Source organism: Nostoc sp. LPT (assembly GCF_017115165.1).
Lineage (GTDB): Bacteria > Cyanobacteriota > Cyanobacteriia > Cyanobacteriales > Nostocaceae > Nostoc.
In genome coordinates, this window is record NZ_JABXKF010000178.1 from 1 (window position 1) to 57252 (window position 57252).

Annotated in this window: 53 protein-coding genes, 1 tRNA gene and 6 pseudogenes (1 of these 60 only partly in view); 29 read left to right on the top strand and 31 right to left on the bottom strand. The window is 42.4% G+C overall.

Features of this window, described 5'->3' with window-relative positions; genetic code table 11:
• Window positions 1-79 precede the first annotated feature (79 nt).
• Window positions 80-985, bottom strand: a complete 906-nt coding sequence (locus HWQ58_RS34985; protein ID WP_292872963.1) for a CoB--CoM heterodisulfide reductase iron-sulfur subunit B family protein — start codon at window positions 983-985, stop codon at window positions 80-82.
• Window positions 986-1405: 420 nt separating this feature from the next.
• Here HWQ58_RS34985 and HWQ58_RS34990 point away from each other — a divergent pair, with 420 nt between their 5' ends.
• The 3 genes from HWQ58_RS34990 (at window position 1406) to tkt (ending at window position 5533) form a co-directional block, all read left to right on the top strand.
• Window positions 1406-1660: an acyl carrier protein gene (locus tag HWQ58_RS34990; protein ID WP_292872965.1), complete on the top strand. Its 255-nt coding sequence runs from the start codon at window positions 1406-1408 to the stop codon at window positions 1658-1660.
• Window positions 1661-1896: 236 nt separating this feature from the next.
• Window positions 1897-3147 (top strand): beta-ketoacyl-ACP synthase II, encoded by a 1251-nt coding sequence (gene fabF / locus HWQ58_RS34995; protein WP_292872967.1) that lies wholly within the window; start codon window positions 1897-1899, stop codon window positions 3145-3147.
• 358 nt (window positions 3148-3505) lie between these two features.
• Entirely contained in the window at window positions 3506-5533 is a 2028-nt protein-coding gene (tkt, locus tag HWQ58_RS35000; RefSeq protein WP_292872969.1) for a transketolase, read from the top strand.
• A 562-nt stretch (window positions 5534-6095) separates the two neighbouring features.
• Here the strand turns inward: tkt and HWQ58_RS35005 are convergent.
• Window positions 6096-7175 carry a hypothetical protein gene (locus HWQ58_RS35005; protein WP_292872971.1) on the bottom strand — a complete coding sequence of 360 codons (1080 nt, stop codon included), beginning with the start codon at window positions 7173-7175 and terminating at the stop codon, window positions 6096-6098.
• A 53-nt stretch (window positions 7176-7228) separates the two neighbouring features.
• Window positions 7229-8212 carry a hypothetical protein gene (locus HWQ58_RS35010; RefSeq protein ID WP_292872973.1) on the bottom strand — a complete coding sequence of 328 codons (984 nt, stop codon included), beginning with the start codon at window positions 8210-8212 and terminating at the stop codon, window positions 7229-7231.
• A gap of 513 nt (window positions 8213-8725) precedes the next feature.
• Between HWQ58_RS35010 and HWQ58_RS35015 the strand changes: the two genes are divergently transcribed.
• The 5 genes from HWQ58_RS35015 (at window position 8726) to HWQ58_RS35035 (ending at window position 14418) form a co-directional block, all read left to right on the top strand.
• Window positions 8726-9478 carry a response regulator transcription factor gene (locus HWQ58_RS35015; RefSeq protein WP_292872975.1) on the top strand — a complete coding sequence of 251 codons (753 nt, stop codon included), beginning with the start codon at window positions 8726-8728 and terminating at the stop codon, window positions 9476-9478.
• A 53-nt stretch (window positions 9479-9531) separates the two neighbouring features.
• Entirely contained in the window at window positions 9532-10851 is a 1320-nt protein-coding gene (locus HWQ58_RS35020) for an ATP-binding protein (protein ID WP_292872977.1), read from the top strand.
• Between the two features lie 29 nt (window positions 10852-10880).
• Window positions 10881-11549, top strand: a complete 669-nt coding sequence (gene phoU / locus HWQ58_RS35025; protein WP_292774849.1) for a phosphate signaling complex protein PhoU — start codon at window positions 10881-10883, stop codon at window positions 11547-11549.
• A 431-nt stretch (window positions 11550-11980) separates the two neighbouring features.
• Window positions 11981-12607, top strand: coding sequence for a Crp/Fnr family transcriptional regulator (locus HWQ58_RS35030; protein ID WP_292872979.1), 627 nt, complete (start codon window positions 11981-11983; stop codon window positions 12605-12607).
• Window positions 12608-12738: 131 nt separating this feature from the next.
• On the top strand, window positions 12739-14418 hold the full coding sequence (locus HWQ58_RS35035; protein ID WP_292873054.1) for an iron uptake porin: 1680 nt from the start codon (window positions 12739-12741) through the stop codon (window positions 14416-14418).
• Window positions 14419-14500: 82 nt separating this feature from the next.
• On the opposite strand, the gene HWQ58_RS35040 is transcribed toward HWQ58_RS35035, so the two are convergent.
• The gene (locus HWQ58_RS35040; RefSeq protein WP_104906465.1) at window positions 14501-14761 is read right to left on the bottom strand and encodes a hypothetical protein; all 261 of its coding nucleotides are present in this window, start codon (window positions 14759-14761) and stop codon (window positions 14501-14503) included.
• 338 nt (window positions 14762-15099) lie between these two features.
• Here HWQ58_RS35040 and HWQ58_RS35045 point away from each other — a divergent pair, with 338 nt between their 5' ends.
• Window positions 15100-15705, top strand: coding sequence for a DUF3318 domain-containing protein (locus tag HWQ58_RS35045; RefSeq protein WP_292872981.1), 606 nt, complete (start codon window positions 15100-15102; stop codon window positions 15703-15705).
• Window positions 15706-16118: 413 nt separating this feature from the next.
• Window positions 16119-16310 (top strand): hypothetical protein, encoded by a 192-nt coding sequence (locus HWQ58_RS35050; RefSeq protein ID WP_292872983.1) that lies wholly within the window; start codon window positions 16119-16121, stop codon window positions 16308-16310.
• A gap of 181 nt (window positions 16311-16491) precedes the next feature.
• On the opposite strand, the gene HWQ58_RS35055 is transcribed toward HWQ58_RS35050, so the two are convergent.
• From HWQ58_RS35055 to HWQ58_RS35075, 5 genes are all read right to left on the bottom strand, one after another.
• A complete protein-coding gene (locus HWQ58_RS35055; protein ID WP_292872985.1) occupies window positions 16492-16896 on the bottom strand; it encodes a hypothetical protein in 405 nt (134 codons plus the stop codon).
• Between the two features lie 334 nt (window positions 16897-17230).
• Window positions 17231-17959 carry a Uma2 family endonuclease gene (locus HWQ58_RS35060; protein ID WP_292872987.1) on the bottom strand — a complete coding sequence of 243 codons (729 nt, stop codon included), beginning with the start codon at window positions 17957-17959 and terminating at the stop codon, window positions 17231-17233.
• 210 nt (window positions 17960-18169) lie between these two features.
• Complete coding sequence (hisA, locus tag HWQ58_RS35065) at window positions 18170-18943, bottom strand: 1-(5-phosphoribosyl)-5-[(5-phosphoribosylamino)methylideneamino]imidazole-4-carboxamide isomerase (RefSeq protein WP_292872989.1); 774 nt, start codon at window positions 18941-18943, stop codon at window positions 18170-18172.
• A 197-nt stretch (window positions 18944-19140) separates the two neighbouring features.
• The gene (locus HWQ58_RS35070; protein ID WP_292872991.1) at window positions 19141-19440 is read right to left on the bottom strand and encodes a DUF3593 domain-containing protein; all 300 of its coding nucleotides are present in this window, start codon (window positions 19438-19440) and stop codon (window positions 19141-19143) included.
• Window positions 19437-19772, bottom strand: a complete 336-nt coding sequence (locus HWQ58_RS35075; RefSeq protein WP_292872993.1) for a DUF2499 domain-containing protein — start codon at window positions 19770-19772, stop codon at window positions 19437-19439. The genes HWQ58_RS35070 and HWQ58_RS35075 overlap by 4 nt, the downstream gene beginning before the upstream one ends.
• A 499-nt stretch (window positions 19773-20271) precedes the next feature.
• Here HWQ58_RS35075 and csaB point away from each other — a divergent pair, with 499 nt between their 5' ends.
• Window positions 20272-21309 (top strand): polysaccharide pyruvyl transferase CsaB, encoded by a 1038-nt coding sequence (gene csaB / locus HWQ58_RS35080; protein WP_292873056.1) that lies wholly within the window; start codon window positions 20272-20274, stop codon window positions 21307-21309.
• 25 nt (window positions 21310-21334) lie between these two features.
• Window positions 21335-21787: a retroviral-like aspartic protease family protein gene (locus HWQ58_RS35085; protein WP_292872995.1), complete on the top strand. Its 453-nt coding sequence runs from the start codon at window positions 21335-21337 to the stop codon at window positions 21785-21787.
• Between the two features lies 1 nt (window position 21788).
• Here HWQ58_RS35085 and pgeF read toward each other — a convergent pair whose 3' ends face one another.
• On the bottom strand, window positions 21789-22574 hold the full coding sequence (gene pgeF / locus HWQ58_RS35090; RefSeq protein ID WP_292872997.1) for a peptidoglycan editing factor PgeF: 786 nt from the start codon (window positions 22572-22574) through the stop codon (window positions 21789-21791).
• Window positions 22575-22651: 77 nt separating this feature from the next.
• Between pgeF and HWQ58_RS35095 the strand changes: the two genes are divergently transcribed.
• A complete protein-coding gene (locus HWQ58_RS35095) occupies window positions 22652-23470 on the top strand; it encodes a biotin--[acetyl-CoA-carboxylase] ligase (protein ID WP_292872999.1) in 819 nt (272 codons plus the stop codon).
• A 90-nt stretch (window positions 23471-23560) separates the two neighbouring features.
• Window positions 23561-25132 (top strand): M23 family metallopeptidase, encoded by a 1572-nt coding sequence (locus HWQ58_RS35100; RefSeq protein ID WP_292873001.1) that lies wholly within the window; start codon window positions 23561-23563, stop codon window positions 25130-25132.
• Between the two features lie 98 nt (window positions 25133-25230).
• Here the strand turns inward: HWQ58_RS35100 and HWQ58_RS35105 are convergent, their stop codons facing one another.
• A complete protein-coding gene (locus HWQ58_RS35105) occupies window positions 25231-25911 on the bottom strand; it encodes a riboflavin synthase (protein ID WP_292873003.1) in 681 nt (226 codons plus the stop codon).
• 340 nt (window positions 25912-26251) lie between these two features.
• On the opposite strand from HWQ58_RS35105, the gene HWQ58_RS35110 reads away from it, so the two are divergent.
• From HWQ58_RS35110 to HWQ58_RS35125, 4 genes are all read left to right on the top strand, one after another.
• Complete coding sequence (locus tag HWQ58_RS35110) at window positions 26252-26749, top strand: bifunctional nuclease family protein (RefSeq protein WP_292873005.1); 498 nt, start codon at window positions 26252-26254, stop codon at window positions 26747-26749.
• A 165-nt stretch (window positions 26750-26914) separates the two neighbouring features.
• Window positions 26915-28045, top strand: a complete 1131-nt coding sequence (locus tag HWQ58_RS35115) for an aldo/keto reductase (protein WP_292873007.1) — start codon at window positions 26915-26917, stop codon at window positions 28043-28045.
• A 208-nt stretch (window positions 28046-28253) separates the two neighbouring features.
• Window positions 28254-30062 carry an ABC transporter ATP-binding protein gene (locus HWQ58_RS35120; RefSeq protein ID WP_292873058.1) on the top strand — a complete coding sequence of 603 codons (1809 nt, stop codon included), beginning with the start codon at window positions 28254-28256 and terminating at the stop codon, window positions 30060-30062.
• A 149-nt stretch (window positions 30063-30211) separates the two neighbouring features.
• On the top strand, window positions 30212-30829 hold the full coding sequence (locus HWQ58_RS35125) for a Uma2 family endonuclease (protein WP_292873009.1): 618 nt from the start codon (window positions 30212-30214) through the stop codon (window positions 30827-30829).
• Between the two features lie 27 nt (window positions 30830-30856).
• Here the strand turns inward: HWQ58_RS35125 and HWQ58_RS35130 are convergent, their stop codons facing one another.
• Both HWQ58_RS35130 and HWQ58_RS35135 read right to left on the bottom strand, forming a co-directional pair.
• Window positions 30857-31087, bottom strand: a complete 231-nt coding sequence (locus tag HWQ58_RS35130) for a type II toxin-antitoxin system HicB family antitoxin (protein ID WP_109012102.1) — start codon at window positions 31085-31087, stop codon at window positions 30857-30859.
• Window positions 31087-31299, bottom strand: coding sequence for a type II toxin-antitoxin system HicA family toxin (locus HWQ58_RS35135; protein ID WP_292873012.1), 213 nt, complete (start codon window positions 31297-31299; stop codon window positions 31087-31089). The genes HWQ58_RS35130 and HWQ58_RS35135 overlap by 1 nt, the downstream gene beginning before the upstream one ends.
• Window positions 31300-31611: 312 nt before the next feature.
• Here HWQ58_RS35135 and HWQ58_RS35140 point away from each other — a divergent pair, with 312 nt between their 5' ends.
• The gene (locus HWQ58_RS35140; protein WP_292873014.1) at window positions 31612-32973 is read left to right on the top strand and encodes a deoxyguanosinetriphosphate triphosphohydrolase; all 1362 of its coding nucleotides are present in this window, start codon (window positions 31612-31614) and stop codon (window positions 32971-32973) included.
• 52 nt (window positions 32974-33025) lie between these two features.
• Here the strand turns inward: HWQ58_RS35140 and HWQ58_RS35145 are convergent, their stop codons facing one another.
• Window positions 33026-33952: a LysR family transcriptional regulator gene (locus HWQ58_RS35145; protein WP_292873016.1), complete on the bottom strand. Its 927-nt coding sequence runs from the start codon at window positions 33950-33952 to the stop codon at window positions 33026-33028.
• A 103-nt stretch (window positions 33953-34055) separates the two neighbouring features.
• Between HWQ58_RS35145 and HWQ58_RS35150 the strand changes: the two genes are divergently transcribed.
• Complete coding sequence (locus HWQ58_RS35150) at window positions 34056-34850, top strand: methyltransferase domain-containing protein (protein WP_292873018.1); 795 nt, start codon at window positions 34056-34058, stop codon at window positions 34848-34850.
• A gap of 16 nt (window positions 34851-34866) precedes the next feature.
• Here HWQ58_RS35150 and HWQ58_RS35155 read toward each other — a convergent pair.
• A pseudogene (locus HWQ58_RS35155) lies at window positions 34867-35037 on the bottom strand (amino acid ABC transporter ATP-binding protein); the annotation flags it as partial.
• On the opposite strand from HWQ58_RS35155, the gene HWQ58_RS35160 reads away from it, so the two are divergent.
• Window positions 34964-35206 (top strand): DUF4351 domain-containing protein, encoded by a 243-nt coding sequence (locus HWQ58_RS35160; protein ID WP_292873020.1) that lies wholly within the window; start codon window positions 34964-34966, stop codon window positions 35204-35206. The pseudogene HWQ58_RS35155 and the gene HWQ58_RS35160 sit on opposite strands and share 74 nt — an antisense overlap.
• Before the next feature lie 51 nt (window positions 35207-35257).
• Here HWQ58_RS35160 and HWQ58_RS35165 read toward each other — a convergent pair whose 3' ends face one another.
• The 8 genes and pseudogenes from HWQ58_RS35165 to HWQ58_RS35200 all read right to left on the bottom strand — a co-directional run.
• Window positions 35258-37780 carry a TonB-dependent siderophore receptor gene (locus HWQ58_RS35165; RefSeq protein ID WP_292873060.1) on the bottom strand — a complete coding sequence of 841 codons (2523 nt, stop codon included), beginning with the start codon at window positions 37778-37780 and terminating at the stop codon, window positions 35258-35260.
• Window positions 37757-38026: pseudogene (locus HWQ58_RS35170) on the bottom strand (TonB-dependent receptor); the annotation flags it as partial. The gene HWQ58_RS35165 and the pseudogene HWQ58_RS35170, both read right to left, overlap by 24 nt.
• Window positions 38027-38032: 6 nt before the next feature.
• Window positions 38033-38230: pseudogene (locus HWQ58_RS35175) on the bottom strand (helix-turn-helix transcriptional regulator); the annotation flags it as partial.
• A 120-nt stretch (window positions 38231-38350) separates the two neighbouring features.
• On the bottom strand, window positions 38351-38950 hold the full coding sequence (locus HWQ58_RS35180; RefSeq protein WP_292873022.1) for a hypothetical protein: 600 nt from the start codon (window positions 38948-38950) through the stop codon (window positions 38351-38353).
• A gap of 146 nt (window positions 38951-39096) precedes the next feature.
• Window positions 39097-39535 (bottom strand): annotated as a pseudogene (locus HWQ58_RS35185) (hypothetical protein).
• A 62-nt stretch (window positions 39536-39597) separates the two neighbouring features.
• Entirely contained in the window at window positions 39598-39873 is a 276-nt protein-coding gene (locus tag HWQ58_RS35190) for a hypothetical protein (protein ID WP_292873024.1), read from the bottom strand.
• A gap of 35 nt (window positions 39874-39908) precedes the next feature.
• Window positions 39909-40205 (bottom strand): annotated as a pseudogene (locus HWQ58_RS35195) (ABC transporter permease subunit); the annotation flags it as partial.
• Window positions 40195-40446 (bottom strand): annotated as a pseudogene (locus HWQ58_RS35200) (amino acid ABC transporter substrate-binding protein); the annotation flags it as partial. The pseudogenes HWQ58_RS35200 and HWQ58_RS35195, both read right to left, overlap by 11 nt.
• Before the next feature lie 661 nt (window positions 40447-41107).
• Between HWQ58_RS35200 and HWQ58_RS35205 the strand changes: the two are divergent.
• Window positions 41108-41665, top strand: coding sequence for a hypothetical protein (locus HWQ58_RS35205; protein WP_292873026.1), 558 nt, complete (start codon window positions 41108-41110; stop codon window positions 41663-41665).
• A 78-nt stretch (window positions 41666-41743) separates the two neighbouring features.
• The gene (locus HWQ58_RS35210; protein WP_292873028.1) at window positions 41744-42388 is read left to right on the top strand and encodes a DUF3318 domain-containing protein; all 645 of its coding nucleotides are present in this window, start codon (window positions 41744-41746) and stop codon (window positions 42386-42388) included.
• Window positions 42389-42665: 277 nt separating this feature from the next.
• On the opposite strand, the gene HWQ58_RS35215 is transcribed toward HWQ58_RS35210, so the two are convergent.
• Window positions 42666-43463: a 7-carboxy-7-deazaguanine synthase QueE gene (locus HWQ58_RS35215; protein WP_292873030.1), complete on the bottom strand. Its 798-nt coding sequence runs from the start codon at window positions 43461-43463 to the stop codon at window positions 42666-42668.
• 198 nt (window positions 43464-43661) lie between these two features.
• Here HWQ58_RS35215 and HWQ58_RS35220 point away from each other — a divergent pair, with 198 nt between their 5' ends.
• Window positions 43662-44711, top strand: a complete 1050-nt coding sequence (locus HWQ58_RS35220; protein WP_292873032.1) for a sugar transferase — start codon at window positions 43662-43664, stop codon at window positions 44709-44711.
• 399 nt (window positions 44712-45110) lie between these two features.
• Here HWQ58_RS35220 and HWQ58_RS35225 read toward each other — a convergent pair whose 3' ends face one another.
• The 7 genes from HWQ58_RS35225 to HWQ58_RS35255 form a co-directional block, all read right to left on the bottom strand.
• A complete protein-coding gene (locus HWQ58_RS35225) occupies window positions 45111-45242 on the bottom strand; it encodes a hypothetical protein (RefSeq protein WP_292873034.1) in 132 nt (43 codons plus the stop codon).
• A 95-nt stretch (window positions 45243-45337) separates the two neighbouring features.
• Window positions 45338-46792, bottom strand: a complete 1455-nt coding sequence (locus HWQ58_RS35230; protein ID WP_292873036.1) for a DUF697 domain-containing protein — start codon at window positions 46790-46792, stop codon at window positions 45338-45340.
• Window positions 46793-46895: 103 nt separating this feature from the next.
• A tRNA-Met gene (locus HWQ58_RS35235) sits at window positions 46896-46972 on the bottom strand.
• A gap of 46 nt (window positions 46973-47018) precedes the next feature.
• A complete protein-coding gene (locus HWQ58_RS35240; RefSeq protein WP_292873038.1) occupies window positions 47019-47972 on the bottom strand; it encodes an asparaginase in 954 nt (317 codons plus the stop codon).
• Between the two features lie 184 nt (window positions 47973-48156).
• Window positions 48157-48657, bottom strand: coding sequence for a CGLD27 family protein (locus HWQ58_RS35245; protein ID WP_292873040.1), 501 nt, complete (start codon window positions 48655-48657; stop codon window positions 48157-48159).
• Window positions 48654-49112, bottom strand: a complete 459-nt coding sequence (gene rsfS, locus HWQ58_RS35250) for a ribosome silencing factor (RefSeq protein ID WP_292873042.1) — start codon at window positions 49110-49112, stop codon at window positions 48654-48656. Before rsfS ends, HWQ58_RS35245 begins: the two co-directional genes overlap by 4 nt.
• An 817-nt stretch (window positions 49113-49929) precedes the next feature.
• Entirely contained in the window at window positions 49930-51204 is a 1275-nt protein-coding gene (locus HWQ58_RS35255) for a WcaI family glycosyltransferase (protein WP_292873044.1), read from the bottom strand.
• A 373-nt stretch (window positions 51205-51577) separates the two neighbouring features.
• On the opposite strand from HWQ58_RS35255, the gene HWQ58_RS35260 reads away from it, so the two are divergent.
• The 5 genes from HWQ58_RS35260 to HWQ58_RS35280 form a co-directional block, all read left to right on the top strand.
• Window positions 51578-52762 (top strand): DNA cytosine methyltransferase, encoded by a 1185-nt coding sequence (locus tag HWQ58_RS35260; protein WP_292873046.1) that lies wholly within the window; start codon window positions 51578-51580, stop codon window positions 52760-52762.
• Window positions 52763-52926: 164 nt separating this feature from the next.
• Complete coding sequence (gene deoC / locus HWQ58_RS35265; RefSeq protein WP_292873048.1) at window positions 52927-53607, top strand: deoxyribose-phosphate aldolase; 681 nt, start codon at window positions 52927-52929, stop codon at window positions 53605-53607.
• 112 nt (window positions 53608-53719) lie between these two features.
• Entirely contained in the window at window positions 53720-54670 is a 951-nt protein-coding gene (gene recO / locus HWQ58_RS35270; protein ID WP_292873050.1) for a DNA repair protein RecO, read from the top strand.
• Window positions 54657-56309, top strand: a complete 1653-nt coding sequence (locus tag HWQ58_RS35275) for an MFS transporter (RefSeq protein ID WP_292873062.1) — start codon at window positions 54657-54659, stop codon at window positions 56307-56309. The genes recO and HWQ58_RS35275 overlap by 14 nt, the downstream gene beginning before the upstream one ends.
• A gap of 358 nt (window positions 56310-56667) precedes the next feature.
• Window positions 56668-57252, top strand: the 5' portion of a protein-coding gene (locus HWQ58_RS35280) for a glycosyltransferase family 4 protein (RefSeq protein ID WP_292873052.1). Its footprint extends 564 nt past the window's final position; 585 of the gene's 1149 nt are visible here — the first part of the coding sequence; its start codon is at window positions 56668-56670; the stop codon falls past the right edge of the window.

A 57252-nucleotide genomic window follows, 5' to 3' on the forward strand; every position in this document is an offset into this window, starting at 1 on the left:
CCTACCTTAATGGATTATTGTCGGTTTGAGGCACTTCAAAAACTGAGATGCTCCCCTTAAGCCCCTTGTAATCCATAAACTAAAATCCTAATTTGTCTAACACTGGCTTTGTAGAAACAATGTGACGGTCTAAACCCAGTTCTTTTGGACTAACCCCAAGTGCCAAAGCAATCAACTGGGGTAAATGCAACACTGGTAAACCTAGCTTTTGTTCAATCACCTTTTCTACCTCTGGCTGACGCGAATCTAAATTTAAGTGGCAAAGAGGACAAGGCGTAACTATACAGTCAGCACCAGATGTCAAAGCGTCCTGAATATGCATCCCCGCCATCTTGAAAGATTGGGTAGTGGCATAACTAGCAAGGGGCCAACCACAACATTGTGTCCGCCCTCGATAATAAATTGGTGTTGCACCCACTGCCCGAAACATATTTTCCATCGCTTCCGGTTGGAAGGGGTCGTCATCAGGCATAGATTTTTGGGCGCGGAGGAGATAACAGCCATAAAAAGCCGCACATTTTAATCCAGTTAACTTTCGGGTGACACGTTTGGTAATTTCCTCTAAACCGTAATCTGTTACTAAGGCGTAAAGAAGATGTTTAACGTCAGTACTGCCGCGATAAGGCGAACAGCCTTCTTTATTTAGCAAACCATTAACCTGTTCAATGTAAACAGGGTTAGAAGTCTTGCACTCTTTCAAGTGTTCATTCACATGACCGATAACACCTTGACAAGTACTGCAATGGGTAAGTAAGGGCAGATTTAATTCTTCTGCTAGGGCAATATTTCTGGCGTTAACTGTATCTTCTAGCAGTTGCGAATCTTCTTTAAATGTGCCTGAGCCACAGCAAGCAGCTTTTTTAAGTTCAACTAGTTCAATGCCCAGTGCTTGGGTAAGCGCTTGAGTTGACTGGTAAAGTTCCCGACAGGCCCCTTGAGCAACACAACCGGGGAAGTAAGCGTATTTGAGTGTCTGAGGTAGCATAGAAGTATGTTTGGGTTAGAGCGATCGCTCTAAACAATAACTGTTTTATCATTCCCTTGTTAGCACCATTCTGATGTTTGACGTTTAGCTACCCATTGAGCCTCTAGGTTAAAAGGTCGCAGCATCGACATATTCTTAATTGCTAGCAAGGCTGTAAATACCGATCGAGACATTGTAAAAAGTTTTAGCAATAATTGGAAAACCAAAGCATATATATGGGATCGGCGATGGCGTAGTACGCTCCACTGCTCAAGTGTTCCGAGAAAACTTACCCGATTTATTTTAGGAATGGGAGAGGTTTTCTAACAGAAAAACCCTTGGAAGTATGCGGGCGATCGCGCTTGACGATAAGATGTATATGCTCAAAACAATGTCTCCTCTAAAGAGCAGATCGTAGCAAGTGGTTAAGGACTTTTATTTATGAGCCAAGCGGAACTTTTTGAAAAGGTCAAGAAAATCGTCATCGAACAACTGAGTGTTGATCCCCCAGATAAAGTCACACCACAAGCCAAGTTTATGGAAGACCTGGGAGCAGATTCCCTCGATACCGTTGAGTTGGTGATGGCCTTGGAAGAAGAATTTGATATCGAAATTCCCGACGAAGCTGCCGAGCAGATTACATCGGTTCAAGACGCAGTAGATTACATCGATAACAAAGTTACCGCCTCAGCTTAACTGAGGATTAAAATTGGGGATTGGGATTGGGGAGATTTTTCTCTAATATCTAGCTACTCTTCGCCTGACGCTGCTAATGTCACTAATGCTGACGTTAACGACAGTCACTTGAAGTCAGCAAATCCGATGCCAGTCGCTCGTAAAGGAAACCTTTAAGATCGCGCTGGCTCACTAGTACCTAGTCGCTAACCTCAAATTTTTTGCCTGCTAGCTTTTTCGCCATTTTTAACTGAATCATGACAGATCATACACGTAAACGCGTTGTTGTAACTGGTGTTGGCGCGATTACACCTATAGGTAACACAGCAACAGAATATTGGAATGGATTATTGAGTGGACGCAATGGCATTGACTACATCACATTATTTGATCCGTCTCGCCATGATTGCCGGATTGCTGGTGAGGTGAAAAACTTCGATCCGCATGATTACTTGGAGCGTAAAGAGGCCAAGCGCATGGATCGATTTTCCCAATTTGGGGTTGCGGCAGCAAAACAGGCTCTAGCTAACGCGGAGTTAGCGATCAATGACCTGAATGCAGAACAGGTAGGTGTGATGATCGGTTCTGGCGTTGGTGGGATTAAGGTATTAGAAGACCAGCAAACTATCTACCTCAACCGTGGCCCCGATCGCTGTAGTCCATTCATGATTCCGATGATGATCGCCAATATGGCCGCAGGATTAACGGCAATTCACACGGGTGCTAAAGGGCCAAACTCCTGTCCTGTAACTGCCTGTGCGGCTGGCTCTAACGCCATTGGAGATGCTTTTCGCTTAATTCAAGGGGGATATGCCCAGGCGATGATTTGCGGGGGAACGGAGTCAGCTGTCACACCATTGTCGATAGCTGGGTTCGCCGCCTGCAAGGCACTCTCTTTTAGCAATGATGACCCGGCTCATGCTTGCCGTCCTTTTGACCGTGATCGCAACGGATTTGTTTTGGGTGAAGGTTCAGGAATTTTAATTCTAGAAGAACTGCAACACGCCATCAGTCGCGGCGCTCACATTTATGCCGAAATGATCGGTTATGGCATGACCTGTGATGCTTACCATATCACCTCCCCCGTACCTGGTGGACTCGGAGCCGCTAGAGCAATCGAACTGGCTCTTAAAGATGCTGGCATAACTCCTGAACAAATTAGCTATATTAACGCCCACGGCACTAGCACCCCAGCTAATGATTCAACTGAAACCTCAGCAATCAAAAAAGCCTTGGGAGAACACGCCTATAAGGTGGCAATTAGCTCCACCAAATCGATGACAGGTCATTTATTGGGCGGTTCTGGAGGTATTGAAGCAGTCGCAACAGTACTAGCGATCGCTAATGACCAAATTCCACCGACAATTAATCTGGAAAATCCCGATCCTGAGTGTGACTTAGATTACGTGCCTAACTCTAGCCGCGCTCAAAAAGTCGAGGTGGCAATATCCAATTCCTTTGGGTTTGGCGGTCATAATGTCACACTGGCCTTTAAGAAATACGTTTAAAAGAAGTTAGGAGGCAGAAGGCAGGAGTTAGAATTCAGAATTCAGTAGTTTGATCCGACTCTGCTCGTTTGCCCAATGCCCCATGACGCCACTTGCTTCAAGTCGGGAAACCCGCCCAACGCAGTGGCTCCCCAATGCCCCATGTCCCATACCCAAAGTATCAGAAATATCATTCCGATATAAAGTAAGCGTTCAGCATGACCCAATTATCAGCTTGATTTATCACCAGAAACTCAGGAGATCCCGCTTGTCCATCGACAAGCGGGAGTGGGATGATAAGGATACTGTGGGGAATCTAAAATAACCCCAGCAAGAGAAGCTACGAAGAGTGCTAACCCGTCGTTAAAAACAAGAGATTATGACTGTTGCAACCCAATTTGCCAAAGAATTGTCCGTCGAAGAACTGGCTATTAACTCGATCCGCTTCTTGGCTGTTGATGCCGTAGAAAAGGCAAAATCGGGACACCCAGGACTACCAATGGGTGCGGCTCCGATGGCTTTTGTACTCTGGGATCGCTTTTTAAAGTTTAATCCCAAGAATCCCAAATGGTTTAACCGCGATCGCTTTGTCTTATCTGCCGGTCATGGCTCGATGTTGCAGTACGCCCTGCTTTACTTGACAGGCTACGACAGTGTAAGCATTGAAGATATCAAGCAATTCCGCCAATGGGAATCCAAAACCCCTGGACACCCCGAAAACTTCATGACCCCAGGTGTGGAAGTCACCACTGGCCCCTTGGGTCAAGGAATTGCCAATGGAGTCGGTTTAGCGATCGCCGAAGCGCACCTTGCCGCTAAATTTAACAAACCCGATACCAAGATTGTTGACCATTACACCTACGTAATTGTGGGTGACGGTTGCAACATGGAAGGAATTTCTGGTGAAGCTTGTTCTTTCGCAGGACACTTGGGATTAGGCAAACTCATCGCTCTGTACGACGACAACCACATTTCCATCGACGGTTCCACCGATGTGGCATTCACCGAAGATGTTTCTAAGCGCTTTGAAGCTTACGGCTGGCACGTCCAACACGTCGAGGACGGCAATACCGATTTAGAAGCGATCGCCAAAGCAATTGAAGCAGCCAAAGCTGTTACCGATAAGCCTTCTTTCATCAAGGTAACAACCATTATTGGTTACGGTTCCCCCAATAAAGCAAACACCGCTGGTGTTCATGGTGCTGCCCTTGGTGGAGACGAAATAGCATTGACTCGGAAAAATTTGGGTTGGGAATATGAGCCTTTCGTAGTCCCAGAAGAGGCCCTCAACCATACCCGCAAAGCAGTGGAACGTGGCGCAGGTTACGAAGACGAATGGAACAAGACTTTTGCAGATTACAAAGCTAAGTATGCCCAAGAAGCGGCTGACTTTGAACGCTACATAAGCAGCAAACTACCTGACGGTTGGGATAAGGTACTACCTACCTACACTCCAGAAGACAAAGGACAACCCACCCGCAAACACTCAGAAATCTCCCTCAACAAATTAGCGGCAGTTTTACCTGAATTGATTGGTGGTTCGGCTGACTTAACCCACTCCAACCTTACCGAAGTCAAGGGCAAAGGCGACTTTCAAAAAGGGCACTACGAAAACCCCAACATCCACTTTGGTGTACGGGAACATGCTATGGGCGCAATCTGTAATGGGATAGCGCTGCACGCTTCGGGATTAATTCCCTACGGTGCTACCTTCTTGATCTTCACAGATTATATGCGTGCTGCCATCCGCTTATCCGCCCTTTCCCAAGCTGGCGCGATTTGGGTGATGACTCACGATTCCATTGGACAAGGTGAAGATGGCCCCACGCACCAACCCATTGAAACTCTGGCTTCCTTGCGAGCTATTCCTAATTTAACCGTGTTTCGTCCCGCAGACGGTAACGAAACCTCTGGTGCTTATAAAATAGCGATCGAAAAGGCGAAGCAAAATGCTCCATCTCTGTTGGCGTTCACTCGTCAAAACGTCCCCAACTTGGCAGGTACATCAATTGAGGGCGTAGCCAAGGGTGGATACACCGTGGTTGATAGCGAAGGTACACCTGAGATCATTTTGATTGGAACTGGTTCAGAACTGAGCCTCGCAGTCGGTGCAGCCGAAAAACTCACGGCTGAAGGCAAGAAAGCCCGTGTTGTCTCGCTACCCTCATGGGAACTGTTTGAAGCACAGGATGCGGCTTATAAAGAGTCCGTTCTGCCGAAAGCTGTCACCAAGCGTTTGTCTGTAGAAGCTGGTAGCAGTTTCGGTTGGCACAAGTACATAGGTACTGAAGGCGATACTGTTAGTATTGATCGCTTTGGTGCTTCGGCTCCAGGCAATGTTTGTCTAGAGAAGTTTGGCTTTAGCGTTGATAATGTGTTAGCTAAGGCTAAACAATTGTTGGGTTAATAGCAACAGAATATTCTCAAAATAGTTTGGGGTGGGCTGAAAGGCCCGCCTTTTTTTATGCAAAGAAGCGCTGAGTACAGATTGTTTATAATTCATAGCTTATTTAATTTTTTGATGAAATGCTACTCAAGAAATACCTAATTAAAATAAAGATTCATTAAAGTATGGTTTGAGGTAAACTTGAGCCTTTAGACTCAACTCAAGCATAATTTTTTCAGCAGATGCCTATTAAGATTTGTATTTATCCCGTTAAAAGTGAATGTTTTTACAGATGTAACATTATTTACTAACTTTTTTCAGTTAAACTTAAATTCTCTGTGATATATTGATGTAATCAAGAATACCCGTAAGATAAATATTAAAACTTAGCATTATGTCTAGTCAAGAACAAAATTCTAACAAACCATTGAAGCAAACGCAGGCTAGCCTAACAAAGAAAAAGAAAATACAACCTCCCCCAGACCTCAAAAAACCAAATAAAACCGAATAAAAAGTATTAGAGTTACTTGTAGAGACTTAAATTAAATTAAGTCTCTGCAATTTTTATCAAAAATAAATTAGCTTATTTATTTTTTGCTTGAGTCTTTGCCTGTTCTAAAGCTATTTCTTTGATTGCCTGATATGAATTAACATTTGAGCTACCTTCAATAGCTTTAACTGCCAAATCCTGAACTTGTTTGAGAGCGGATTCGAGTTGTTTAGAAAGATTTTGAATTCGTGTCTCTTGGTTAGTAATAGTTTGTTCTAAAGATTGTAATCTTTGTTCATAGAAACGCTTTTGCCCTTCCACTTCCTTAGAATATAAATCTGATTTTACTTTAGCTTGGTAGTGGGCGATGCCTTTGCCTTCTTCTGTAGCTTTTTTGATGGCTGCTTCTTTATCTTTTGGAAAAGCTTCTACCTTAGCTTTTAACTCTTCAAATTGTTTCTCTCTCTCAGAAATTGCTTTCTCCCGTTCAGCCCACTGCTTTTCTGTTTCTTGTAGTGATTCTTCCAGTTGCTTATATAGCGCTTTCTGCTCTTGTTCGTATTCGTCATTTTGCAGTTGTCGCTGGAGTTCTAAATTATACTTATACTCTGTTGCATCGCGTTGCCGAGTTTTATTCAAGTTTTCATTCCGTTCTTTTATCGCCCGTTGCTGTTCCTCCTGTTCTTTTCCCCAAGTATTTCTTTGCTCTAGTATTTCTTGGAATAACACTTCAGAACGTCGGCTATATTCTTCCTGATAAGCTTTAGTATTATCTTCATAGGCTTGGATAAGAGTATCCAAGATATCATCAGAAATTTCTAAATTATGCAACTGTGTTAATTGTTGGATTTCTTTTTCTAAAATTCGCCTGATTTCTTCCAACTTAGAGGCTTTTGTGGTTAGCTGTTCCGATAATTCATTAGCAGCACTGCCAAAACCTAATTGAACCTTCGCCAAGCTTTCAATTGTATTGTTCATTTTTTGTTGGATACTAGAAAGCTGATTCATAGCTATTTTTTGTTCTAATTTAGGCTGTTCTTTAGTTCCAGACTGGTTTTCTTTGGCAACTTTATCGAGTTCTGATTTCAGTGCTGCTTTTTCTTTTGCTAACTCTTCATACGCCTGAAGAATTTCTACTTTAGTATTCTTATCAGTCGGTTTTTTCCCCACCACAACAAACCTCCTCTTCAGGAATTCAAGATGATTAAGATGCTACAGACTCACAACTATTTAGGATTAGAACTACCAAAAGCCCTCATAGCTAAGTCTTGTGCTTGTTTTAATGCAGTTTGCAATTGAGCAGAAATGCCTTCTATTTGCTCAGACTGTTTCTTAATTGTTTCTTCCAGAGATTGAATTTTTTGTTCATAGCTCTGTTTGTTAGATTCCCATTCTCTTTCAAATAAATCAGCCTCGATTTTAGCTTTTTGGCTTGTTTCTTTAATTGCTTCTTCTCTAGCCTTCTTAACGGCTTCTTCCAGTTCGCTAGGAAATGTAGTTACTTTTTGTTCATAATCTGCAAAGAGTGGTTGGCGTTCAGCGAAGATTTTTTCTCGTTCTGCCCAATCTTTCTCTTTCTTTTGAGAATTTTCTTGTATTTCCCTTTGTTGTTGGCGCTTTATCCCTTCGTAGCTGTCTGTACTGAATTTTCGAGTAGTTTCTAACTTATACTGAAATTCTTCTTGTTCTTGCTGGCGATCTTTGGCTAATAAATCGTTATATGCTTGGAGTTTTTCTTCATACTCTGCTTGCTCTTTCTGCCATTCTTTCCGCCTAATTATAATTTCTTTCTCTAGTGCTTCCTTTTTGCTAATAGTATCTTGTTCAAGAATTTTTAATTTTTCTTGGTGTTCTTGACTTAAAATGTCTAGAGTATCTGCTACAACTCTAATTTGTTCCAGTTCTTGTAGGCGTTGAGTTTCAATTTCTATAGCTCGGTTCAATTCATCTAACTTGGAATTTTCCTGAGCTAGTTTTTCAGATAATCCGTTGAGAATACTGCCAAACTCTAATTGTAAATCAGCTAAACCTTTGACAATACTATCAACTGTATATGCAGAAGCTGCTTGCAGAATTCCTTGACTTTTTGCTTTTTCTGCTTCCTCTTGTTTGGTTGCTATTTTAGATTCAAGTTTTTTTCTTTGGATAATAATTTGTTGAAATGCTTGCATTAGTTGTTGTTTGCTGTCCTTGACTCCAACTGTAGTCATCTTCCAACTCCCTTCAATAGGCAAATTATTTATTGGGTAGCAAGCCATACCAATGACTACCCTATGCAGACATCAGAGTAGCCTTTAAATCAACATTTTTAACGCGGTGGAAATACTGAAATGATCCACATCTAAGACTTAATGGGTAAGAATTTTCCACATATATGTCTTTCTGTTTTTCAGGTATAGTTTTCCCTTTAAGGTTTAGTAGTATTTTTGTACTAAGATAAATATACCTAAACTAATCTCCTCTGTCAAGATAATCCTTCATGCAATAATGTCTTTGGATCTTGTAGAGACAGAATCGGAAATTCAAAGTCTTTAATTAAAAAACTATTAGAAGCTTGCAGCCACAGTGATTTATTATTTAGGAGACTGCTGTGGTATATGTTACTTTTTGTAAAGAAAATCTAAAAGAATTAACCCTAGTAGAAGTGTGGTTGCAGTAAGGCGAGATAATAGACTTAATCATCCTAATTGATACAAGCACAGTCCTAGACTTTTGTGATATCAATGTATACCAGTGAATCGACCAAATATTCTGCCAGAACGGACATTGGACAAACCAGCCGTATTCTAGTAGTAGAAGATGAAGAATTAATCCAGGAAATGCTAGCTGTAGCTCTGGAAGAAGAAGGTTACGGGGTGATAACTGCCCCCGATGGGCGGTCTGCTATAGAGTATCTCAAAAGTTTTGAAACCAATTCAGGGGAACTTCCCTTTGATCTGGTCATTCTTGATTTAATGCTGCCGCAAATTAATGGGCTAGATATTTGCCGTTTGCTACGTCATCAAGGCAACCCAGTACCGATTTTAATGCTCAGTGCTAAGGGTAGTGAAACTGACCGTGTTTTGGGGTTAGAGGTGGGTGCAGATGACTACCTGACCAAACCCTTTAGTATGCGCGAGTTAGTTGCTCGTTGTCGCGCTTTACTCCGCCGCCAACGCCTAAGTAATTTGCCACAAATACCTGTATTAAAATTTAAGGATGTCTCCTTGAATCCCCAAGAATGTCGCGTGCTGGTTCGTGGTCAAGAAGTGAGTCTTTCTCCCAAAGAGTTCCGCTTGCTGGAACTGTTTATGAGTTACGCTCGCCGGGTATGGTCACGGGAACAATTGCTCGATCAGGTTTGGGGGCCGGATTTTGTCGGCGATAGTAAAACTGTAGACGTTCACATTCGGTGGTTGCGCGAAAAATTGGAGCAAGACCCCAGTCATCCCGAATATATTGTGACTGTAAGAGGTTTTGGCTATAGGTTTGGATAATTAGTTGGGATAGTTGTTAGTTTTTAGTAGTCACCAAAAAACTAACAACTCAAATGCTTTTATTGGGATTTTTTCTGGGTTTAACGGTAGGCATTGGGTTTTGGGTTTGGCAACAGGTTCAACTTAACCACTACCTGGGGCGTTTACTCCGACCGTTAACCTCGCATTCTTACAAGATGGGACTGCTGCTGATTCCTGGGTTGCGGCAGGAAATAGCGATGGTGAAACAGCAGCGGCAAGATTTGCAGCAGTCGTTGCAAACTTACCAAGACCTGCTAGATTTTGCACCTGTGGGATATTTGCAGGTGGATGAGGAAAATCAACTGCTGTGGTGTAATCGACAGGCGCAGGAAATTTTGTATCTGCAAAGGTGGCAACCAGAACAAGTACGCTTGTTATTGGAGTTGGTAAGGTCTTATGAACTCGACCATTTAATTGAGCAAACTCGTGATTTGCAAAAACCACAAACGGGAGAATGGATATTTCATCCATCTTGTGATGATGCAGCAGAGATGGCAACAATCAAATCTCTAGCTTTGCGTGCTTCTAGCTTGCCTTTACCCAATGGACAAGTGGGAGTCTTTTTAGAAAATCGTCAACCCCTATTAGATATAAATCAAGCACGCGATCGCTCTTTTTCTGATCTAGCACACGAACTCAGAACGCCGCTAACTTCGATTCGCTTAGTTGTAGAAACTTTACAAATCCGCTTGGAACCACCTTTAAATCGTTGGGTTAACCGCCTCATGCAAGAAGTTGACCGGCTGATTAACTTGGTGCAAAGCTGGTTAGACCTCACCCAAATGGAAGCAAACCCAAATATGCAATTGCAAGCCAAAGCTGTAGAATTGCGATCGCTCATTACATCTGTTTGGGAAACACTAGAACCCTTAGCACAGCGTCAACATCTGTCTTTTTCTTATTCTGGCCCAGAAAATCTTTGGATTAAAGCAGATAAAGCCCGGATTTACCAGGTTTTTCTCAACTTGCTAGACAATAGCATTAAGTACAGTCCTCCTGGTACAAGCATTTACGTTGAAGCGAAAATCTTATCAACAAAGGATAATGATCCTGCTTCCCCAATTTTGGAAATAAGTCTTATTGATTCTGGAGTTGGCTTTTCGGAGGCAGATTTACCCCACGTTTTTGAGCGATTTTATCGAGGAGATAAAGCGCGAACTCATTCTCCCCAAGATAGTAACTCCATAGGAGCGATCGTTGGTAATGGATTAGGATTAGCGATCATTGAGCAAATTCTAATTGCCCACGGTGGTTCAATCAAAGCGATGAACCATCCAGAAACTGGTGGTGCGTGGATGCAACTCCAATTTCCGGAAGTTATGGCGAACTCCTTAAGCCAAGACTATAGTTAGTAATATTCTTCACCTTTAAGACAACAAGTGTGAAAGCCATCGATTATACTCCCAATCCTCAAAGACCACAACTCGCACGCGCCATTAGGCGCTTAGAACGGGATGTATTACGCATGGGTGCCTTGGTAGAACAATCATTTCGCCTCAGCCACCAAGCGTTATTTGCTCGTAACTTAACAGCAGCTGAGGAACTCCCCCGATTAGATAAAAAGATCGATCGCTTTTATAGACAAATCGAATCAGACTGTACGGCGATTATGACGCTACAAGCGCCTACAGCCCCCGATTTGCGCTGCTTGAGTGCCTTTATGCAGCTGGTGCGAGACTTAGAGCGCATTGGCGATTATGCTGAGGATTTAGCTGAGATTGCGATTAAAATTTTTCCTTACGCGCCTCATACGTCAATGCCCGACATTGAAGCTATGTCCCTTCACGCGCAGGCGATGCTAGCAACTAGCTTAAAGGCTTTGGGGGATTTTGATGAAGCTGGTGGACGCCGTTTAAAGCATCTGGATGATACTGTAGACGATGCCTATGATCGCGTTTATCAGACTTTAGCCCAACAACGGGATGTGCCTGGTGTAGTCGAGCCAATTATACTGCTGGCGCTGGCAATTCGTTGTCTGGAACGCATGGCAGATCACGCTACGAATATCGGTCAAAGGGTAGCATATATTGTCACTGGTCAACGTTCCTAATTGATATGCCGCCCAAATCCCTGACTTCTACCCTCCGGGTATCTGCAAGAAGTCGGGGATCTAAATCCAGCGATTTAGTAAGCGCCATTCCACCCTACTATCTTCATAGATTATTTGCGCCTCCATACTTACTTAGGCTTCAGAAAATACCAAATAATTAAAAATAAGTTAATTCAATATTTTACTAAAAGCTTACCTATTCTTAAACTTACACAATTAAAGTAACAAATAAATAAATAAAAATTTTGGTTATATCTCACTGATAGATACCATAAGCAAAAGTTATTGTTATCAGAATATTTTAAATTAGTCCCTAGCTCTGATTGAAAAGAATAGACTTTCAGATATATAGGTGATTGTTAATACAAATTATTAGAGTTTCTTAATCATTTAAATAGCAAGATTCCCTGATAATTATGTAGTTACGATTAATGATGTGTTTCCCAAGTTCTACTTCAAATTCTGCTGTGTCAAATAGCTCTGCCTTGGGCAGACAATTACCTCAGCAGATATTTAACCGTCGGGAGGTAATTCCACCTCACAATGATGTACTTTGGCGGATTGAATACGGTGCAGTTCGTACCTTAACGTGGAGTGAAGATGGAACATTCATCACTCTCGGTTATTGGGGATTAGGAGATCTGATTGGCTATCCTTTGTCTAGAGTCAAGCCCTACCAAATTGAATGTCTCACGGGTGTGGAAGTAAGCATTGTGCCACCTCATTTGTGGCATCAGGATATTAATGCTTTGTTATCTCATATTCAACAAGTAGAGGATCTACTAAGCATTGTGCATCGAAAACCAATTTCGCTACGCTTATGGCAGTTTTTAGTCTGGTTAAGTGAAAAATTTGGCCGTGACGTAGATAAGGGCAAGCTAATTGATTTAAATGTTACCCATCAAGATATTGCTGAAGTCTTAAATACTACGCGAGTAACAGTTACCCGACTCCTACAGCAGTTAGAGGAAGAAGGAACAGTTTTACGTCACAAACGCCGCATTATTTTGCGCTTACCAAAGAAATTAATTAAAAATTATAGTTCAGCAGTATGCTAACTAATTGCTTGTAATAATCACAGGATAAAGGTATAATCGTTGCTGTGATTGTGTGTGAAATCCACAAAACAGAAGTGCTTAAAGCATTTTCTCATGACTGGATTATTGTAGGTGTGAGTGAAATTAAAAACATGACAAAACGATTCTGGAATCTTTTTAAGGTTAGTCCGATTGTATTAGCTGCTACATTTTTCCTTGCTAATAGTGCCTTAGCTGCTGAAGTCAATGAACAGATAACAAATGTTGAGCAGTTATCTGAAACTCAAGAGTCTAACGACATGAGTCAGGTGACATCAGTTTCTCAGTTTTCGGATGTGCAGCCTACAGATTGGGCATTCCAAGCTTTACAATCTCTAGTTGAGCGCTACGGCTGTATTGCAGGTTATCCTAACAGTACCTATCGTGGGAACCGTGCTTTAACCCGTTATGAATTTGCCGCAGGTTTGAATGCCTGTTTAGACCGGGTTAACGAACTGATTGCTACAGCTACTGCCGATTTGGTCAGTAAACAAGATTTAGCTACTTTACAGCGTTTACAAGAAGAATATTCTGCTGAACTAGCAACTCTGCGCGGTCGTGTTGATGGACTAGAAGCCCGCACTGCTGAGTTGGAAGCTAATCAGTTCTCCACTACCACCAAGTTGGTTGGAGAAGCAATTTTCGCCGTATCTGATGTTTTTGGCGACACTAGAGCAGTTCCTGGTGGTGCTCCTACTCAAGACTTGAATTATAACACCACTTTTAGCGATCGCGTTCGTTTGAACTTGTTGAGCAATTTCACTGGTACAGACCAGTTGCAAGTCCGCTTGACTGCTAACAATACCATTTCTAATGTTGGTAGCGTTGTTGGTGGTGTTGCAACCGGTACTGGTACTAACATGAGCCGCTTGTCTTTTGATGGAGATAACGGCAACGCTGTTTTTATTGATAAAATCAACTACGCTTTCAACTTTTCTGACGCGGTGCGTGTCAAAGTTGACGCTACTGGTGGTGAATTATGGGAAAACGTAAACGCCTTCAACCCTGACTTTGCAAGCTCTGCTAGAGGTGCGCTCTCTCGCTATGGACGTTTTAGCCCGATTTACCGTCAAGGTCAAAATTCTGCGGCTTTGACTGTTACTTTAAATCCTAACAAAGCTATCAGTTTGACTGGTGCTTATTTAGCACCTTCAAGTGGAGCTGGTAATATCTTTGGTGCTAATAATCCCGGTCTTAATAATGGGCTGTTGAATGGTGATAGCACCATCTTCGGTCAATTAACTTTCAAACCCAGCAAAGCCTTCAATATTGGTCTAACCTATGCCCATAGTTACTTCGCTGGCAATGCAGCTAACAGTCTCTTCCAAGGAACAGGTAGCGCTTTTGCCAATAATCCCTTTGGGGGTGGTACTCGCACTGAATCCAATAACTACGGTGTAGAAGCTACCTTTCAACTTGGCTCTACCTTGGCTATTAGTGGTTGGGGGGGTTATACAACTGCTGATGCTCTTACTGGTGCTAATGCGGGTGCAGATGCAGATGTTTGGTACTGGGCTGGATCGCTTGCTTTAAAAGACTTTGGTGGAGAAGGCAACGTTTTAGGTGTGATCTTTGGTCAACCACCCAGAGTTACTGGTGGTAGTATCAAAAATGTCGCCGGCAATACTACCTTCGACGACAGTACTTCTTATCACTTAGAGGGTCTTTACAAATACAATATTTCCGATAATATTCAGGTAACACCTGGCTTGTTGGTAATCTTCAATCCAGAGCACAACGAGGCTAACGACACTGAATATGTAGGTACTCTACGTACTACCTTCACCTTCTAAAATTGGTGATGAAATATAAGGCTCAGAATTAGATAAACAAAACCCCACCTAAAAGTGGGGTTTTATTTAGGAAGAAAATGAGCTATGTAGGATTATAATCTGGCTGATTGGATATATCTTTTGGGGGGCGATCGCTACTCCAAGCCCACCACACAGAACCACAGTGACAGTAGTAGAACTCTTGCCATTTGCGACGACGGTCTTCTGTAAGTACAGGCGATCGCCGATTTAGCCAAACTTTTTCAGCTTCTAGGCTACTTGAGTGGCAGTTAGGACAGCAAAAATTGTATGCATGTATTGCCTTATTTGTCCATTCAGGTGGGAGGGTAGCAAAAGCGTCCATGTAGTTACAAATATAGTCTTAATGGCAAGCCAAAACTTTGAGGTTTTGAATTTAGCGGCAAACGAATACTATAAAATACCGCTACACTATCAAACTGCTTCATCAATATTTTTATGGCTCGATCTGAATTTATTCAAGACTGCCAAAGCATCCATAAATCAAAGGTTAACATGAAAACTTTATTTTTTACACACCTAGTACGCTACGGCGTAAATAGAGCAACCATTTAAAATCCTTAAAAAGCCCATTCCATAATACTTTTGACTTTTGACTTTTAACTTTTGACTTCCGCCTTGCGGTACTAGTTACTATGCACATTATGGCTAATAATTAAATTTATGGAGCCAAATGTTGAAATTCGCCGTTTGTTAGATGTAATGCCAGCTTCTGGTCGGATGACGACAAAAATCGTTAGTAAGCCAGAGCAAGCAAAAGTGATTGATGCTTCCTTTCCCCAACCCTGGAACCAAGCGCGACCGATATATATTAATTTTGATTTGTGGCGTCGCTTGCCAAAGCCGCAACGAGACTTGCTGCTGTTGCAAATGGTTAGCTGGTTGACGGGGGTGAAGTGGTTTAAACCCGACATTTATCAAGGCGTGGTGTTAGCTGGGCTGTTAGGCGGATTCTTGGAAGCAGCACAGTCAGATGTAGTAGGCGTTGCTGTCGCTGGGGGATTAAGTGCGATCGCTGCTTGGAGGATCTGGCGCACTAATAAATCTCAAGAGTCAGAGTTAAATGCCGATGCCGCCGCAATTAAGATAGCACAACGGCGCGGTTATTCAGAAGCTGAAGCAGCACAGCATCTGTTATCTGCAATTGAAGCAGTAGCCAAAATTGAAGGGCGTTCCAGTTTCAATTTTACTGAGTTGATTCGTTGCCAAAACTTACGAGCGATCGCAGGTTTATCACCAGTAGGTATACCAGAAAGTTATGATAAGTAGAATAAATGTCTTTGCTATCCATTTGTAGCAACATTTAAAGTCAAAGGTGTTTATATGGAGTTTTTGAGAGCGTTCAATCAAAAACCTCTAAATTTTCAGATGAGGTTTTGGTCTTGTCTAAGCTTAATTTCTCGCTTTTTATAACTCCAGCAAGCTTTCAGTAACAACTGTAGCTTTGTGCATTTAGACCAAGACTTCTAGTGTTTAGGCAAGAAAATGCAATCCATGAGGCTCAAACTGGCTGCAATCCATGAGGCTATTCTACACTGGAATAAGAGATGTGTGTTTAACTTACTTAGATATCAAAAACTGGGGAGTTTTGTCATACCTTCTCGGTGTCGCTTATGAGGTTGATTACCTCGTATGGTAAAACTTAACTTAAATTCTGTCAGTTACGAACGGAGTTGATAGGAATGGGTACTTTAATTTTTATTGGCTTGATAGTGGTTTACGGAGGCGGGGCTTGGAAATTTTGGAATGGGTTTGGACGGACTAATTTTAATCCAACTTTCACCAATCGGATTGGTTTATCTTTGCTATGGCCAGCTTTGTTTATTACAAATCAATCTTATCGTCGAAACTTTAGAAAGGCGTTGAAGGGCTAGGGATTACTATTAAACCTAACGTCATCCGATCTGACGGTGGCATATATCTCAAATAAATATAAGCCAACAACCTCCCTTCCCTGATCGGGAAAGGAGGTTGCTGCTTTTAGGAAGGAGAGGAATTAGGGAGGGATAAATGCGTTAACTGTTGGTAAAGTATTTCAGTTGATGAATTTACTAATTATTTATGATTGGTTAATAGATGGATTGCTGCACCTACAGCTGCACCATCAACAGCATTGCCAAGGGTATCTCTCTTATCACCAGTAATTACACCAGTCAATGCACTAGCCCCAGCACCGACTCCGACATCTTGAGCAGCGTTCCGGTGACTACGATTACGAGTGTTTCTCAGACCATTTGCACCATTAACGGCTGCGCCAGTCGCACCACCCTTAACAGCATTGCCTAATACACTACCATTTCCCCTAACAGCTCCTGTTACCACATTGGTAACAGCCCCAATACCTACATCTCTTAGTACTTGGTCATCAGCAGCAGCAGGTTTTGCCGGAACTAAGGTGACACCAGCTAAACTGGCAGCCATCAGGCTGGGTAGAAGTGTGCGCTTTAGGATATTATTCATTATCTTACCTTCTCAAAACATCAAACAATTAGCTAAAAACCAAAGTTACTGGAGTCGCATAAAATCTGATTTTTTTATCTGAACAACAGCAACTATATATTGTTTGAGAACATATATATAATCGCATTTGTAAAGTCATAACTGCATCTACTGAAAGCATGAATATAGATTCAGTCCATAGAGGGCCTTGCTGATTTATTAAACTATACAAGTAATTACACCTTGACAAAAGTAACTCAATATGAGATAAAGATTTTTCCCTACTAGCAAGGGATTTCTAATGAGAAATCACGTAGTGTTTCCCCTATCTATCTAAAGATAGTTGCTAAAATAATTAAACTAACTCATCGGGGTTAATATTTAATTCTCTCAGTTTAGTAGCCAAGCGTTGCGTAGGCGTAGCCCGTCGTAGACATCGCTCCCATCCTGTTTGTAGCAAATTACCCTGATTATCCCACCAGCGCAACCAGGGTAATTCTAAATTTTGATAGCGGCCTTGCCAAATCCCCAACTCTACACCCATCGGTTCAATCGGATAATGTCCGCGTTCATTAGCAGGTATTAGCTGATATTCACCTCTAAGCAATTGATACGCCTGGACACTGGCTTTTTTCACTTCATAAAAGCCATAGAAGGGAACTCTAATTGCTTGCTCATAAACCCAAAATTTTCCTGTAATGGGTGTTTTGTCCCGTTCTTCTGAACCATCCCCTGAGACAAATTCCAACACAATCAGAGGTGCAACATATTCTTGCCATAGCACATAAGAACGGCGGACTTGACCATTTAAAGTTGGTGGTACATTTGGCACATAAAACCAATCTGGGGCTTGTGCTCCTCTTTCTGGTGGTTCAGTCATGCGCCAATAAATACCGCTATCTTGACCAATGCAATATTGTCCATTGGGATGCAGCTTCTGCAAGATTGGCTCAATAGAATCTGTCAGTAATAAACTTTCAGGATGTTCTTGCAAGTTTTTCCCAAAAGTCCCGTCAGATTCTGGTAGCTGCCTATGGTCTGGTAGGGTTGATTCAATGCCTAATGGTGTCTGTGCTGAGGTCATGGGAACCTCCTAAATATGGGGGGATAAAAAGTAATATGACATTTTTTATAGTTGGTTGCGGGCATGGGAACACAAGGCTTGCTGAATGCAGGAATGAAAATGATTTTGTAGAGCTAGCAATTCCAAGATTCATACATTTAATCAGCAACGCCGAACAAAACTCCTGTCTACAAATAGACTGCATTTGGGAACTTAGAAAGACAGAAAATGTCAAGCAAAGCTAGAAAAACCGAGATTCGGTGGAATATCTTGAATACGCCCAGGGCCAATCCCTCGGAATGCTTCTTTAAGTAAAATATCCCCAGTATACAAAGCACGTCCGACAATCACACCAGTCACGCCTTGAGGTTCTAACGCCAACAAACTCAACAAGTCGGTGATAGAACTTACCCCACCAGAAGCAATTATCGGAATAGAAATTGCTGCTGCAAGTTCTCGTAAAGCTTCTAAATTTGGACCTGTAAGTGTCCCATCCCGGTGGATATCTGTGTAAATTATGGCGGCTGCGCCCAATTCTTGCATTTGTACAGCCAGTTGAGTTGCTAAAACTTCCGAGGTTTCTAACCAGCCGCGAGTTGCTACTTTGCCATTACGGGCATCAATACCGATAATAATCTGTTCGGGAAATTCTTGGCAGAGTTGTTGCACTAACTGGGGTTGTTCTACAGCGATGGTTCCGAGAATCGCCCACTGTATGCCTAGATTAAATACTTGTTGTACGCTGGTGCGATCGCGCAATCCTCCACCAATTTCAATGGGTACTGACACTGCTTGAGCGATCGCTTCAATTGCCTCTAGGTTTACTACTTTACCTGCTTTGGCACCATCTAAATCAACTATATGCAATTTAGTAGCACCTTCATCTACCCACTGTTTGGCAACATCAGCGGGATTTTCGCTAAAAACTTGCGAGCGATCGTAGTCTCCCTGATACAGTCGCACACAGTGACCTTCTAGTAAATCAATCGCTGGAATTACGTCCATTTAACTCTTCCTCATTGCAATCCAAACACTATCTATATAGCAATCCTAAATGAGATTGTGAAAATTTTTGTTATGGTTGTCCTTGGTCATTAGTCAATAGTCATTTGCAATTTATTTAGGACAAATGACTATTGACTAATGACAGCCAACTCCAAAAATATTTCACAAATGATTTAGGACTGCTATAGCTGAATTTACTATTTTTCATTTTTCATTTTTAATTGCCTTACAGCTTGCCCAAAACCCAGCACAAGCAAGATGTTAGAAAGCGTCAAAAATAGTTCTGCACCACCGTGTAACCAATCTACATTGGCTAAAGACTTACCATAATGCAGTACAGCATAAATTCCCGCCGGGATGGTAATGGCAACAAAAACGAGAGTGCCGTAAAATCCATACAGCGCCAAACGCGGCATTTGCGGACTGCGGCTGATAAACCACAAGAAACCCAAATAGGGAAACAGTGAAAGTGCAAACAGGGTTTCTTTAGAAATCATTGCTCTGATTTAATAGGTTTTGGTTCAACAGTGTTAACAGATTTGGTAGAACGCCAAATCAAATACGCGGCTGCCCAAAGTGTAAAATTACCAACTAAAGTCATGGTAGCTTGAAGCGTTACCAGCCATTCCAGAGATTCGGCGTTGTCGAAATAATGCCAGGTACAGGCACACATCGCGCTGACTAAAGCTGGTAACATGGCAAGGGATAATCCCCACCAGCTGCGGTTATTAGTGAGTTCGCCGTAAGTCCAGATTAACCAAATGGCGACAATCCACTCAATAACGCTAGAAACATGAATAATCCAGGTGGGAATCGATAGGGCGTTCATACAGTTAGGAGTGGGGAGTAGCACTGTCAAGGTGATATGTAGCTTGAATTTTATATTTGTTTAAACAAAATCTTTACTTGTTCTTTTAGAATTTTAAAAATTCCGAGTTCAAAGGTTCAACATTCGAGTTCAAAGGCTCAAAGTTCGAGTTCAAAGGTTCAACGTCCGAGTTCAAAGGCTCAACGTTCGAGTTCAAAGGCTCAACGTTCGAGTTCAAAGGCTCAACGTCCGAGTTCAGAAGCTCAAAGTCCGAGTTCAAAGGCTCAAAGTTCGAGTTCTGAAGCTCAACGTCCGAGTTCAAAGGCTCAACGTCCGAGTTCAAAGGCTCAACGTCCGAGTTCAGAAGCTCAACGTCCAAGTTCAGAGGGAGTTCTAACTATCTTCTGCACTATTCAAAATAGAACTTAGGAATGAGTTTACCATCTGTATCGGGGACAGAGATTCATTTAACAATAGCTATTAATCCAAAATCCAAAATCCAAAATCCAAAATGGTCAAAATGCGGGCATTATTGTCTGGGTATTACGGTAAAGGTAATGGTGGTGACGAAGCTTTGTTAGCAACGCTTTTGCAAATGTTACCATCTCACGTAACGCCTGTGGTGCTTTCTGGTAATCCAAAGGAAACGCGCGATCGCTACAATGTAGAAACCTACGATCGCATGGCTCCCTTAGCTGTACTACAAGCTTTACGCTCTTGTGATGCCTTGATTTGGGGCGGCGGGAGTCTCATTCAGGATGTTACCAGTACTATTAGCCCATTTTATTATGGGGGGCTGATGGCATTAGCGCAGAAAATGGGTTTGAAAACTGTTGCTTGGGCACAAGGTATTGGCCCGTTAGTGCGCCCGCAAACTCGTTGGTTGGCAAAGCAAACCTTTAGTAATTGTACCAAAATTAGTGTCCGCGATCGCGCCAGTGCCGCTTTATTATCCGATTGGCAAATTCCTTGTATTATAGCTCCTGACCCGGTTTGGGCGTTGGAATCTAAACCAGTACCAGGACTTTGGGATTTACCTGCGCCGAGAGTTGCGGTAACGTTGCGATCGCATCCCCAACTTACAGAAATACGTCTGGCAAATTTAACCCGTGCTTTGGTTGACTTTCAAAAAGCGACACAGGCTTTTATTTTATTACTACCGTTTCAAAAAAGTGAAGATTTAAGTATTGCCGAAGCTATTCAACCACATCTTAAAGATGTTAGCAAAATTTTGTGTCTAGAAGATCCGCAACTTTTAAAAGGTGTGTTTCGCGGCGTGGAGATGGCAATTGGGATGCGCCTACACAGTTTAATTATGGCTGCGGCTGTTGGTTGTCGCTGTTTTGCTCTCAGTTATGACCCCAAAGTAAATCGTCTCATGGAAGACTTGGAAATGCCTGGGTGGGATTTAGCGAGTTTACCCGATGACCCCAATTTAATTGGTTTAACTTGGATGGAGCATTACGCCAATGGCGAGGCTTTATCATCAGAGAAAATCCAATCTTTGGTGGATGGTGCTTTACTGCACTGCGAGTTATTGAGTGAAGCTTTAAGTTAAAGAATTTCCCAAAATTACACAGATTATGGTAAATCTCAATCGTGCCAATTCTGCCAGCAATCAACCTATGGGTGCAGTTCGAGTCAAAGTCAAGCTCACGAATGCCATTGATGAAGCGCTTGTCAGTCGAGGAATGCTCAATCCAAATATGCTGCGGGTGTATGAAACAGAAGCATTAGTGGACACAGGGGCAGTACGTACTGTACTACCCATGTCTATTGTCCAGCAACTTGGTTTGAGAATTCGAGGACAGCAGATTGCTCAATACGCCAATGGTAGTGAAGAATCTATAGGAGTAACTGAACCCGTAATTATTGAATTGGCAGGACGGGAAACTACGGAAGCCACATTAGTTACAGGTAATATAGTCCTGATTGGACAGACGGTTTTAGAAACGCTGGATTTACTGGTGGACTGTAGAAATCAACAACTTATCCCAAATCCTGAACATCCTAACTATCCCGTGATGAGAATATAGACTAGTGAGTCGTTTTGCCGCTAACAATCCCTGACCACTGTACTTTTTTCTCTTTCTCCCGACGATAAGAAAAGAAATGCTCTGGAGTTTGGAAAGTACAATAAGGTGCGATCGCAATTTGTTCTGCACTAATTCCCATATTTTCCAGTTGTAAGGTATTCACTCGCCGCACATCCAACCTTACCTTTGTGGGATTTGGATCTTCTAACAAAGGTGAATTTGGTAGTTCATGCAATGCCGTTACAATTTTTTCTTCGTCATTATGTGATATGATACTAGCCCCAATTTCGGCAGCCACTTCGATAGAGACTTGGTAAACCTCACCAGCGATCGCTGGGCCCATCGCAATCCTCAAATCATCGAGTTTACTGCCTTGAGATTGTAATCGAGCGATCGCCAAGGGCACAATCTTTTTAGCAGTCCCCCGCCAGCCTGCGTGTAATGCTGCCACCCGTCCAGTTTGCACATCCCCAATTAGCACGGGTGTACAATCTGCGCTAGCGACCCAAACCGCTTGTAGAGGCTGTTCGCTCATTAAACCATCTGCCGATGCGAAATCCTCCTCAGCAGAGCTTAAGAAGCTTTCAACTTCTTGGGGGGTGAGAACAGTATTGCCATGAACCTGCTTTAAGCGATAGACTGATGCTTCTGGTTGCAATACTTCTGTGATAACTTGTGGCGATCGCGGCCAAAACTGCTGGGTAAAGAAGCCGTGATGCCAACGTTCCAGAATACTACAAGTTAGATAGGGCAGTCCTTCCCAATTGTGCCAGTGCCAAGTGTGCATCTTCAACCAAACCTAAACAGAAATCACTCATCAGCCAATCAATGCTAACTTGAACAACGGAATTTGGGTTAACTGCTGTGGGATTTAATCTGCAAAATTTGGAAGCAGCCTTGCAAGCAGGGCGTAAACATACATATTTACCATTTTCTCTTCACTTTTTTGAAAGCGTCTCCTCAACCAACCAAACTCTCTGGAACTTACTCAACCAAGGGGCTATTTCAGGAACAGTAGTAATTGCAACTCAACAATCTGCTGGGCGGGGACAATGGGGTCGCCAGTGGATTTCTCCGGTTGGGGGATTATATGTTTCCGTGGCGATTTCTTTCGACCATAAAATAGAGGCTAATGACAGCTACCAACTAACTTTTGCCACTGCTTGGGGAATTGCGTCGCAATTGCGCCAATGCGGTATAGATGTTGGGATAAAATGGCCTAACGATTTAGTTTTAAATGACCGCAAACTAGGCGGCATTTTGACAGAAACCAAAGTAAACAAAGGACAAATCACCCAAGCAGTAATTGGTGTTGGTATTAACTGGATAAATCCAGTACCAGAAACTGGAATCAATCTGGAATCGTGGCAAGCTTCCCAAGATTTCAGATCAATTTCGTGTCTGGAAATCCTAACCTCTAAAGTCTTACTGGGAATAGAATCCGGTATGGAGTGCCTTTTTCAAGAAGGAGTAAATATACTCTTGTCTGGCTATCTAGACTTGCTTACAAACATCGGCGATCGGGTGTATGTCAATAATCTTTCAGGTACAGTAGTTGGGGTAACTCCTCAAGGAAATTTACGAGTTGATTTAGAAACACATCATACAAAGGAACTAATTACACCGGAAATTTATATTGAACCCGGTACAATCAGTTTGGGGTACCATAAATCTTCCGTTTAAATTTGAGGTTTGTTCAAAATTTCGCTCTTTGGACAAGACAAACCACTAGCATCATCTCTTTAGGCTAATTACACACAACTGAGAGAACAAATGACGCAGCGCAATCATTCTGCCCATCATCGTTTGCATTACTTATGGCAGCAAGGTCTAACAAAAAAACGTTTTGCCTCAACACTACCAGCTCAGGGCCTCTGTTGGCTGAGTAGCGTTAGCCTCCTTAGCGGTGGCTTCGTGTTTGCCCAAACGGAAACACAAATAGACAACATCGTTCCCACTGTTGAAAGTTCTCAACCAACAGCAGTTACAAATCCAGTTAAAGCCTCGACTTTTAAGAAACAGACTGTTGCGCCGGAAACTCCTCAAGCGCAACCGGAATTTTCCCAACGGCGAGCCAGACTCAGACAGAGACTAGGCAAGCCAGAGGTTGCTCAATCAAAAGAGCCAGTTAGGCAATCTACACCCAAAATCGAAGCTGCTGAACCAGTTGTGATTATCAGACAGTCAAAGCCCAAAGTAGAAGCCTCCCAGGTTACTCCTGTAAGGGTGAGACAGGAAAAACCCAATACCCCTGCCCGCTATGCACCTGAAAAACTTCCAGTAGTTGCTCAACCATCAAATAACTCTAACAGCCCTGTCGCTGCAACGGCGGAGAAAACCAAGGATTATAATAACGCCTATATCGATCCTAATAGTTATGACAGTGGTGCAACAGGTACTTATCAAGCACCAAACTCTGTAATTGTTACAGAACGCTCCAGTGGTTGTCGAGCCATTTTGCCGTCAGGGCAAAGTGTATTAGGCGGCGTTTGCGCCAAAGTACCCCAAAGGAGTGTAGCTGATTCTAATGGTAAACCAGCACCTAATTGGCTCAGAAGAAGTCAAAATGCCCAATTACCAGTAGTTCCACCCGTGCGGCAGATTGCGACTACTGGCAACACCAGTAAATGGCGTGCTGCTCAAAGTGGTTCTAGCGGTGTCACCAAGAGCGCATTTCGCCCGAATCGGTTTATCCCAACTCCCAGCGAGTTCAGCCCCACAACAGTGAGTGCAGCTCCCATTGCACCGAGTGGTGGGACTTTACCGCCACCAATGGCAGATGGCAACATTGCACCCCGCCCCAGCAACGTAGCTTACGACTTCTCACTGGCATCAGTATTGCCGCAAATCCCCTACATGGGAAGAGTCGCCTATAGTGGTACGGGAATGATGTATCCCTTGTCTATTCCCGCTCCCATTACTTCTTTGTTTGGTTGGCGAGTTCATCCAATCACAGGTAATCAACGCTTCCATGCTGGTACAGACTTAGGTGCGCCTACGGGAACGCCAGTTTTGGCAGCTGCTGCTGGTCAAGTGGAAACTGCTAACTGGTTGGGTGGTTATGGTTTAACCGTTACCCTGAATCACAAATCAGCTGAACAAACTCTCTACGGTCACATGTCAGAAATCTTTGTTCAACCTGGTCAGTGGGTACAACCTGGAACTGTCATCGGGCGAGTTGGCAGCACCGGGAACTCCACAGGTCCTCATTTGCACTTTGAAGTCCGTCACCTAACACCGAACGGGTGGGTTGCTACTGACCCAGGCGTGGAATTACAAAGTGCCCTCGGTCAGTTAGTGCGAGGCTTGCAAACCGCCCAGGTAAGCCAGCAACCAGGCAGTTAGATTGGGGATTTGGGACTGGGGATTGAGGATGAGGGAGATGAGGAGGATGAATGAGAAACCCATGCCCCATGCCCCATGCCCCATTCCCCATTCCTAAATTACAAATACCCGTGTTCTGCTAGGAATGCGGGTGTAATGCCATCTATACTATTGTTATCAGTGGCTTTGGTGTGGGGTTTGCCAGAATAAAGGAATTTTTCGACGTATTTGCCGAGAATATCCCCTTCTAGATTCACCAAACTTCCAGGAACCAAATAGCCCAGATTTGTCTCGCTGTATGTGACGGGAATTACCGCCACCTTGAATTGGGAGAGTTCTGGCTCATAAGCGGCGACTGTGAGGCTGATACCATTGACAGCAATGCTACCTTTGGGGACAATGTACCGTGCGATCGCTTCGGATGCAATAAAGGTCATTTCCCAAGAACTAGCCGTTTGTTGGGCCACTAGCAATCGACCGATGCCGTCTACATGACCCATCACAAAATGACCCCCAACTTTGCTGCCTACCTTTAGCGACGCTTCTAAATTGACATATCTCTGTTGCGTTTGCTCACTTCCCAGAGTGGTGCGGCGTAGAGTTTCCGGTGAAGCCGTGGCAATAAACCCCTCTTTTAAAACTTGTTCCACTGTCAGGCAAACACCATCTACAGCAACACTGTCACCATAAGCCAAATCTTGCATAATTACTTCACCCGAATGGCTTACACAAGTAATTTGCCAAGAATCGCCCCCTAAGGGTTCCATCTTTCCTAATGCTTGGATTAATCCTGTAAACACGGCTTTTTTGTCAAACTAACTCTATTTATTGCCTAATTTTGCCTGAAATCAATTGGTAATTGTCACATAAATCTCGAACATCCAAGTATATTTTCTGACTTTTTTTTGCATAGGAATATTAACACATTAGCATCCTTCACAGGGCATACTTGGGTAAGAAGGTTATTGTCTAAGAAGACCAATTTGACTTACTCTGGTTTTCACCACAAGTTCGGAGTTTAATAGAAGCAATTATAGAGAACGAATGCTTATGTTTATTACTGTCACCAAACCGCCTAAAAATGGGTGCTATTTATTACACGGCATCCAAGGCTCTCAAAGCATTGTAGAGGCTTAGGCAATGATTGAAATGAAAGTCGCTGGCATAGCATTAGATGCCATAACCCGCAGCCCGATTGTCCTTTTGAAAGATTCTTCAGATCGGCGGGCTTTGCCAATTTACATTGGTCAGGAACAGGCTAGGGCAATTATGGGCGCACTGGAGAATCAGAAGCCTCCTAGACCCTTAACTCACGACCTGATTGTAAATCTTCTAGAGACTTGGAACATGACTCTAGAAAAGATCATTATTCATTCCCTGCAAAAAGATACATTTTATGCAGCTTTAATTGTCCAGCAAGGCGAAGTCAAAAAAGAAATTGACGCGCGTCCTAGCGATGCGATCGCTATTGCCCTCCGTACAAATACTCCCATTTGGGTAATGGAAGAAGTGATTGCTGATGCTTCTATCCCTGTTGATCGCGATGCAGATGAAGCCGAACAGCAAGCCTTCCGTGAATTTATTTCTAATCTCCGTCCTGAAGATTTGATCAAGCGCTTTGGTAATGGCGACAGCTAGGAAAGTGCTGAGTGCTGAGTACTGAGTGCTGTTAACGGGAGTTTAGCCCGTGCTGAGAAAGAATAGAGAATCTAGAGAATAAAATTAATTTCTTTATTCTTTCTTTTTCACTTTGTCATTCTTGTAGAGACACTATTAATCGTATTTCTACTCAGGACTCAATTTATGAAATACCGACGCTTTGGAAAAACCAATCTGCGCCTCTCGGTTTTTTCTTTGGGAACAATGCGCTACCTGGCTGATTTTGAAAATGCTCACCAGACTATCGAAGAAGCCTTAGCGCTAGGAATTAATCATCTAGAAACTGCCAGAGGTTACGGCAAAAGTGAAGAATATCTTGGTAGGGCGCTAAAAGCTGGGTTGTCAGTACCCCGAACGAGGCTTTATGTCACTACCAAAATTTCAGCCACAGCAGATGCTGACACCATGCGTCGGTGCATCGACGAATCTCTAGAACGATTACAACTAGATTATTTAGATTGCTTAGGGGTTCATGGTTTGAACACTTGGCAACATTTGGAGTGGGTGCAAGCTAAAAATGGCTGTATGCAAGCAGTGGAGGAAGCTGTTGCTGATGGCCGAGTGCGACACGTTGGTTTTTCCACCCACGGGCCATTAGAAGTAATTCAGGCAGCAATCAATACAGATTTATTTGAATTTGTCAATCTGCACTATTACTATTTTTTTCAACGGCACGCACCAGCGATTCAACTAGCTACCCAAAAGGATATGGGCATTTTCATTATTTCTCCTGCTGATAAGGGAGGACGCCTCTACACGCCACCCCAAACCTTAAAAGACTTATGTCAGCCGTATTTACCCTTAGAATTAAACTATCGATTTTTACTTACGGATACTCGTATTACTACTTTGAGTATAGGCCCAGCTAACCCAGAGGAATTAAGGGAACCTTTGCAAATTGCTGACCATGATGCAGAGTTAACATCAGCAGAAATTTCCACTTTCTGGCGGTTAGAAAATCAGCAAAAACTTGCTTTGGAAACTGATAATTGTAGCCAGTGTTATGCTTGTTTGCCCTGTCCAGAAAATATCAATATTCCAGAGGTATTGCGGTTACGTAATCTCGCAGTAGCATACGACATGAAAGACTATGGCCAATATCGTTACGCAATGTTTGAAAATGCCGGTCACTGGTTCCCTGGAATGAAAGGCAACCGTTGTACAGAATGTGGTGACTGTTTGCCTCGCTGTCCAGAAAAGTTAGATATTCCAGCTTTGTTAAAAGATACTCACCAAAAATTAAGTGGGAAAGCAGGTCGGAGATTGTGGGGATAAAAATGTATATCAGGAGTCAGAATCCAGAATTTAGAATATCCGTTAACCTAAGTATGAGAATCACCACTTAGTCGCACACCCGTCATTCTCGCTCCTGAGTTCTAAGTTATTTTTTGGTAAAATTAATAAAGATTAAATAAAGTCAAGAAGATTCGCCCAAGCTGGGGTATCTCGCGCAAACAAAGATGAAGATTAAAAAAAAAGAAATATCCTACGCCAATCACTGACGGTTTTCCGTTACAGTGGACGGGCTGTAAGCTTAGTATGGACTACTAGCCGATCGCTTACTATTCTTCTGGCAAGTTTAACTTTAGTGGCTGGTCTTTTACCGGCGGCGATATCCTACATTAGTAAGTTAATTGTTGATGCAGTGGTATTTGCATCTCAAGTTAATTCACAAAACAATGGTTTTGTCAATATTTATCCGTCTCTATTTTATGTAGGATTAGAAGCGATCGCTGTAATTTTACTAGCAGGTAGTCAACGAGGCATCATCATTTGTCAGTCTTTATTGCGGGCGCTAATGGGTCAGCGAGTAAATGTACTCATCTTAGAAAAAGCGCTGACACTGGATCTTAGGCAGTTTGAAGATTCAGAATTTTATGACAAATTGACCAATGCCCGACGAGAAGCATCAGTTCGTCCTCTTTCCCTAGTAAGCCGCACCTTTGGATTGGTGCAAAATGCCCTTTCCCTAATTACCTACGGCATTTTGCTAGTACATTTCTCAGTTTGGGCAGTGGTGGTACTGATTTTGGCAGCTATGCCCGTATTTATTGCGGAAACAAAGTTTGCTGGAGAAGGCTTTCGCTTGTTTAGTTGGCGTGCGCCAGAAACTCGTCAACAAAACTACTTAGAAAATCTGCTAGCAAGAGAAGATTTTGTCACAGAAGTCAAACTCTATCAGCTGGGAGAGATGCTGCTAGAACGTTACCGCAACCTGTTCGAGCAACTCTATGGCGAAGACCGTGATTTAACTCTGCGGCGAGGACTTTGGGGGTATCTGCTGAGTTTAGTCAGTACTGGTGCTTTTTACCTAGCTTATGCTTGGATTGTGTTGGAAACAGTGCTAGGTAAGATTTCCTTGGGAGATATGACAATGTATCTTACTGTGTTTCGCCAAGGACAATCTACTTTCTCCAATGCCCTCACTTCTATTGGAGGGATGTATGAGGACAATCTATATCTATCAAATCTTTACGATTTTCTGGAAGAAGAAGTACCAAAATCTTGGGGTAAAGCAACTATTGGTTTAAATTCCCAAGATGGTATCCGTTTTGAGAATGTCTCATTTACTTATCCGGGAAGTTCCAAACCAGCATTGAGAAACATTTCGCTGCATCTGAAACCCAGAGAGAAACTGGCAATTGTGGGTGAAAACGGTTCCGGTAAGACTACCTTAATCAAACTACTTACCCGACTCTACACCCCGGACTCTGGGCGAATTTTCTTAGATGGCTTGGACTTGCAGGAATGGGATGTGGATGTATTGCGGCGTCGCATTGGTGTGATTTTTCAGAACTTTGTCCGCTACCAGTTTACTGTGGGGGAGAATATTGGCGTAGGCGATGTAGAACATCTCGAAAACAAAACACAGTGGCAAACTGCTGCCCAAAAAGGCATGGCCCAATCTTTTATTGACCAATTACCTCAAAGCTTTCAGACTCAACTTGGTCGTTGGTTTAAGGGAGGACAAGAACTTTCTGGGGGACAGTGGCAGAAGATTGCTTTATCTCGTGCTTTTATGCGATCGCAAGCAGATATTTTGGTGTTAGATGAACCAACATCAGCAATAGATGCCCAAGCTGAGTTTGAGATTTTCAATCATTTTCGCGCTATTACTCAAAATCAGATGGTACTTTTGATTTCTCATCGCTTCTCGACGGTACGGATGGCTGACAAAATTCTAGTTATAGAAAACGGGGAAGTTATAGAACAAGGAACTCACGAAGATTTGTTAAAGCTAGGAGGACGTTATGCCAAGTTGTTTCTGTTACAAGCAGCTGGTTATCAATAGGAAAAGAAGCTAGTAGACTTTGTGAATTTAGATAGCGATCGCTCACTTTGTAAAAGCACATAATATCTCTATCTAACCACGTTAAACTGCTCAGTAAATATGGGTCACTAGACGCTCCGTATCGTTAAACATTGCTACCTGATAAAATTATGCAAATAACAAAACAGCGATACTATACCCCAGAGGAATATTTAGAGCTAGAAGAAATTGCTGAGTACAAAAGTGAATACATTGACGGGCAAATAATTCCTATAGCGGGTGGAACAGTAAATCACAATCAAATAGCACTTAACTTAAGTACTGAGTTGAATTTTGCTTTTAAAAAGCAGAACTATCGCGTTTTCATGGGTGATGTTCGTTTATGGATACTCCAAAAGCGTACCTACACCTATCTAGACGTGATGATTCTGGCGGGTGAACCGGAGTATTTCAACAACCGGAAGGATATAATTGTCAACCCACAGGTCATTGTGGAGGTTTTATCAAAATCTACCAAAGGCTACGATCGCGAAGATAAATTTCAGGCTTACCGAACTATTTCTACTTTCCAAGAATATCTATTAATTGACCAAACTCGTATTCATATAGATCAATTTTCCAAAACCAGGAAAAAGCAATGGACGCTTCGTGAATATGATGAAGAAGATGAAGCGATCGCACTTGTAACCGTACCATTTGAGATTTCTCTACAAGATTTATATAATAAAGTGAAGTTTGAGCCTGTTGAGTCGGAAGCTGAAAGGACTGATATTGAGGGATTGGAATAAGTGCAATGCACTGTATCTTAAAAATATTTAAGCCACTTTTAACGGTTTTTGAGGAAAAGTAATTGGCTCTGGCAAAGGTTTTCCTTGCTCTTCATACCATTCAATCAGAGATTCAATTACCTCTTGCCCGTGTTTAGCGGCTTCTTCATAACTCTTACCATGAGTGTGGAATTGCTGCCAAGGGAATTCCGGTAAGTGTACTAAGTAGCAATTATCCTCATCTGACCATTGAATTACCATACTGTAGCGATCGCTCATTATTTTTCCTCTATTTGTCCTAGTTGCTTCAAAACACGATTGACTTGCTTTTCCAAATATCGGGGTGCATCGTCTCCATCTTTTCCAGCAATGGTAACTGGTTCATCAGGTATCAATGAGTGAGTCCAGAAGGTATGACTACCTTTTGCAGGACGATAGACAAACCCCGCCTTCAACAAAATTGCTTTTAACTCTCTAATTTTTTTGGGCATCTACCCTCAATCTAAATCGCCATACTTATTTTTGTCTATTAAGCTGAGGAAGCGATCGCTTAATTTACCCCACTTGACAAAGGCGATCGCTTGATTGAATTGAGCGATGCGTAGCCTGTGTAAAGTACATATTACCTCCGAGCATTAACTTGCTTTACCTACTTCACTCTTGACTTACCCTTTACAGTAGAAGTTGAGTAATCAAAAGTGTGGTTATTACTTAAACCGCATTGATGTAAAAGGATAAATTTGTTGCTTCATAATAAGTAGAGTTACAATGTGGCATTGCCCATTGCTTCTAGCTAGAGGGCATTGTCTAACCTACTTTTAGATAACACAGCAATGATGGATTGGAAGAAACTTCTGACACCAAAAAGACTTGGCAAGACTGAAGCAGAAAATCCCCAGTTTGATCGTACTCCTTTTCTGAGAGACTATGATCGCCTAGTATTTTCCTCACCTTTTCGTCGCCTCAAAGATAAAACTCAGGTTTTTTCGTTATCTACAAATGATTACATTCGTACTCGTCTGATTCACAGCCTAGAAGTTTCCTGTGTCGGTCGATCCCTTGGTAGGATTGTGGGTGAGAAAATTATAGACACACACAAGCTTAATGACTATGGGTTCAGTGCTTCAGACTTTGGTGATATTGTCTCTGCTGCTTGTCTAGCTCATGATATCGGTAATCCTCCCTTCGGTCATTCTGGAGAGGATGCTATCCGTACAGGATTTGAATCCTGGTACAACACTGTTAACCATGTAGAAGAAGAACTTCTCAGCAAGTCTCAAAAAGCTGACTTTGATTCATTTGAGGGCAATGCACAGGGTTTTCGTATTCTAACCAAGCTTGAAATGCCGCCTACAAAAGGCGGAATGCAACTAACCTGCCCAACTTTAGCTGCTTTTACAAAGTACCCTAGAGAATCATTACTATCAGAATCTACCTTAAACGGTTACTCAGGTAGAAGCGTTAAAAAATATGGTTTCTTTCAGGCAGAAAAAGATTTATTTGCTGAGGTAGCAGAGACAGTTGGGCTAATTCGCCGTCATGATAATGCAGCGTGGTGGTCTCGACACCCGCTTGCTTTTCTTGTTGAAGCAGCCGATGACATTTGTTACTCGATTGTTGATGTAGAAGATGCCCATCGTATGGGTTATATCTCATTTGAAAAAACCAAATACTTGCTTAATAAAATTGCAGATATTGATATTAACAAACATGATGAAAGCGACGTAGAAAAAGTTAAGCGACTGCGTGCTAAAGCTATTCATAATCTCATAGGGCAGGCAACGGACATTTTCTTTGCACACGAGCAAGAAATACTTTCTGGAGAGTTTGACGAAGATTTGTTATCCCGAAGCCGTTATGGAAATGACCTAGAGGAAATTCTGAAGGTAACCCGATCATCTGTTTTCCAGCATCGTAATGTCGTTAATATCCAAATAGCGGGTTATGAAGTTTTAGGAAAACTATTTTCTGAGTTTGTTAATGCTATTCTGCATGATAGCAAAAAAGCAAAGTTAATCTACCATATGCTTCCCAAGGAATATCACCCGAATTCAGATGAAGATACCTATAATAAAATTCTTAGAGTTACAGACTATATCTCTGGCATGACTGATTCTTACGCTACCAGTTTATTCCAACAATTTAGCGGTATTTCCTTGGGATAAAGTGACAGCGATCGCACCATCCCCCAATAACTTAGATAAAATCACTATGGTGCTAGTTAACCCTCCCTAAATCTGATGAAAAGCGATCGCTCTTGTAAACGTAGATACTTCTGACAACTTGTAGAAATTCCCTTAGTACAGGTGTCATATCTTCTTCCCGCCACACTATAGCCGTTGCTACTAATGGTGTTTTCTCCTCCAGAGTACGATAAACTACACCAGTTCTCTGAAGATTTTGCAGTGAAGACGGTGCGATCGCAATCCCCATTCCTGCTGACACCAATCCGATAATCGTCTGCATCTGAATCGCTTCTTGAGTCACTTTTGGACTGAAATTTCCTTGCTGACAAAGACTTACAATTTGGTCGTAAAGTCCGGGCCCCAAATGGCGAGGGAACATGATAAAGTTTTCGTTTACTAGCGATCGCACTGAGATACACTCTTGTTCAGCTAAGGGATGAGTTTCCAACATAGCCACAATTAAAGCTTCTTGCTGAATGCACTCTTGATTGAGTGTATTGTCTTCTAACGGTGGATGGGCAAAGCCTAGATGAATGCGGCGTTTCTGTAGCGCTTGCTCTTGCTGAGTTGTGGTTAATTCCTGCAATACTAACTCTACTTCTGGAAACTGTTCTCGAAACCGCCGCAAAATCACAGGAAGCAAATCGTAGGTTACCAAACTAGTAAACCCGATTTGTAGTTGTCCCTTCTCACCTTTTCCTGTTCTTTGGGTTAGCTCAATTGCCTTTTCCAGTTGAGCTAAAAGTTGATAAGCTTCTTGCAAAAAAACTTGCCCAGCTTGTGTTAGCTGTACCTGTCGCTTGGTTTTGCGCTGAAACAGTTCTACCCCCAATTGTGCCTCTAGCTGTTGAATTTGCTGGCTTAAGGGCGGTTGAGCGATGTGCAGTCGCTCGGCGGCTCTACTAAAGTGCAGTTCTTCAGCCACAGCAATAAAGTAGCGCAGATGTCGCAATTCCATTTTTTTGATATTTTATAAGTTTCAATTTTATTTAAATATATATTGGACATCTGAAAACTACCTGCGTATGATACTCATATAAATATCGCAGGAAGTTAGAGCGATGCAGGAAAAGTATACTCCAGGCTATTCGAGCAATGCGACGAATTTCATGGCAAAACGCAGCTTAGATACTCATGGTGCATTTTTCAAGCCTTATTTACGTCCAGGGATGAAATTGCTAGATTGTGGCTGCGGCCCTGGGACGATCTCTTTGGGTTTAGCAAAAGCAATTTTCCCTGGTATGCTTACGGGTATCGATCGCGAACCTTCTCAAATCCAGATAGCTGCTGAGAGTGCTCTCACCCAAGGTGTCAGTAATGCTGATTTTTTGGAGGGGAATATTTATGCTTTACCCTTTCCAGATAACTCATTTGATGCAATCTTCTCCCATGCGTTGTTTGAACACCTCCAAGAACCAGCGCAGGCGTTACGGGAACTGTGGCGAGTTTTGAAACCGGGGGGAATTGTTGGGCTTCGTAGTCCTGACTGGGGTGGGTTTTTGATTGCACCGTCTACATCAGAACTGGACAAAGCATTTTCTTATTACAAGTGGCTCCAGCAACACAATTCTGGTAATCCTGACGTAGGTAGAGAGTTACGCGCTCTGCTGCGCCAAAGTGGGTTTATTAATATCAAAGCTTCGGCTTCTTATCAATGTTCTGAGCCGCTGAGTGAAGGTACAGAATATTTGGCGCTGCGAATTGAGGCTTCTGCAAAGGTGGATGGAGCTGTAGAGAAAGGTTGGACTGATGAGCTATCGCTTACAGCAATGAGCCATGCTTTACGAGAATGGAGTCAGCACCCAGATGCATTTTTTGCTAGTGCTTGGTGCGAAGTTGTGGGATGCAAAGGTTAGATTAATCAAAGATTTTCTAGAGAATTTGTGAGAAAAACTTGCGTGTTCTTTCTTGTTTGGGGTTGCTGAAAAAGGTCTCAGGGGTGGCTGACTCGACGAGGGAACCACTATCTATGAGAATAACTCGGTCGGCGACTTCACGCGCGAATCCAACTTCGTGGGTTACGACTACCATCGTCATCCCATCACGGGTGCGACGGCAATTAATGCGAGTATTGCAACTACGCTTTGGCGAGGTTCCAGCCTCAGTGGTAGCAAGGCTGGAGAGTGAGAGTGTGGAACAATTAGAAAGTCTTATGGATACAGCGATCGCTGTCAATTCTTTGGCAGAATTTATGACAGTTCTATTTGATTAAGAGAATACTAAAAAATTTTGAACTTTAAGCGATCGCCGACAGCAGAGCGAGTTAAAACTCCCAACTGATAGAGCCAGTTATTGTCAAGGGCGCACCTCTTTGAATATAAATTCTTCCACCGTCAGAGCCGCTGAAATAGTCTGTATCAAATAGATTGCGGATATTAATCGCTGCTTTCAAACCATCTCTTTTGTAGTAAAGTGCCGCATCGGTACGCAAGTAGTCCTCTAGGGTAAAGGTATTATCCAAATCTCCTGCTACCGTGCCCACATAAAACAGCCCTAAACCAAATCCCAAACCCTTTAGATTGCCCTGCTGGATCTCATAAGTCGTCCAGAGGCTAGCTTGATTCTCTGGTACACCAATCAATTTGTTACCTACGGCAAAAGCTCTATCCTTGGTGACTTCTGCATCGGTGTAGGCATAGGACGCAACCACCTTCAGCCCTTGCAAAATCTCACCTGCAATATCTAACTCAATCCCGCGACTTTGTTGCTCCCCCACCTGAATGGAAAATCCACCAGGGTCATTGGGATCGCGCGTTATGATATTCGACTTGGTAATTTGATAGGTTACCAACGTTGTCGAAAGCTTTCTGTCTAGAAAGTCAGCCTTAATGCCCGCCTCATACTGAGCTCCCTTAGTCGGCTCAAAAAATCTACCGTCAGGGTTACGGCTAAATGCATTGGAAGGGTTGAACGATTGGCTATAGCTGGTATAGAGAGAAATCGATTGGCTGGGCTGATACACCAATCCGATCCGGGGGCTGAACGCACTATCATTTAGTATTGGAGTTTCAGTAAAAAGGTACTCTTGTGAAACCCAATCAAAACGCCCACCAATTAAAAGTTTCAGGTTATTTAGAAGAGCAATCTGATCCTGAAGATAAATCCCGTAACTTTGAGTATTCTGGTACGGAGGAACAGCAAATTCAGCAAATTCGGGTTTTGGAATATTGTAGTTTGGATTGAAGATATCAAGATTGGGAAGATTGGACTCAACAAAGCCAAAAGTATCCTCACGGCGACTGATATCAAAGCCGACTAAAACTTGGTGTGAAATCGAGCCTGTATTAAACTTCCCAAGCAAGTCTATGGTTCCAGAATAGACATCTCCACTAAATTCACGTTTGCCCGCTACAAGTTCCAGGGAGCGATCGTCCACTAGATTTGATGGAGAAACATTTTGTTCTTTGGTTCTACTAAGAGACACAGAAAGATTGTTCCGAATCTGCCAGTTATCGCTAAATTTGTGATTCAGCGTGTAGCCAAATTTTTGAGTAGTGGTATGCCTATATACTTCATCAGGATAGCCCAAATAGCGACTGCGAGGTAGCTTCCTGCCGTCGCTCAAGAGTACATCGAGACTATCGTAAGGATCTGCTGAATAGTCAAGGTATTCATAATATAGATTTAGGTTTGTCCGATTCCCTAACTTCAACGTGATTGAGGGTGCGATTTCTATCAGGTTTTCGCTAACAAAATCTCGAATACTGTTTGAATCTTGATAGCTCGCAATGAAGCGATAGAGAACATTTTTGTTGGCATCCAGGGGTCCTGATAAATCGATAATCGGCCGATAAAAGCCATAATTTCCCGCCTCAAATGCAAGCCTGTAATAGGGATCGCTGAGGGGTTGTTTGGTGACAATGTTGACAATTCCGCCTGGTTCAAAGGCTCCGAACAAAACCGAGGCAGGTCCTTTGAGAATTTCTACCTGCTCAATTGTCTCAACGCCTGTGAGTCCATATAAATTAACATCTCGAAAGCCATTTCGGAAAGTTCCTGCCTGTCCAAAGCCGCCAACTCCTCTGATGATCAGATTTGTTGTATTTGGACCATAAAACTTTATGTTATTGACAACGCCGCTGACCGTTTCCACTGCCTCACTCACAGTTCTCACGTTGCGATTTTCCAGCACCTGTCGGGGTACGACCTGAATCGATTGGGGAATATCCCGTAAGGGTGTATCCGTTCTTGTTGCAGTTGAAGCATTAGGAACGCGATAGCTATCTTGCTCTCCCGTCACGACCAACTCAATTGGTTCATCAGCTTCAGCTGATGGTTCCGCTTGTGGTGTTTCTGGCTGCGGCGGTGGAGAAGTCGCCGTTGTAGCAGAAGTTATACCAAAAACCAGACCTGTATTATCATCAAATAACTCAACCGTGGGCAAAGCCTTTTCACCAACCACTGTTACTCGCACAGTATTTGCATCAATATTCGTTGCTGTAATTTCAGTAATTTCAGCAAGTGGTTTCTCGGAACGAAATGTAAAAGCATCGCCCGACGGTAAACGCAACTGCCCACCAGTTATATCAACGATAAAATTATTACCAGCACTGCGATTTGTGACTTGCAGTTGAGTCCCTTGAAGCGTCTCTAAAATCACCTCCACACCTTTGTCGGTGGGATTAGCTCTAACTCCCGTTATTGGAATTGTCGGCACGGGTGTGGTTTGCGGTGTATTAGACTGCACTAGTAATTTTTGAGCGCTGGTGATGGGAATTTCTAACTCGCTTAGTTGCCGGATTTTTTGATTTTGCCAATCCTTATCGATACGCAAGTAATCAGGCACTGTAAACGAGTTATCTGAATCTCCCTGCCGCTCACCCACATAAAACAGCCCCAGACCAAATCCCAAACCCTTCAAATCACCCTTTTGGAACGAGTAGGTTGTCTAGAGGCTGGCTTGATTCTCTGGTACATTGAACACTCGATTGCCTATGGGAATAATGTTATCTTTGGTGACTTCTGCATCGATGTAAGCATAGGATGCGATCACTTTCCAACCGGGTAATAACTCAATCCCTTGACTTCGTTGCGCTTCTGTAAATTGCCCCAAATGGGAATAGCCCACAGCATGGGCAACTTCTGACACTTGCATATCTCTGTACCGCAGCAACATCTGTGCCTGCTCCATACGATAGTGATGCAAATAACCAAAAACTGTGGTGCCAAAGAGTTCTCGAAAACCCCGTTGAATGCCAGTTGTGCCAGTTCCATCATTGCAGGCGGATTGTTTAATCGCTGGTGTAAAATGTCTCTAGCATGGTAGATTCGAGCGATCATGTCTGGTTTCAGTGGTACTAAAGATGAAATTTGTGCCTCATCTGCCGAAATTAAGTCGAATTGCATTGCTAGCAGTTCAAACACTTTTGCTTGCAGATACTAAGCATTTCATTACACCGTGGTAGGGACAATTCAATATTTGCTGCACGGTGACTTGCATTGCTAAAATCACATCTGGATAAAATGATGTCTTCCATTTGTTTTGTTTAATCAAGAGCTTTAAGTTGGGAGCAATTTGCTCTGTGTCTCTGGGCAAAAACGCTGCCAACACTTTAGGTTCAATCTCGACGTTAATGAAAGTCATACGCTCTGATTTTTTACGCTTTGATGTAAAAGCAGGTGAGAGCCCATTACCAGATAAATAAAAGCGTTTCCCACCAAGATTCGGATGCACCTCATCACCATAGATAAATCCAGATGAAAAAATTATAAATTGCACTAGATGATGATTGCAGACAGGTATCTTGAAAACTATATCGTCGTGAAATTCATAGTCACAAATTTCCAGTTCTACACCCGGAGATAACTTCATACTCCGACAATACCCTAGTCCCAGACATTTAGGCAGTTCGTCGAGTCTTTCAAATTCCTCAAGCAAGATGTTGTGGCTTTGAGGATTTTGATTCTGTTGACACCACAGATCCTCCCAATCGTCTAAAGAAAGGATGATTGTCATCTGAAAGCTTAGTGCTAAAAATTTTAATAATTCTACCAGAATTACTGTCTATTATTTTCGTCAACTAGTCGTAGCGATCGCGTTTACTAGTCATTTTTATTTACAACGGAGAAATGACTAATGACAGTTTTAATGAGGGCATTTGACTACTGGCTTAACTGTCTTTCTAAGCGCCGAGAAGCCAACGACATTGAGCAACAAAATACCCAGTAAATTAATCCAATAATAAACTTCTGCATAGCGACCGAGAAACTGTGGTTGTGCCAATATGGAACGGGCAATACCTGTGAGTTCCACCAATCCCACCAAAGATTAGAGTGAAGTGTCTTTAAATAAGCCGATAAACTGACCAACGATCGCAGGAATAACGTTACGTAAGGCTTGAGGTAGCGTTTGCGGAAATCTACCAACTAGAAATAAACGTAAATTAACCTGAATTACCGCCCATTGTGCTTGAGTAGTTGCCCAAATTATAATTCCTCGCACTACCCAAAACAACAACACCAAACAGACAACAGTTAACAAGCTGTTGTAGCAACTACTGAACAGGTTTTTACGCAGCCAAGTTAATTGAGGATTTGTCATTGGTCATTGGTCATTAGTCACTTGTACTGAGCGAAGCCGAAGTATTGGTCATTAGTCTTTGGTCAAAACTCATATTTCAAGCTTAAAGGTGCAACTTTCGAGTTCAAAGGCTCAACTTCCGAGTTCAGAAGCTCAACTTCCGAGTTCAAAGGCTCAACTTCCGAGTTCAAAGGCTCAACTTCCGAGTTCAGAAGCTCAACTTCCCAGTTCAGAGGCTCAACTTCCCAGTTCAGAGGCTCAACTTCCCAGTTCAGAAGCTCAACTTCCGAGTTCAAAGGCTCAATTTCCGAGTTCAAAGGCTCAACTTCCCAGTTCAAAGGCTCAAATGTCAGCTTCAACAGTTTCCTCGTCTCCCTCATCTCCCCCATTCCCCTCATCTCTCTTTAATTTGCACAGTGCGATTAAATAAATTCATAACTATAGAGATGGTCAAACTCAGGGTGAGATAGGTGAGCATAATCAGTAATATCACTTCTACGGCTCTCCCTGTTTAGTTAAAGGTAGTGGAGGCGACAAAATAAATATCGGGGTAACCGATCGCGATCGCTAAACTGGTATTTTTCGTCAAATTAAGATATTGACTCGTCAATGGTGGAATAATTACCCGTAAGGCTTGGGGAAAAATCACCAGCCGCATTGTTAACCCTGGTTTTAATCCTAGCGATCGCGCGACAGACATCTACATCAATGCCGCTGTATTTACCATCAGTTCCCACAAAGCTAAACCCTGGCACTTCACCGCTGACACCGCAAATTAACTGACCACGGCTTTTAATACTATCCCAGCGATTTCGAGTTGCTGGTGCTGCTGGAGTACTGGGTGTATTTGATGTTTATGCTGACTCTCCACCACAAGCAGCGATCAAAAAGACTAGGGGTGCGATCGCTAGAATTAATACTGATTTACGCATCAACATTGATACTCGACAATCAAAAATGTATTGCTCACTACAATCATTCTGTGAAAACAATTTGTTGCTTGTAATATAAAACTGTATCCGCATATGTGCTATATTTATTCACTTTTAAAAGCAGTATTTGAAGTTTTTACTTACATTTTTAAAAGCCTCAGATGCTATGTATAAATTATTTACACTTTGCTTAAAGTTTCAAATTTAATTAAAAATCTTCCCACCATGCTTGAGCTAGCAAGATATTCATTCAACCTAGAAAAGAATATTAAAATTTAAGCGAGTTAGTGCTATATCCTTCACTGGCTAAGATTTGAAAAATAGTAATTATCGTTTCTTTAATAATCAGCAAGAGTCATTCAAAAAATATCATTCATAGTGCCGAACGAGCGTCTATTTTTCTTATCTTCAATGCCCCATGACGGCAGTTGCTCCACTTGGGGAAACCCCAGACGCTCGATGACTCGCTACCGCTTCGCTATCGCCCTTGGCGTCTCCCCGCAGGAGTTGACCGCACTGTCTTCCCCATGCCCCATGACCATACCCAATACCCTAATTGCATACTTCTATGGGATTAGAAGTATCCACACCAACCCAAACAACTACCCCTAGCAGGTTAAACTAGGTCTGGTAACAACTGCTCCACGTTCTTGAGGCTTTTATGGGAGCTAACCTCAAACAGATTGCCAACTATTTAGACAACCTTGGTTGGGACTACCGTTTTGATGATCAAGAAGACCGAATTATAACAGGTGTGGAAGCTGATAACTTAGAAGATTTCCTAATAGTTGTCCAACTGGATGAAGAAGGAAAATTTTTTCGGGTATTTGCCCCTCAAGTTCTGGCAGGAATCCAAGACCATCCTCACAAGGCAGCTATCCTCCAGACAATGCTTGCCATTTCTTGGGAAACCAAAATGTTGCAATGGGAGTACGACCCATCCGATGGTGAAATTCGTGCCATTATTGAGTTTCCTTTAGAAGACTCGATTCTCACAGAAAGACAATTTCACCGTTGTCTGAGTGGATTAGTTCAGATTGTGGATGGCATAGCAATACCTCGCCTGCAAGAAGTGATGGCAACAGGTCTCGATCCGGGGAATATAGAACTTGGGGAAAGACTATTACTCAGTATCCAAGAAGAAGCCCCAGGATTGTTAGATTTACTAGAAAAAGCAATGGAAGCGCGAAAAAAGCGAGGAAGTTTTCCTAGTGAGTGAGACGGATCGTTACTTAAATAGCTATACTCCAAAGTGATACCCTCACTATATACATGAAATTTTCTGGGGCTGGATATTATGACATCCTATGCAACCTCCTCTGCCAAAGCGGAAATGAGCGAACTCCGGCGGTTGAAAGCCTTACTACCACCAGAACTGCAAAGCTGGGTCACGATTGAAGGCACAACTGAGGTCAATCCACCCCTGGTTCGCTGCGAAGAAATTGGTAAAGACCAGGTAGAAATTCAAATTGATTTGGTGAAATGGGATGCCCTCGCAATGGATCAGCGTAATCTGCTGTTCTGGCATGAGGTTGCTCGCGTTCAAAATGACACAATTCCTAAAGATGGTTGGGAAATGGCAGCACTAGCCATCGGTTTAGGTGGTGCTGTAGGGGAATTGTGGGTACAAGATGGATTGCTGCTGGTGTTAGCTTTGTCGCTTTGTGGCGTGTCAGGCTGGCGACTGTACCAAAAGAATAATGGGGAAAAGCAACTAAGAGAATTGCTCAATGCTGATGAGAAAGCGATCGCTTTAGCAACTCGTTTTGGTTATAGCCTCCCTAATGCCTACAAGAGTCTCGGTAGCGCCTTGAAAACCCTGATTGATAATACTGCAAGTAAACGCCAACGGTCGAGATACGAAGCAAGACTCTCTGCCCTCAAACGCAGTGCTAATAAAGCAAAAGCTAAATCCAAAACTCCAGATGAGGGCGCACTGTAGAAACTAGAAAGTAAGTTGGGTGGGTAATACCTACCCCCAAAAACTTAAATCAACGTCAGTTTGACGAACCTCTCCCTGCCTTGAACTTTAGTTCAAGTTTCTCACCGAGTCAGGGAGGCAAGATTTTACCTAATAAAACCTCTTAGTGGTCTTTTGATTTGGCTGATTAGACTGCCTAGTAAGGGGGCTGCTGCCTCCCTAATTAGCGACAACAGCCCAATTACGATTTCATAAAATCTTACTTTTTTCTTGACTGCATCTTTATCAAACTGAAATTTTACAACTGGTTCAGCATTTTATGCGTTTGGGGGATCACGCGCACGTGCTTGACAAACCCCTTCATCAAAGCTTGCCACGTCAAAACTCGATCGCTGGAAGGCGCAAGTACAGGTACTGGAGAAAATTGTTCTGATACAGCCAAAGGCGTGACAGGTTGTAAAAATACTGGGATATTTGGACTAACCTCTGCCACCAACGAAGCTGAACGTTCCAACTCGGCGGGATCTGTGTTTTGAGACACAATTATCTTGACAAAAACATTTAAATATGAGTCATAACATAACTGGAGAAATTTACTATGTTCTTGCCAATGACTTTCGCCGCTAACACTGGGCAATTTTAAATCCATACCTACAGAGTCTAAGTATGGGATAATCATTGCTAGTTGTTCTGGGCGATGTCCGCCGGTTTCTAAGTATATAGGTAGACCAGTTATGGCTCGCACTTGGGGTAGAAACTGCGTTAGAAATGAGACATGAAGAAGTGGTTCGCCGCCAGTTAAGCTAATGCTATCGTGTAGACAAGGTAGATTTTGCTGTTCCACCCATTCGATTAATATGGGTAATGGGACAGGGTTAGAGTGAATTTCAAAGTCGCGCAATCCAGGCGATCGCTCTATCCGACAAGTAGTAGGTGCATTCCAAGTGTGGGCACTATCACAAAAGTGACAGCGCAAATCACACAAAGCAAAACGAATAAATATCTGACGTGTCCCTACATTCAGTCCTTCCCCTTGAATGGCAGAAAAGACCTCAATCAGGCGTGCGGTAGGTGTAACCGTATTTTTAGCAATCATTTGATGAGAGCAACGCGATCGCGCTGCGTCGGCACAACAGCAAGGATGTTTTTTGGCTTCTTGTTCTATTGTGAATCGTCGCTAGCGATCTCCAATCTCAGCCCCGGTAAATAGCAGTTAGTCCTGATTACCACTAATTCCGATATTAGGTTAAGTAATTTTGTAGGACAAAGTAATGTTTGGCAGATTACATTATACATGGCAACGAAAGTGCAGAGCTTCATGACTAGCCAACCGACAGAGGTCGATTTTCCAGTTAATTCCCTAAACGACATGGCTATAGTGCAGGTGCCGACGCGGTTGAGCGTGCTGGAGGCTTTAGGCTTTAAGCAAACCTGCCAAGGCTTAATTGGGCCCAATTCACATCCCAAGCAAATCATCATTGACTTTCACCAAACTACTTTTATCGATAGTAGTGGTTTAGGTGCCCTGGTAAGTAATTTTAAATACGCTCAGACTAAGAATATTACATTAACACTGCGGAATGTAACACCTCAAGTCATGGCAGTCCTAAAACTCACAGGGTTGGATCAGGTTTTTTCTCTAGAGCTTCTGGGGGATAAATCGTTAATAGAACAAGATGACGTCGTAGATAATCGCAAGACAACTTCCCGTAAAGTAGAGCAGTTACCCACCACTCACCCTTCTATGGCATCTTGGATGAAACGGTTCTTAGATATTGTTGGGTCAATGATTGGTTTATTAATTACAGGAATTTTGTTTATTCCAATTGCGATCGCTATTCAAATTAACGATCCCGGACCCATTTTCTTTAGTCAAATTCGTTGTGGTTGGATGGGGAAACAGTTTAAGATTTGGAAATTCCGCTCTATGTGTGTGGATGCAGAAGCGAAGAAATCCCAAGTCAAAAACCAAGTGCAAGGTGCTTTTTTCAAGAATGAGAATGACCCCAGAATTACTAAGGTAGGGCGCTTTTTACGGCGAACTAGTCTTGATGAATTACCCCAATTTTGGAACGTCCTCAAAGGAGAGATGAGTTTAGTAGGCACTCGACCACCTACACCCGATGAAGTGGAACGCTATGAAGTACCTGAGTGGCAACGTTTAGATGTAAAACCCGGTATGACTGGCGAATGGCAAGTAAATGGGCGTTCTACAGTCCGTAGTTTTGAAGATGTAATTCGTCTAGATTTGCAGTATCAAAAAAATTGGAGTTTAATGTACGATTTAAAGCTAATTTTCAAAACTATAGCTATTCTGTTTAATAGAAACAGTGGTGCTGTTTAGTTAATTATCCTTATTCACAATTTTTTGATAACTCGCAACTCTCACGATATTCTTAAATACACCCAAGCCTATTTTAGGCTTGGGTAAATTTTAGGTTTATTTACCAACTCACTACTGAGCGCTGAGTGCTGAGTGAAGAAAAAGTACTCGGTACTGATGTACTTGGGTTTTAGCCCCGCCCCTTGTGGGTGGTCTTTCAACTCAGCACTCAGCACTCGGAACTCAGCACTCTTCATTGCACTACGCAAGTGTCATCCTCTGCTTAACATTGACATAAACAATGTTAAAATCGCGGGTTTAAAAACCTAAATCTAGGAAAGCTGAACCAGCAAAAAAGGAAAAAATACAAGCGCGATCGCCCATTCTCAATTAAAGGCTAGATAATTGTTTAATATATGGTTAAAACTCACCTGTCATTGTTTGATCCTCAATTTCTAATAGAGGATTGCTGAATTGCTTTTCTACTAATTCTGTGAGAATTTGATTACAATATTTAAAAATTTCTGTGTTTGTAAGATAAAGCGTTTTCATGATTTACCTATCCTCAAAACAGTAGTCGCAACGATTACCATATTTTTCAGCTTAATACAAAGGCGCAAAGAAAAACTCTGCGCCTCTAGATGAACTTAACCCACGAACTTCTCAACACCAACTACTTCAACTTGTTGCACTTCTGGCAACAAACGCTTCACACCTTGCTTAACAAACCTCTGCAAAAAACCAATTTGCTGATTTTGCTGAAATACCTTTTGCAATGTTTGCCGCAAATTATCCAAATTTAAACCAGTTCCAGAATCTATCGCTATTTCCTGCTGTTGGAAATACTCAACTAGACTTAACCCTGCGACTCTAGTCAGATAAGCTGCACTTACTCCCTGCACTACGCCACCAGCAACAAAGGTAAGGGCATTACTTTTCAGAACAGTACTAATAGCCTTTGTAGAAAGTTCAACTAAACCCAATTTCAGCATTAAACTTCCCATTGTTCCAGCTACGGTTTGTGCCTGTTCTAGGGAAAATTTTTGCTGATAGATATTACCCAAATCCATTACCATTTGAGCATTAATTGCCGCAGTTGCCAGAATATCAAAGGCTGGTACTGGATTAGCAAAGGCAGCGGCGGCAGCTATCCACTGATATTGTTCAATAATTGGGGTGGCGCGATCGCGTCTGGTTCCATTCAGCCAATTTTTCGCTTCAGCTTTCAACAATCCGGCTTTCCTCATGGTAGTTACCCAAACTAGCCGTTGTCCTTGCTGTGCCAAAACTTCACCCAACTGTTGAGTTAACTGCTGGATATCTGCTGCTGGTTGTTCCATCCACTCTTGCACAGAACCATCAGCCTCATGCTTTCGGACTTTGATGGCAATGGGAGAGGCCGCAGTTGCAACTACATTTGCCTGCATCCGCTGTTTCAATGACAGCAGGATGTTGGCGCTTTCATCAGTTAAATACTGGTCTTGTTTGTTGAAAACCAGCATATTAGGCTGATTTGCTGCCTTTAGCTGCTGTAGGGTTTGAAATTCTGAGTCTGTCAAATCACCGTTTGTCAGAAATAGAACAAAATCAGATTTTGCTACTTCTGCCAAAATAGCCGTATCTGAATTTTCACCCACTTCTCTAAACAAAGGTGCTGTCTCTTGTAGAGACACGAAATTTTGTGTCTCTAGATTTTGTAGCACTTGAATTAAAGTGCTTTTACCCACGGATTTCCCGCCAGTCACAGCTACTTTAATTTTTTGCCTGTCTAATTCCAGCAATAATTGGGCAACTTGTTCTCTGAGTGTCTCTAAGGCTGGATGGTTTTCTGCTTCTTGTGCTAGTTGGTTAATTACAGTTTCAGTTTTAGCGATCGCACTTTCCACAGTCGCTCGATCAACCACCATACCATCTAGCTGCTTTAAACTGTCTTTGGGGCGATTTTGCTGGAATAACCACAAACCACCACCTACAGCTAAAGCACTCAACAAACCAAACTCACCCACCTGCACTATAGAATCGTGCCAACTGTCCAACATCCACAGAGAAAAGGAAAGTCCCAATCCTCCCACTAAAATTGGTCGCTGCAACTTCACAACCATGATTCTCCGCGCCTTTTAGATGGCTATTTCTTCCAGAATAGATCAAAATAAAACAAAACCCCGCAATCTTTACTGATTGTAGGGTTTTGTTTGATATTTTATTTGGTGGCGGGAAGTGGATTTGAACCACTGACCTTCGGGTTATGAGCCCGACGAGCTACCAGGCTGCTCTATCCCGCGTCGCTCTTAACTTTTATAGCATAACTTATAGTCAAGAGTTTGGCAACTACAAAAATGATAATTCTCCAATTACTTCTAAACGCTTGTATTTTCCCAAGGTGACAAATGTTTCTGAGAGGCTTTCGGCGGCGCTGGGACTAATCCACCCCATTTGCTGGAGTAAGTGAATAGCAACAGCATATTTTGCTCGTTTCGCCCCATCCATGACTTTGATTGCCAATCCCAAACCTTCACCGAGTCTACCAATGCACTGCACTCCTTCGGCACCAGTTTTGCTGACTAGTTCTCCTGGAGTTAAGCGCATCAGTTCCGTATCAAATTCTCCATCTCCTGCTACCATCGCCGGGTGATGAGTCATAGCACGGACGATGCGCTCCATATCCAAGTTGGTACTAGAGGCTAACAGTGCATATAAAGATGCCATGTGACCGAGTTGCATCAGATAAGTTGGTGCGCCACAGTCGTCATGAGCGCTGATAAATTCTGCTGCTGGCATTCGCAGCAACTCTGCTACTTTGCCCAAAATTAACTGCTGTATTGGGTGCTTGCGATCCAAGTAGTTATTCAAGGGCCAATGGCGTTGCTGACAAACGGCTAACATTCCTGCATGTTTTCCAGAGCAATTGTATTCCAGGGGACTCCGTTTGCCTTCAGGAATTGGACACTGGAGTATAGTCGGGTCAAGATCCGCCCGCCAAAGGATGTTAAATACCTGTCGGACTTGATCTATTTTTCCTTTATGGGAACTTGTGATAATTGCTAAGTCGCGATCGCTGAGTTGATAGCGTTCCAGTGTACCTGTTGTGGTGACAGCGAGTGCCTGAAATGGTTTGAGGGCTGAACGGATAAATGCAGCAGTTTCAGAATTTCCGGCAACAGTTAGAACCCGTCCTCGTTCGTCGCAGACAACAGCTTGGACTATATGCCTGGATTCAATAATACCTTCCCGCAGCAACCGGACTTCCAGTGCTGTGGCTTGAGTTCGTTTTCCCATTGTCATGGGTTTATATTTATCACCTTTTTTAATTAATTAGTCATTGGTCATTGGTCATTAGTCATTAGCTAAAGACTAATGACCCTTCGGGTGACGCTCCTACGTCGCTACCGCAACTCTTAGAGACGCACTCGCGTTCGCTAACGCCAAGGGAGAAGACCGCACTGGCTCACCAATGACCAATAATTCTTTAAAACAAATGCCAACCTATAGTACCAGTAACGTACATTCCCGCCAAGCCAGCAAAGGTAAATTGTAACCGCCGTAGAATGGGTTTAATTTCGTATGCAACAATTAAGCAATCGCGGTTGAGCACTTCCTGTGGCTTTGTCCAAGTTTGACCGTCGTACCAGCCGGACTCTTCATAAAATACTGTGGGACTACAAAGGCGATCGCACACGTAGAACCAGCCTAAGTACAACCTTACCAGTATCAGCACTAACCCAACACTTGCTCCGGCTGCACCGCAGAGAAGAAAATGTGCAATATACTTGTGAGGGGGAAAACTTGCCGCAGCTATCGGCCCTGCAAAAAGCCAAGATAAACCCCAAATCCAAACAAGTTTCGTGATATACTCGCGCCAATCTAAAGTGGTATCACGAAACAGCCAGGAAGTTTTTAACTCTTCGTATTCATTGAGTGGTTGTTGGTCTGTAGGAACTGGGCAATTAGAAACCGAAGACCTAATCATGTTGGCTTACCCTCACCCTCATCAGATTCTGGAAGGGAAATACGTTCTGCATGAATCCAGAACGCTTCTAAATTATAAAACTCCCGTTCTTTGGGCATCATGATGTGAACAATCACATCACCGTAGTCTTGTAGTACCCAACTCCCCTCGATTTTGCCTTCTGTCCTTAAAGGACGGCGTTGCAACTCAGTTTCGACTTTTCCTTCAATTGCTTGAGCGATCGCCCTAACCTGTACCCTAGAATAGCCAGTCATCATCACAAAGTAATCAGCTAGGTAAGATACCTCTGCTACTTTGAGCAATAAAATCTCACCTGCTTTGCGGTCTGATGCCGCAATCGCGATCGTTGCAGCTAATTTTTCGCTCGCCTCTTCGGTTTGGCCGTAGCTTATTACCGCACTCTTCGTCAGTGGGACAGATTGCAATGGGAAATTTCCTTGGAAATAATCAGTCATTAAACCTCAGGTGCTTTCTTCCTTTTGAAACAATTGTTGACATTTACTTACAAACAACAAACAATTGATCTGACAAATGTGTCAATAGGTTTTTTTGAATACTAACAAAAAAATAGGTGTCTATGGGCCTCGTTTAATAATTGGCTGTTTAGATTTCGATATCCGCAACTGCTGAAAAGCTGATGGTTATTGTGCAGCAATAAATCAACCAATAGCTTTTCAGCAAGAATTGACAACGAAAATAATCGCAGATTCATCAAACAGCATAATATGTAATATGAAGAGTGCTGAGTTGAAAGTGCCTCGGCAAGCGAGTTAAAAGACCGCTTAACATCGGGTGGGGTATCAACCTTCTCCCGATTGCAAGATTCCGCTTAACGTCGGGCGGGGCAAAAACCCAAGTGCGAAAGTGCTGTTAGCGAAAGCGGGGCGTTTAGCCCGTACTCTTTTTATTACTCAGCACTCTCAGCCGAGGCACTGAGTATGGTAAAGCTAGTAATTCGCAGATAACGGGATATCTAGGCTTTATACTGTTTGCTAAAAATTACGACATAACACAGCATACTAATGACTGGTCTAGCAAAAGTGCGATTTTTATACGTAAAGTATTAAATATTGTAAAATACCTTTTAATCGATTACCCACCGATTGAATGAAGTGAAGCCGTGAGATTTTAGTTCAACAATCCACCTAAAAACCTACTTGTCTATCGCTATCGGATTTTTAGTAAAATTTTTTACCCTCAATATCTTCTATTACTTAGATATGAGGGCATAATTGCAATTTCTACAGATGCAGCATAACTTTGCTACAAAGATTAAACTTCTTGTTTGGTAACTATCCCTGTAGACTGAATTGCTCTACGATCTGCTGTCAATGAGTAACACAAAGACTCATACTGATTTAAAGCTTGCTCAAAAGCATATTGCTCAACGGCATATTGGCGACTTTTGTAACCCAGAGTTTTGACTTTTTCGGGGTTTTCGTACAAATCTAAAATTGCCATTGCTAAAGCTTGGGGATCTTCTGGAGGAACAATAACTCCGCCGCCACTTTGCCTAATGGCTCTTGCTGCCGTACCATTGTCGGGCACAGAGGCAACTAAGGCCCCTCCACTAGCAAGTAGCACTTGAATTTTTGACGGCATATTGAAGGATACAACATTTTTCTTTTGCACCACTAAACCAACATCCGCAGCTGCTAACATTTGTGGCAAATCTTTGCGGGGTTGAAATGGCAGTAACAACACATTATCTGCGCCGCAGTCTAGACATTCTTGTTGCAATCGCTGTAGACCTTTTGCCTCTCCAACGATGACAAAGACAATATCTGAGATATGGCGCAAGACAGAAGCAGCTTTGACGACGCTTTCTAAGCCTTGGGTTAGGGCAATGTTACCAGAATACAGTACTACAAATTTGCCGTTTAGATTATGTGCTGTGCGGAAAGCATTATCTTTTTTAGGCAAAGGACGGATAAAATTTACATCAACCCAATTGGGAATTTGCACAATTTTGTCAGCTTCTACGCCCTTAGAACGCAAATTGTCCACAAACCCATCAGCAATGACGCTAATTTTACTGGCACTGCTGTAAGCAAATTTTTCCAATAATGTAAACAACCGGATAAGTAATTTATTTTTCAGCAGACCGACATGGACGGCTGCTTCTGGTAAGATATCTTGTAGATTTAAAATAACAGGACAAGCACGTAACCATCCTAAAAGAGCTACTGGTACACAGCTTGGCAAGGATGGCGATGTTGAGATAATCACATCTGGGCGCCAACCCATGAGGGAGGGTACAAAGCTAGTGACTACGAAACTAGCATCTAATAACACCCGATCTAATAGGTTGGGTTGTGGACGAATCCAAACGTAACTGCGTTGAATTTGAACGCCATTTTTGTATTCGTTGACATACCATTTGCCCCGATATTCCTGATAAATTTGCCGCTCAGGGTAGTTGGGCATAGCGGTAACTACACGCACTTCATGCCCACGTTTCACTAGTCCCTCTGCTAATTCAGTCATCAGTGGGGCAATACCAATCGGTTCTGGATAGTAGTTGTAGGAGTAAATTAAAATCCGCATAAAATTTAGTCCGAAGTACCCCGGTTTTTTATTTAATGACAAATATTTGTCTGGAATATTATTTGGGCTTGTAAACCTCTATATTTAATTGTGACTCCAGACTCTTTCTCTGTCAGGTATTTTCCTTAAAGATTGAGTAAACTTTCAGATGTAATACTTAGAGGAACTGTAAACTTTTTTTACTATTTAAGTAGTTTTTCAATTGTTATTTTTTGATTATTACTTACGTAGAAACCCTAAGTATATTAGATTTTACTAACCCTTAAAACCAAATTGGGATAGTTAGTATTAACTCTCTCTATAAGTGACGCACATAAGCCATTTTTCTAGAATCTGAATACTAATAATACTTTTTGCTCGTACTAGTAATTCAATGAGCGATCACCCTTGTATTTTCTCTTTTTTTGCTGGCTCAGGTTTCCTCGATTTAGGTTTTGAAACCAGCGGTTTTAATATTGTTTATGTCAATGAAATCTTCGCCCCATTCATCGCCGCCTATCGCCATTCGCGAGAAGTTCTGAAAATGCGATCGCCTGAATATGAATATCATCATGGTGAAGCAGCAGATGTAACAAAACTTATTGTTGGAAAAGAAGCACAACACCTTCAAGAATTAGTCAAAGACTGCCGCAAATCTCATAATATAATTGGTTTCATCGGTGGGCCTCCCTGTCCTGATTTTTCTATTGGTGGAAAAAATAGAGGAGGTTTGGGAGAGAATGGTAAGCTTTCCGCTTCATACATTGAATTAATTTGCCAAAACATTCCCGACTTCTTTTTATTTGAGAACGTTAAGGGTTTATGGAAGACAACAAAACACCGTTTATTTTTTCAATCCCTCAAGCAAAAATTACACGAAGCAGGCTATATATTAACAGAACGACTAATTAATGCTATCGAATATGGCGTACCCCAGGATAGAGAAAGAATTATTTTAATTGGTTTCAAAAATAATTTTCTTCAGGACATAGGGATCAAAATTGGTAGTGAAAAGTTACTACATGAGGAATATTTCCCTTGGGATAATTATATCTTATATCCTCACGAAAAAGTTTTTGCTTCCCCTTGGCGTAAGTGCGATCCATTTCAAGAAAATTCTCTAATACCTTGTCCTGATGGCATACCTGAAGAATTAACAGTTGAATACTGGTTTAGAAAAAATAACGTTCTGAAACATCATAATGCTGAAAACTGTTTTCAACCAAGGGCAGGTATCACAAGATTTGCTGCTATTGATGAAGGAGATGATTCTAAAAAGTCTTTCAAGCGTCTACATAGATGGCGTTATTCTCCGACAGCTTGCTATGGAAATAATGAAGTACATTTGCATCCTTACAAAGTCCGGCGAATTTCTGTAGCAGAAGCTTTAGCTATCCAATCTTTGCCTGCAAATTTTGTACTTCCAGAAAATATGTCACTTACTAATATGTTTAAAACTATTGGTAACGGTGTCCCATATTTGGCATCGCAGGCATTAGCTCAAACTATTATTAACTTCTTAGGACATAGTGTAAAAAACCCTGTTGATATTCCTAGTATTACTACTACTAAGGGTTAACTTAAATACTTGCAGTAATTCCAGAATATCTGTAAAGCCAATATTAAAGACAATTCAGCAGCTTGTTTTCAGGATAAACTCGTAATAAATGTGGTTTAATATATATATAAGAAATGTTTTAATTTTTTATAAAGTTTAATAATCAATCACTGGCAGAAGACACGATGGCAGCAGACTATCCAGACATTGATATTGCGCCATTTATCGATCACTCCCTGTTAACGCCAACGGCTACTCCAGAGCAGGTTGAGCAATGGTGTGAAGAAGCATATAGATTTAACTTTGCGGCGGTTTGTCTGTTCCCTGCTCATGTAAAGCAAGCAGTCGAACTCCTCCACGGTAAAAACCCGAAAGTTTGTACAGTGATAGGCTTTCCTTCTGGTGCAACGACTTCAGCAGTGAAACTGTATGAAGCTCAAGAAGCGGCGGATAGTGGGGCCACTGAGTTGGATGTAGTCATGAATTTGGGCTGGTTAAAAGCTGGCAAAACTGAAAAAGTCCACCGAGAGATTGCCGAAATTTGTGAAGAGACTGGGCAAACAGTCAAGGTAATTTTGGAAACTAACCTGTTGACAGATGCGGAAAAAAAAGTAGCTGCTGAAATAGCTATGGAGGCAGGAGCAGCATTCTTAAAAACTAGTACAGGTTGGAATGGTGGTGCAACTGTGGCAGATGTGCGACTTTTGCAAGAATTGGCAAAAGAAAGGGTAGGAATTAAAGCTTCAGGTGGTATTCACACTATCAATCAAGCCCTAGACTTAATCGTAGCGGGTGCTACTAGATTAGGTACATCTCGCGGTATGGATTTGATCCGCCAGCGCGATAACCTGGGAAAGGGTGAATAGTCATTTGTCCTTTGTCATTTGTCCTTTGTCATTTGTCCTAATCTAATGACCCTTGACCAATGACTAATGACTAAATAACTACTAATGACTAGTGACTAATGACTAATGACTAATGAGTAGAACCTACAAAGCAACTGGTATTAATCTTAAAACCCAGGCACTGGGAGAATCGGATAAAATAGTGACGATTTTGACACGGGAATTCGGTCTAATTCGAGCCGTGGCTCCAGGGTCACGTAAGCACAACTCCAGCCTGGGCGGTAGGAGTGGAATGTTTGTTGTGAATGAACTATTGATTGCCAAAGGGCGATCGCTTGATAAAATTACTCAAGCACAGACGTTAAAAACTTATCCTGGTTTAGCTAAAAATTTGGGAAAACTGGCTGCCAGTCAATATTTAGCAGAAATAGTTCTGTGTGAAGCTTTGAGCGAACAACCCCAAGAAGAACTTTATGATTTGTTCAATGAACATCTCTATCGCTTAGAGGCGGTGTCTAGTGCAAATCTATCTGGTGTTTTGGCTCATCTGGCTCATGGTGTATTTCACCTTTTAGCCTTAGCAGGACTGACGCCGCAAGTGCAAATCTGTTGCTTATCTCAGCACCCCCTCAAGCCAGACTTTACAGACCCCAACTGGCAGGTAGGATTTAGTATCCCTGCGGGTGGAACGGTTTCCTTAGAAGCTAGGGAACGTTTACGAAAAGAGGGGGAGAGGGAGATCAGCGCACAGAGGCAAAGGAGCAGGGGAGCAGGGGAGCAGGGGGAGATTAATAACCAATATCCCATGCCCAATGTCCCATCCTCCATGCCCAATGCCCAAACAATTGTTGTGCATCGGCAAGAAATACCTGTGATTTCTAGTCGTTTGGGTGCTATGGAACTAGCTTTGCTTCAACAGCTGTCACAACCAGAGATAATGCAAATTGATGGTGCTAAAGATTATGACTGGTTATCTATTGAGCAGATTTTGCGCCAGTATGCTCAGTATCAATTAGGCCGCCCTATTCGCTCTGCTACCTTGATCGACTCTTATTTTGCTGCCAACCATGATGCAACCGTCTGATTTGGATAAGAAAATCCTGCCTTTGTCACCAAACCTCGCCAAAAAACAGAATAGGGTATCAGATCCTACAGTCAGGAATCACTTGAGTGCTGTTCCCAAGTCTACACCTAGTCAAATGAATGGCCAAGAAATGTCCCCAAAAGATGTTTCTAATAACGATCAAAATTGGACAGAGGAGATCCCAAAAACCGATCTTCCAAACCAATCAGAAACACAATCTGAGGAAAAATTAACCACTGCTGAGGTAGATAGTAACGGCGCTAGCAATGGGCATAATTTGCCAGTAGCCACTATCCCAGAAAAAGAATTACCGAAATTAGATGGATCTGGTTCAGGTGGAGAAGCTATTGCAGGGAATGTAAAACAGCTAGGATTTTTACCTGTATTAAAAAATCCTAATTTCTTGGCTCTTTGGGGCGGTCAAGTTTTTTCTCAACTAGCAGATAAAGTTTATTTAGTCTTGATGATTGCCTTGATTAATACTCAGTTTCAAGGAAGCAATCAGAGTATTAGTGGTTGGGTATCAGTCTTGATGATGGCTTTTACTATTCCAGCCGTATTGTTTGGTTCCGTTGCTGGTGTATTTGTCGATCGCTGGTCGAAAAAGGCTGTGCTGGTGGCAACAAATATTTGGCGTGGCATCCTGGTTTTGTCAATTCCCTTCCTGCTGTGGTTGACTCATGACTGGAAACCCATAGGAGTGCTGCCAGTGGGTTTTTTGATCATTCTGGGTGTGACTTTTTTAGTTTCCACGCTGACGCAGTTTTTTGCGCCGGCGGAACAGGCGGCAATTCCCTTAATCGTAGAAGAACAGGATTTACTCTCGGCAAATTCGCTTTATACGACAACGATGATGGCATCTGTGATTGTTGGGTTTGCTGTTGGCGAACCATTATTAGCGATCGCCGATGGACTTTGGCTGCAAATTGGTGGTAGTGATAGTTTGGGTAAGGAACTTTTAGTTGGTGGCAGTTATGCGATCGCTGGACTAATTTTGTTCCTCCTGGCAACTAAGGAAAAACACCACCATCCCGATACAGAATTCCCTCACGTATTCTCTGACTTGCGAGACGGTTTTGCCTATCTCAAAGCAAATCAGCGCGTCCGCAATGCTTTGCTTCAACTGATTATCTTGTTTTCTGTCTTTGCAGCATTAACTGTTTTAGCCGTTCGGATGGCGGAAATAATTCCCAACATGAAAGCCTCTCAGTTTGGCTTTTTACTAGCAGCTGGCGGTGTTGGCATCGCTGGTGGAGCAGCAATTCTAGGCCAATTTGGTCAACGCTTCTCCTATACTCAGCTAAGTCTATGTGGTTGTATGGGTATGGCAGCATCCCTGATTGGTCTGTCAGTATTTACAACTCAGCTGTGGCTTGTCTTGTTACTGGTGGCATTATTGGGCATCTTTGGGGCACTAGTGGGAATTCCCATGCAAACTGCAATCCAAACAGAAACACCTCCAGAAATGCGTGGTAAAGTTTTTGGCTTGCAGAACAATGTAATTAATATTGCCCTGTCCTTACCTTTAGCATTAGCTGGTGTCGCAGAAACCTTTCTGGGATTACAGGTAGTTTTTTTGGGATTAGCTGCGATCGTCTTTTCAGGAGGTATATTAACCTGGTATAACTCCCACAAGTAGTTATCAGCTAACAGGAGTTATTAATTATTACCTTGACGTAATTAATAATTTACTTAAAGCTTTTGTGTTCGTGGTAAACTGTTGCCAGTGAAAATTTATCACATACTTGCCGGATATGAATCTGACATTAGTCAGAATAAGTTGTTTAAATATCAGAAATTAACAACTTATAACTAAAATAAATAAAGCCATAAATCCACTAGTTTAATTAGCTAACAAGAAGCTTTTTAAACTAGTAGAAAGTTGTGGAAATTTTTAATAAATAAAAAAACCAGCAAGTATAGCTAGATAAAAGAAAAATCACAAAGGACACACAAGTAATAAGATTAAACCTGCTTTTCTTACAGCTAAATAAAGAATGCGTATAGCCTGGATTGGAAAAAAATCACCTTTTTGCGGCAATGTCACCTACAGTCGAGAAATTACAAATGCTTTGCTAGATAGGGGACATCAAGTTAGCTTTCTTCACTTCGCCCAGGAAGAGTCTGAACCTGATAATTGGCCAAATCTTCGAGAGGTTTCCCTACCTTTCATTTACAAGTCCCAGGTTTACACAATTCCCACTTTTAAAGCCACCAAAGTTTTAACCGATTCACTGCGAGAAATCAAACCAGATGTAGTCCATGCTTCCTTGACATTATCTCCTCTAGACTTTTTTCTACCGGAAATCTGTGAAGAACTGAGGTTGCCCCTAGTTGCCACTTTTCACACACCATTTGCTGGCAAGGGGGCAAAGCTGGTATCGGGAACACAACTTTTGGCTTATCAGCTCTACGCGCCTTTTTTAGTTAACTACGATCGCGTGATTGTATTTTCTCAAATTCAGCGAGAATTATTGGCAGGGATGGGCGTAAGGGAAGAAAATATTGCCGTAATTCCCAACGGTGTTGATACCACCAAGTATTCTCCAGGACTTTCTAAAATCAAAGCAGAATTTAAAGCC

What these genes read in the sequence shown, in the direction of transcription:
- HWQ58_RS35125 (WP_292873009.1), top strand. Translation starts at nt 30,212, where the DNA reads ATGCAAATAACAAAACAGCGATACTATACCCCAGAGGAATATTTAGAG.
- HWQ58_RS35115 (WP_292873007.1), top strand. Translation starts at nt 26,915, where the DNA reads ATGAAATACCGACGCTTTGGAAAAACCAATCTGCGCCTCTCGGTTTTT.
- HWQ58_RS34990 (WP_292872965.1), top strand. Translation starts at nt 1,406, where the DNA reads ATGAGCCAAGCGGAACTTTTTGAAAAGGTCAAGAAAATCGTCATCGAA.
- hisA (WP_292872989.1), bottom strand. Translation starts at nt 18,943, where the DNA reads ATGGACGTAATTCCAGCGATTGATTTACTAGAAGGTCACTGTGTGCGA.
- HWQ58_RS35040 (WP_104906465.1), bottom strand. Translation starts at nt 14,761, where the DNA reads ATGGACGCTTTTGCTACCCTCCCACCTGAATGGACAAATAAGGCAATA.
- HWQ58_RS35230 (WP_292873036.1), bottom strand. Translation starts at nt 46,792, where the DNA reads ATGGTTGTGAAGTTGCAGCGACCAATTTTAGTGGGAGGATTGGGACTT.
- HWQ58_RS35145 (WP_292873016.1), bottom strand. Translation starts at nt 33,952, where the DNA reads ATGGAATTGCGACATCTGCGCTACTTTATTGCTGTGGCTGAAGAACTG.
- HWQ58_RS35045 (WP_292872981.1), top strand. Translation starts at nt 15,100, where the DNA reads ATGGAGCCAAATGTTGAAATTCGCCGTTTGTTAGATGTAATGCCAGCT.
- HWQ58_RS35075 (WP_292872993.1), bottom strand. Translation starts at nt 19,772, where the DNA reads ATGAACGCCCTATCGATTCCCACCTGGATTATTCATGTTTCTAGCGTT.
- HWQ58_RS35015 (WP_292872975.1), top strand. Translation starts at nt 8,726, where the DNA reads ATGTATACCAGTGAATCGACCAAATATTCTGCCAGAACGGACATTGGA.
- HWQ58_RS35070 (WP_292872991.1), bottom strand. Translation starts at nt 19,440, where the DNA reads ATGATTTCTAAAGAAACCCTGTTTGCACTTTCACTGTTTCCCTATTTG.
- HWQ58_RS35240 (WP_292873038.1), bottom strand. Translation starts at nt 47,972, where the DNA reads ATGACAATGGGAAAACGAACTCAAGCCACAGCACTGGAAGTCCGGTTG.
- HWQ58_RS35275 (WP_292873062.1), top strand. Translation starts at nt 54,657, where the DNA reads ATGCAACCGTCTGATTTGGATAAGAAAATCCTGCCTTTGTCACCAAAC.
- HWQ58_RS35160 (WP_292873020.1), top strand. Translation starts at nt 34,964, where the DNA reads ATGAGAATAACTCGGTCGGCGACTTCACGCGCGAATCCAACTTCGTGG.
- HWQ58_RS35245 (WP_292873040.1), bottom strand. Translation starts at nt 48,657, where the DNA reads ATGATTAGGTCTTCGGTTTCTAATTGCCCAGTTCCTACAGACCAACAA.
- HWQ58_RS35260 (WP_292873046.1), top strand. Translation starts at nt 51,578, where the DNA reads ATGAGCGATCACCCTTGTATTTTCTCTTTTTTTGCTGGCTCAGGTTTC.
- HWQ58_RS35020 (WP_292872977.1), top strand. Translation starts at nt 9,532, where the DNA reads ATGCTTTTATTGGGATTTTTTCTGGGTTTAACGGTAGGCATTGGGTTT.
- HWQ58_RS35130 (WP_109012102.1), bottom strand. Translation starts at nt 31,087, where the DNA reads ATGAGCGATCGCTACAGTATGGTAATTCAATGGTCAGATGAGGATAAT.
- HWQ58_RS35205 (WP_292873026.1), top strand. Translation starts at nt 41,108, where the DNA reads ATGGGAGCTAACCTCAAACAGATTGCCAACTATTTAGACAACCTTGGT.
- HWQ58_RS35100 (WP_292873001.1), top strand. Translation starts at nt 23,561, where the DNA reads ATGACGCAGCGCAATCATTCTGCCCATCATCGTTTGCATTACTTATGG.
- HWQ58_RS35010 (WP_292872973.1), bottom strand. Translation starts at nt 8,212, where the DNA reads ATGACTACAGTTGGAGTCAAGGACAGCAAACAACAACTAATGCAAGCA.
- rsfS (WP_292873042.1), bottom strand. Translation starts at nt 49,112, where the DNA reads ATGACTGATTATTTCCAAGGAAATTTCCCATTGCAATCTGTCCCACTG.
- HWQ58_RS35110 (WP_292873005.1), top strand. Translation starts at nt 26,252, where the DNA reads ATGATTGAAATGAAAGTCGCTGGCATAGCATTAGATGCCATAACCCGC.
- HWQ58_RS35035 (WP_292873054.1), top strand. Translation starts at nt 12,739, where the DNA reads ATGACAAAACGATTCTGGAATCTTTTTAAGGTTAGTCCGATTGTATTA.
- HWQ58_RS35150 (WP_292873018.1), top strand. Translation starts at nt 34,056, where the DNA reads ATGCAGGAAAAGTATACTCCAGGCTATTCGAGCAATGCGACGAATTTC.
- HWQ58_RS35255 (WP_292873044.1), bottom strand. Translation starts at nt 51,204, where the DNA reads ATGCGGATTTTAATTTACTCCTACAACTACTATCCAGAACCGATTGGT.
- HWQ58_RS35030 (WP_292872979.1), top strand. Translation starts at nt 11,981, where the DNA reads ATGATGTGTTTCCCAAGTTCTACTTCAAATTCTGCTGTGTCAAATAGC.
- csaB (WP_292873056.1), top strand. Translation starts at nt 20,272, where the DNA reads ATGCGGGCATTATTGTCTGGGTATTACGGTAAAGGTAATGGTGGTGAC.
- HWQ58_RS35085 (WP_292872995.1), top strand. Translation starts at nt 21,335, where the DNA reads ATGGTAAATCTCAATCGTGCCAATTCTGCCAGCAATCAACCTATGGGT.
- HWQ58_RS35180 (WP_292873022.1), bottom strand. Translation starts at nt 38,950, where the DNA reads ATGACAATCATCCTTTCTTTAGACGATTGGGAGGATCTGTGGTGTCAA.
- HWQ58_RS35050 (WP_292872983.1), top strand. Translation starts at nt 16,119, where the DNA reads ATGGGTACTTTAATTTTTATTGGCTTGATAGTGGTTTACGGAGGCGGG.
- HWQ58_RS35215 (WP_292873030.1), bottom strand. Translation starts at nt 43,463, where the DNA reads ATGATTGCTAAAAATACGGTTACACCTACCGCACGCCTGATTGAGGTC.
- HWQ58_RS35220 (WP_292873032.1), top strand. Translation starts at nt 43,662, where the DNA reads ATGGCAACGAAAGTGCAGAGCTTCATGACTAGCCAACCGACAGAGGTC.
- HWQ58_RS34985 (WP_292872963.1), bottom strand. Translation starts at nt 985, where the DNA reads ATGCTACCTCAGACACTCAAATACGCTTACTTCCCCGGTTGTGTTGCT.
- tkt (WP_292872969.1), top strand. Translation starts at nt 3,506, where the DNA reads ATGACTGTTGCAACCCAATTTGCCAAAGAATTGTCCGTCGAAGAACTG.
- deoC (WP_292873048.1), top strand. Translation starts at nt 52,927, where the DNA reads ATGGCAGCAGACTATCCAGACATTGATATTGCGCCATTTATCGATCAC.
- HWQ58_RS35135 (WP_292873012.1), bottom strand. Translation starts at nt 31,299, where the DNA reads ATGCCCAAAAAAATTAGAGAGTTAAAAGCAATTTTGTTGAAGGCGGGG.
- HWQ58_RS35060 (WP_292872987.1), bottom strand. Translation starts at nt 17,959, where the DNA reads ATGACCTCAGCACAGACACCATTAGGCATTGAATCAACCCTACCAGAC.
- HWQ58_RS35210 (WP_292873028.1), top strand. Translation starts at nt 41,744, where the DNA reads ATGACATCCTATGCAACCTCCTCTGCCAAAGCGGAAATGAGCGAACTC.
- recO (WP_292873050.1), top strand. Translation starts at nt 53,720, where the DNA reads ATGAGTAGAACCTACAAAGCAACTGGTATTAATCTTAAAACCCAGGCA.
- HWQ58_RS35225 (WP_292873034.1), bottom strand. Translation starts at nt 45,242, where the DNA reads ATGAAAACGCTTTATCTTACAAACACAGAAATTTTTAAATATTGTAAT.
- pgeF (WP_292872997.1), bottom strand. Translation starts at nt 22,574, where the DNA reads ATGCACACTTGGCACTGGCACAATTGGGAAGGACTGCCCTATCTAACT.
- fabF (WP_292872967.1), top strand. Translation starts at nt 1,897, where the DNA reads ATGACAGATCATACACGTAAACGCGTTGTTGTAACTGGTGTTGGCGCG.
- HWQ58_RS35055 (WP_292872985.1), bottom strand. Translation starts at nt 16,896, where the DNA reads ATGAATAATATCCTAAAGCGCACACTTCTACCCAGCCTGATGGCTGCC.